This is a genomic window from Paenibacillus ginsengarvi (assembly GCF_003626695.1).
Classification (GTDB): Bacteria; Bacillota; Bacilli; order Paenibacillales; family NBRC-103111; genus Paenibacillus_AB; species Paenibacillus_AB ginsengarvi.
On record NZ_RBAH01000021.1, the window covers coordinates 115343 to 167597 of the forward strand.

The following is a 52255-nucleotide window of genomic DNA, read 5'->3' on the forward strand; positions in this document are numbered from 1 at the left end:
GGGTCGTCGCTGCTGATAACGGCCGCCGCCCGGCTCCTCCAGGTATTGACGGCAAAGCCGTACCCTTTCTCGTCGATCACTTCCTGCATCAGCGAAACGACTGCGTATTCGAGCGCCGCCACATCCCAGGCGGAATAATCGCTTTCCTGCGGCAAGTCCAGCTCGACGCAGAAGCAGCAAAACGCATTTTCTTTAAACGGGATGCCGTACTGTTTCATTTTTTTGAGCGATTCGGGCGCTCTCGCTCCGTTTTCCAGAAAGGACAGGCCAATCGCGCCTTTCAGCTCGGGCAGCATCTCGTCCGACTGCCGTTTCCAATCCTTGCCCTGGCTGACGACGCTTTGCACGATCGACAAATACGCATCGAACTCGTTGCGGGCCGACCCTTGCCTCGCCTCGAAGCCGGCGGCGTTCGTATCGAGCCAAGATTTCAGACGATGCCAGCCCCTCCAGAGCACATGCGACGATATGAACGACAGCACGACCGCCGCCAGAAACAAGGCAATCGATATTTTAAGCGTAACGTCGCGTAGAAAGATCGCTTTGTGCAAAAACGTTTTGTTTGAAATGGCGAAAGCGTAGCTCCAGCCGTTAAAGGACGGAGGCAAATACGTAACGAACGTGTCGTCCGCGGTAAAAACGGAGCTCGTATTTCTATTGTTCGGATCGGCCGGGGCGGCTTCCACGTCCCTGTTGATGCGCTCCACCCAGCGGCCGACCTCGGCGTCTTCGAAAACGCCGCGGCTTGCCAGCAGTTGTCCGTATTCGTCGATAATTAAATAGCTGCCCGACTTGTTGTACGTATTCGTCCCGAGAAACGTATCGTACAAGGCCGGATTGATATGGTACAGCATATAGACGGTCTGCCGCTCGCTGAATACCGGAAGCTTGCGGATAAATACGGAAACCGGCATCTCCTTCACCTGCATGCTCACAAAGGCCGACGATACGTTCATCTGCAGAAATTTGGCGATCACCGGCTCGTATTGGTCGTATTGGACGAGCATCGCGCCATTCGTGGCGATCATCTCCCGGGTTCTCGCGTTGTAAACGGCGATATTGTCCACATAGTCGATCGAGGCATGTATGCGAGTCATCAGCTTCAGCAGCGTGGCCATCTCGGTCTGATCGACTTTGTCCTGGACGAGCCGCTCGGCTTCGGGCACTGTTTCGAATTGAAGCGTCAACTGGTTGATATTCTGGAAGTAGTTTTCAATTCTTTCTCTCGTGTTCAGCAGCGACACGTTGTACGCGTTCCTCACTTCCTGCTTGATCGAAGAAGCGGAGATCATGTACATGAACATGGACAAGCAGGTAATACACAGCGCGATTATGATCAACGTAATCGTCATCGTCTGCAGTTTTTTGGATCGCATGCGAAAGCCCCGCCTTCTCGTCTGTGAGGTTTCCTGGTCTGCCTTAGTAATTCGGCGGCCCGAACGCATTATCCTCCGCAGGCGCCGGGCTTCAAGGCCAACGCAAAACAAGACCGGTCGCATGGACCGGCCTTGTTTTGCGTTGGCCTGATGATATGAATCCCGAAGGAAAAATGTTCTACAGGCTGATCGTGCTGCGCTTCTCCGCCGCCTGATAAGCCGCAATCGTAAAAGCGAGCGTATTGATGCCGTCGGCGTAGCTGCACAGGATCGACTCCCGGGAGCCGGAGGCGACCGCTTCGACGAAAGCCTTGTCCTGCACGTAGCTCGGATCTTGGCGGGAAGTGATCGTAATATTCTGCGTATTATCGATAATGGAGACCGTCCTGCCGTTGCCGGTAATATTCACCATAAAGTCGGCGCCGATGAACTTGATTTCCGAGCCGCTGAAATGCGTCGACAGGCAGGATTCCGTAATCGTGCCGACCGCTCCGGATTGCAGCGAGAACGAGACGGCTCCCGCATCCGGGATCGTCGTCTCGGGCTTCAGCGTTTGCAGCGAATTGCGGCCGAATTGCGCCGTAACATCCTTGTATTCGCCCGCCAAATAACGGATCATATCGATCTGATGCGTCACCGCATCGCCCAGATTGCCGCCGGACATATGCAGCTGGCTCCACCAGGGAGCCGGGTGGGAGCCGCCGATCCGGAACGCCTGGATCAGATGAATCGTCTTGCCCTCCAAATACTGCTTTACCTTCTGCACCGTATCAAAGTAGCGAAGCACGTAGCCGGCCGCGTTAATTACGCCAGATTCGCGAATCGTTTGCTCCTTCTGGCGTACTGGGGCGAGTTCCAGGCCGAGCGGCTTTTCCACGAAAATGTGGATGCCGCGCTTTGCGGCGATTTCTTCCAATTCGCCGCGGGCAAATTGCGGAACGCAGATGAAGACGGCATCGATTTCCTGCGGATTCAGCAGGGCGTCCGCGCTTTCGGCAACGCGCGCTCCTACGAGGGCTGCAGCTTCCTGTGCGCCGGCCGTGTTCAGGTCGAAGATGGAGACGATCTTGGCTTGCTCTACTTTTTTGAGCGCGTTAATATGGCTTCTGGCGATACCGCCGGCGCCGATCATACCGATTTTGACAGTCATTGGTTTGTATCCTCTCCGTGATGGATTCAGGTTCAGGCGAGCGGCAATTGGACGCTCTTGCCCGTGGCGATTGATTCGTCGATGGCGAAGCTCACTTCCATCGATTTATACGCATCCCGGAAGTCGCAGCGGGTGGACGTTCCGTTTCGCAGGGACAAGATGAAATCGTCGATTTCTTCCACGAACGGGTGATGCGAGACGTCTCCGCTGTCCGGAAGTATCGTCGGAATGGTGGTGTAATCCTTTTGCCCCGGCAGCTTGTGGGTGAATAGCTGGTTGTTCATAATCGCGCCCTTCTCGCCGAGCAGATGCACGTTGAACTTGTACGGCGTCTTGCATTCGAGCGAGGAGGATACTTTGCCGATCCCGCCGTTCTTCAGCTTGAAGATGGCGATTGCGTTCGGATCGAACTCATATTCCGAATCGGCCCACGTCCGGCAGCTGTAGGCGGTAACCTCGGTAATATCGCCGGCGAAGTAGCGCACGGCATCGACCGCGTGGCAGCCTGCGGACAACATGCTGCTGCCTCCTTGCGCTTTCGTTTTGCTCCAGCGGTATTGCCCGTACTGCGGGCCGACATGGTGCCAGTAATCGATCTGCGCCATATACACGCGTCCGAGGGCATCATCCTCGATCAGCGCCTTCGTATTCGCGAACGAAGGATTCCAGCGCAGTACGAAGCTGACGACCGTATGTACGGGATCTTTCTCCAGCGCCTCGGCCATGCTCCATAGTCCTGCGCGGTCCATCGAGAGCGGTTTCTCCATGACGAGATGTTTGCCGCATTTGGCGGCGAATACCGCCTGCTCCGGACGCAAATCCGGCGTTGAGCACAGCACGACCGCATCCACATCCGCCGCCTGCACCGCTTCCTCGTAGTTCGCCGTAACGCGCGCTTCGATCCCGAGCTCGGCCAGCCTGCTCTTCGCATGCTCCGTATTTTTGCTGATAACCGCCGTGACCTCGGCATCCGGACGCGCCGCAATCGCTTTCAAGTATTCCCCGGCTACCCATCCCGTTCCAACAACGGCAAACTTAAGCGTCCCCATTGTGACTCCTCCTCTAATGGCAATAAGCATTCGATTCCAAGCCATTCGTCAGGTCGTGACCAAGATGCGCCTCTTGTTTATTATAAAAAAGAGGGTGTGAAAATGGAGTGAAATCGATGTTTCTAACAAACATTTATTTGTTTGTTTTAAACATTTTATCACGAAGTTGACGGATGTACCACGATTAATTTCAGCTTCGGCCGTTTATTTCCATGCCCTAAAATATGAATTGGCAATTGTATCGGGCTTCATTTCCTTATAAGATAGGTGCAAGGAACGATTGTTCCCGGGCTAGCAGGCGGGAAAAGGCTGTTGCCGCTTTCGACGGCGCCCCTGTCCAAAGGAGTAGATTCGCTTGAACTACGAAACATTCGAGCTGCGCGAGGATCTCGCGATCCGAAGGCTCATTACGTTTTTTTACCGGGAAATGCCGAAAGATTACTTTTTCGCCGGGGAACAGCACGACTTCTGGGAAATCGTCTACGTGGACAAAGGGGAATGGGACGTTACGGTCGACAACGTTCCGTTTCATCTGGAGCAAGGCGATCTCGTTTTCTACGGCCCGAACGAATTTCACCGCGGCGGCGCGGCGTTAAAGTCAACGCCCAACGTGATTATCATTACGTTCGAATGCGTTTCGCCCGTTATGGACTATTTCGCGAGCAACCGCGTTTTTCGCCTGGATGACAGAGAGCGCGCCATCTTCGCCTCGCTCGTCAAAGCCGGCTTCGAGTCGTTCGATCCGCCGATCGACTCTCCGAAAATGCGCAAGCTGTACCGCCGCGAAGGAGCGCCGTTCGGCAGTGAGCAATTGATCCGCAACCATCTGGAAAATATGCTGATTCAGCTGATCCGGCGCGGGCAGCAGGAAGCTCCCGCCGATAAACCGCCGTTGGCGGTGCAGGAAAACCGGGTTCACGATATTACGTCGGAAGTTACCGAATACATGAAAGCCCATCTGCGCGACGACTTGACCATGGAGGAGCTGTGCCGAAAGTTCCAAGTAAGCCGGACGCTGCTGAAGACGGCATTTAAGCAGCAGACCGGACAAGGCGTGCTGGAAGCGTTCAATCAGCTCAAGATCGAGCGGGCCAAAGCGCTCATTCGCGAAGAAAAGCTGAGCTTTACCGAAATCGCCGAGGAGCTCGGCTACAGCAGCATTCATTACTTTTCGCGCCAGTTCAAGAAGCTTGCAAACATGACGCCGACGGAATATGCCAGGTCGGTGAAGCTTCGCGCTCTGGACGACCAGTCCGGCTGCTGGGATTCGTATTGACGTTAGGAGGATCGCAATGCCGCGCAAAAAGCAGGTTACGCTGCGCGATTTGGCCAAGCTGCTCGGCTTGTCCGCCCATACGGTATCCAAGGCGCTACGCGGCTTGCCCGGCATGTCCGAGGAAACTCGCTCCTCCGTGCTGAGGACTGCTGCCTCCCACGGCTACCGGACGAAGGATCAGGAGCGCAGCCTGGTCGTGGAACGAATCCCGATCATCCCTCATATCCCGCGCCGGTTCAAGCTGATCGTTCCCGGCTCTCAGTTGAACTCCCGCATGCCCCAGCTTTTGCTCGAGGGGCTGCAAAGCAAGCTCGGCGAATACGGCCATTCCGTCGACGCCGTCGTACTGCCCGCGGCGGTTTCAAATCGTCCTCTGTTCGACGCGTGGATCGAGAAGCATCATATCCCCTACTCGGACGGCATCTTTATCTCGCCGATTATTGGCGAGAACTGCGAGCAGATGCTTCTTGAGCTGCCGCTATCGCGCGTGCTGCTTAACTTTCCGCCGCCCGCGGCGGAAGCGGATAGCGTCGTATGGGACGTGGGCACGGCGATTTATCAGTCCGTGCGCCATTTGACCGCTCAAGGCCACAAGCGAATTTTGTACATCGGCGGTATTCAGGAGTACAGAGGTTTTCGGCTGCGCTGGAGCAGCTTCGTGCAGGCGATGCGGGAGGCCGGTCTGGAGACGCAACCGGAAGAGCATATGACAGGCGAATACCGCTCCAAAGAGCTGTGGATGGCCAAAGCGAAGGAATTCATGGAGGGGAGACGGCCAACGGCCGTAGTGGTAGCAATAGGCGACCGGGCGTTGTGGATACGCGAGGTGTGCGAGGCGCTCGGCAAGCGGATACCGGATGACATCTCGCTCATCAGCCTGGAGCATGAGCTAAACGCCTCCTGGCCCGAGCTTTCGCGCCCGGTGCTGCTCATCCGCGAATGCGGCATACGGGCCGCCGAACGAATGCTGTGGCGGGTAGCCAACCCTAATGTGCCGTTCGAGCATATTATGCTGCAAGGCGGGTTTTATAAAGGAAATACAGTATTCCCCCAAAAGTGACGTGAACCTTCGCGGCTTATTCCGGGTACTTTCGGGGGAGCCCCGGGAAAAAAGGCCCCCAAAAGTGAAGCGGGCCTGCGTAGCGGTATTCCGGATACTTTCGGGGGAGCCCCGAGGAAAAGGTCCCCCAAAAGATTCATTTTCGGTTTTGGCTGGTGCCTCCACCAGGCCGGCCTTTTGCAGATAGCAGTCTTTCAGGACTGCTATCTGTTTCCAAATCGGCGTTTTTGAACAATAGAGTGCTTTTGAGCCTCCTATTCCTTCGCAATAACCGCTAACAAGGGGGAATGCCCCGAAATAACAGTCCCAAAAGGCTTCTATATCTAGTGTAGTCGCGAGAGTCCGCCAGATTAACGCGCCCTAAGGACTCTTATGCATAGGATCGGTGTGTTGCCGCCTACTGTGAAGCTTCGGAGAAATGCCAGCAAACGCCGGCCGGGTCGATCATATGAATTTCACGCTTGCCCCACGGATATTGCATCGGCTCCTTCGCCGTGATCGGGTATTTGCCCGATTCCGCGATCGCCTGCAGCTCGGTCCACATGTCGTCCAAGCTTTCAACGGACATTTCCAGCATGAAGTTATCCTGCATCTCCCGGTTGTGGAAATTTTGCAAAAAGAACTCCTGATCGCCGCTGCGAAACAACGTCAGCCCGTCATCCGCGAACAGCTTGACGAAGCCGAGCTCCTCGAAGAAGCTTTGCGCAAGCAAATACTGTTCGCCCGACGGAACGAACGGCCGAAGCTTGACCGCCTTCATTTTATTCACACTCCTCGCCTATTCGTTCGAGTCCTTCGCCTGTTACCGGCAAGCCTGCTGCGACCGCTTCAGACGGTCACGCTAGTTGCAATTTTGAACAGTCCGGCCTGTTTTAACGGCAGCTCGGTCGCCTCGTCCTTTTTCAGCCCTGCCGCTTCCCCATTCAGCGCAATGTTGACGAGCCATTTCGTAAACGGCGCCACGTTCATCGCCGCCATCTCCTCCGCATCGAAGAAACCCGCCGCGTCCACCTCATAGTTATCCGGAGTCGGTTCTCCGCTTACGTATTCCATCTCGAAGGCGACGTAAACATTATGAATGTCGCGCGGCTGATCGCGCACGGCAAGCACGCCGACCGCCCGGCTCACGATGCCGGCTTCCTCCAGCACTTCCCGCTCGATCGTTCGCTCGATCGGCTCGAGCTGTTCGATATAGCCGCCCGGATTCGTCCAGAAGCCCTTGCCCGGCTCCTGGGCTCTGCGGACGAGCAGCACTTTCCCGTCCCGCTTCAGCAGCGCGCCTACGCCGATGCTGTACGATCCCCAATGCACGAACGGACAGCTCGGACAAGCTAATCGTTCGTCGCCATCGATCGTTCTTTTCTCCAATTTCGTTCCGCAGCTTGAGCAATATTGCACGGTTGCCATCTTCATTCTCCTTTGCCTGTTCACAGTATAGTCACTTCTGTATTGTAAAGGAGCTTGAAGCAGGCTGTAAACAACGAATCGAAAACGTGCGGCGCGATGCACCCCAAGCCGGTATAATAAACGTATTCGCTCTTATCCGAAAGGAGCTGTGCCGCCTTGGACAAGCTTGACATGGATCTCAACCGTCTGTCGCCTTACGTTCGGGTTGCGCTTGACCACTATTTGGCGCCGGGCTGGGTGATACGCGAGCGGACGTTATTCGACTATGAGCTGCTGTACGTGAAAGAGGGCCGGCTTCGCGTGACGACGGAAAGCGGCGAATATGACGGCGTCCCCGGCGATCTGTTTCTGTTCAAGCCGGGACAGCGGCATGCGATCGAAGTCACAAGCCGTGTGCCCGTCCGACAGCCGCACGTCCATTTCGATTTGTTGTATATGCCGGACAGTCCCGATGTCAAAGTATCGTTCAAGCCGATCGAGGACATGTCGCCCGCCGAAATCGCGATGATACGCGAGGACGTCGTCTCGGCGCCCCCTTTCGAGCTCCCGACGCTGCTTCGGCTTCGTAGTCCCGCCGTATTCGAGAACATGCTGCTCGATCTGATCCGCGATTTCCGGCTCGGTCTTCCTTATGCCCAAACGGCCGCCAAGGGCGCGTTTCTGCGCCTGTGGGTCCATCTACTCCGGGAGCATACGTGGCAGATCCATCCGCAGCTGCATTCGAACTGGGAACGGCTTACGAAGGTGAAGCAGTATATCGACCACAATCCGGAGCAAAACGTTTCCTTGGCCGCACTCGCGGAGATGGCCGGGCTGAGCCCGTATTACTTTTTGCGCGCGTTCTCGCAGGCGTACGGCCTCTCGCCGATGAAATACTGCCAGACGGTGCGCATCGGCAAAGCGCGGGAATGGATTCAATTTACGTCGCTGCCGTTAACCGAAATTGCAGAAAGGGTCGGCTTCGCCAGCATTCATGCGTTCAGCCGAACGTTCAAGCGGATCGACGGCGTAGCGCCTTCGTTTTACCGCGGGGGCAAAGCGAAAAACGCGCCCTGACGAATCGTCAAGGCGCGCGGCTCACAGCCGTCAAACGACTTCAAGACCATCCTTATCCGGGAGCGGCTGGAACGCCGCGTGCGGCTCCGACTGGTACCAGAACGCCGTCGAGGCGAGATTGTCCTGCAGCGGCAAATACCGTCCGCCGGAGCGCCAGCCCAGCGCCTGAATTGTCACGCGAAGTTCGGATTCGAAACGGATCGGGTCCATCACATGCCAGCGGTACATGCCGAACCGCTGCTGGCTGCGGTACAGCCCGTCCGGCTTCAGCACCTGATGCATGCCGAGGAACGGGGTCGAATACGTGCCGTACTCGCCCTTCGGCTGCTCCCAGTTCCACGCGCCTCCGAAATAATCCTCCGTCCCGGTGCCGCAGATCGTCGGGAAATCCCGGTCGCCGTCGAGATAAAACTTGATCTCTCCTTCGCCGAACCAGCCGCTGCTGTTCGACTGCCAGGCGATGTACGTGCCGACATAGTGGCCGCGTCCTGCAACTCCGTCAAGCAGCGTATGAACTTCCTTGTACGGCAGCGGATTGCTGCGCCGCCACTGGGCATGGAAGTACGCGCTGTCCTCCGGCACCTCGGTAAGCGTGTAGTCGATTTGGAAATAAAGCACCGCCTCCTTGTCGGCGATATTTTCCACCGTAATGCGGGCCGACTGCCGAAACGGCATTTCCCAATAGCAGTTCATGCCGCCCGCCGGATTAACCGCCACAGGCAGCGAGGAGACGTTGCTCCGCTCGCACCAGCCGTTGCAAAAAAAGTCGCCGACCGGCGCCTCGACGGAAGGCAGCTCCTCCCCGTCCCAATACATGCGCAAAATCATCGTACGCCATACGCCTGGAAAACAAGTCATCCATATATGCTGAATGGCTCCGGGCTCTGTAATGGTCGCTAGCGTAAATTCCGTGCCTGCGGGGATCTGGACCGAGGGCGACACTTTCCAGCCTTGTCCCAAATCGCGGGACGCCGCTTGTCCGGTTCCTTCCGTCGCCATGCCGGCTTTGCCCTTCTCTCCCGTCCAGTTTTCCGCGCTGATCGATCTCGTTCTGGCTGTCGATAGACGCGACAGCTGACCGAGCCCCATGCCGAGTCCGTTAAACGGCAACATTGCAACTCCTCCATTCATTTCGGTGTTTATTCGCTTCTCCGCCCTTATTGTACCGGATTCGCCCCGGTTTGGATTTAGCGCGAACGTATAACTTGTTAACCGAAATTGCCTTCGCGAGCCCCCGTAACAGGTGGAAGATTCTCTCGGGTTCAGCAAAAAGGAACCGCCCCCTACGCTTCTGAAAGCGATAGAACGATTCGTTACTACCGCTGAATCACCAAACCCGCGCCACGTGGGCGATGAAAAGCTGCAACTAATGCTCGAAGGAGCCCTATTTGGTCACGGCTGCTCCCTTTTCGCGAGAATAGTGTGCAAAGGCGCTTTAGTTGGTCGTCTCAGACAGAAAAGCACCGGATTCCTCCACTCCCCGCCTTGGCACAGCATAGCGGAACTTCGAGTTCCGTTAACGCCGCTGCGCGGGCGGTATAGACCCGTTTAGCGGAAGCTCCACTTCCGTTATGGCCCGTTTTTCCGCTTCTGCGCGGGCCGGTTGGCGGCCTTAACGGAACTTTTACTTCCTCTATCGCCCCAAACAGCGACGTGCCGCGAGCGATAGCGGAACTTTTACTTCCGCTCCGGCCGTCACCTGCCTGGCTGCGCCGCAGAGCGCAAAAAACGCCCCCGTTCCGGGCCGAAACGGTCGGAGGGAGGCGTTCTTGCAGTCGTTTATAATGGTACAAACATTCGGCTTACAGATCGAACAGCGATTCGTCGATCGTATCCAGCGAATAACGGCTCTTCGGTCCTTCCGCACGGCTGATCCATTTGCCCTTCGTGAAATCCGGAATCGCCACTGGTGCACTGCCCAGCGCGACGGATTCCTCAGACAATACGGTGATTGCCATCCAGACGGCCGTATCGTACACATCAATCGGAGTTTGCGTATTGTCGCGCACGCTTTCGGCGAAAGCGCGAAGCACCAGGTGGTCCATCCCGCCGTGACCGCCGCGAACGCCGTCTTTGATGTACTGCTTCCAGATCGGATGCTCGTACTGGTCGCGGTATGTTTCGAACGGCTCCCACTGATGCTCGGGGCTGCGGCCTTCGACATGGATCGAATTGTTGTCTTCCATCCAGAGCCCTTTCGTCCCTTGGACGCGGCCGGCTCTCGAGTACGGACGCGGAAGCGTCGTATCGTGAACGAGCATGATCGTCTCGCCCTTGGCGCACTTGACCATCGTCGTTACGATATCGCCTTGGGCAAATTCCGTCTTCGCGAGCTCGCTCGTTTCGCCGTACTTGTCGGTCGCCCATTGACGGATGCCTCGCGCTTTCGAAGACATCGAAGTCAAGCTGACAAGGCGGTTGCCGTTATTGACGTTTAATATTTTTGAAATCGGTCCCAAACCGTGGATCGGGTACAGTTCGCCGTTCCGGTTCAAGTAGTTGCGATAGCGGTTATGACGGTTTTGCTCGCCCAGCGCCACTTCGTGACGGAGATCATGCTCGTAGCCGCACTGGCAGTGGATCAGCTCGCCCAGCAGCCCTTGCTTCACCATGTTCAGCACGGCAAGCTCGTTGCGGCCGTAGCAGCAGTTTTCGAGCAGCATCGCCGGTTTGCCCGTCTGCTCGGACGTACGAACCAGCTCCCAGCATTCTTCAAGCGATGCCGCGCCGCCGACTTCGAGCGCCGCATATTTGCCCGCACGCATGGCCGCTATGGCGATCTCCGCATGCGTAACCCAAGTGGTGGCGATTACAACACCCTGCACGTCGTCTCTTGCAAGCAATTCCCGGTAGTTCGCATAGCCGGTCGCCTTCGGCCGACCCGCGTTTTCCACGATCTCGAGCCCCATCTGCAAGCGGTCCTCGAACGCGTCGCACACTGCTGGAATTTCCACATCATCCATCGCCAGCAACATTTTGAGCAAGCCTCTTCCACGACCGCCCAAACCGATAACCGCAAGCTTGATTTTACCGTTGTTCCCCATCGCCCAAACCGTCCTTCCGCGCCTGTTCGCGCCAAATGGAATCGTATAAATTGCACACAATCAATCATACCCGAAACGATACGATCCGGCAATGCTCAAAAACAAACAAAAAACGCCAACATTTCGAGTTGCTGCGAGATTAGTCGGGCCGATCCCGCTAATCTTCCGATTCGGCAGGAATTGGAAGATTTCCTCCTTGTCCAGGCAAAAAAATGCGATTGTATCGCGGGCAAGCAGCGACGATTCGTTCATGACCGGCTATCGGAGCGTCCATCCCCGCCAAAACAAAAAAGTAGAGGGAAATATTCCCTCTACTCTTTATTCTACAGCCGGGCCAAAGCCGCCCGCTTAACGCAGCAGCCGAAACTCAGGGCGCATCAGGGAAGCGTCCGGGCACGATGCTCTCCGCCAGCGGCCTGCGGCCGTTCGGCTTCTCCCGCTCCTGCAGCGCTTCGGGAAGCGCCTCCCGCGGGCCGCGATAGCCGAGCGCGATGACGACGTGCAGGTCGTACGCATCCGGCACCGCCAGCGCCCGCCGCGCTTCCTCGCGCTGAAAGCCGCCCATCGCATGGGCGTGAAGCCCAAGCAGCGTCGCCTGAAGCGCCAAATGGCTCCATGCCGCGCCGGCGTCGAAGGCGTTCGGGCCATTCGGCTCGCCTTTCTCGTCCAATCGGGCGGAAGCGAGCACGATCAGGACAGGCGCGTACTGAGCCCATGCCAGGTTGCCCGGATTCAGAAACGTATGGAACAGCGCCCGCTGCTCCTCCGTCTTCGCCACGATAAACCGCCACTGCTGCCGGTTGTTCGCCGAGGGCGACCAGCGAGCAGCCTCCAATATCGTATGCAGCGTCTCGTCGGTCACCTCGCGGCGCTCGAACGAACGCGGCGACCAGCGGTTCAGAAACAAAGGATCGACTGGATAATCCGCTTTCCGGTGTTCGGCCGCTTCCGGCTGCAGCCTGTCAAGTTTAGACTCCGTTTGTGTGGAACGCTCGCTCATTCTATTACCTCCAGATCACTTGTTTGTGGGATAGGCCAAAATAAACTCGGCCTCGGAGCGGCCGATCGGCTCCTTGCCGGGCAGCACCCGGTCGATAAACGGCGTCGTATCAAGCGCGGCCAGCTTGAGCCGCCCCTTGCCCCAGCCGATCGTCTCCCGCCAGCTTCCAAGAACGCCCGCCTCCGCCAGCTCCGTTTCGGAGACGTTCACCTGCCGCTCGCCATACGGAGAAACGTACAACGCGTCGACCGGACAATACGCCTCGCATATGTAGCATGTTTGGCAGTCGTCCTGGCGCCTTATGACCGGAATGCCGTCTTCGCCCGCGTCGAACACGTTCGTCGGGCATACCCGGACGCACATGCCGCATTCGACGCATCGGCTCTTGCTTACTAATTCGATCATGGCAGCGTGACCTCCTTCAAGCGCCCCGCACGATTGTTCCCGGACGAAACTTCGAGTCCGACAGACTCAGCAGATGCAGCAGACGCGGGCGAACCGGCCAAACCCGACTCGAACCGGGTGACGATCCTCTCCAGCCCCCAAACGAGCAGGCGGCTCTGCATCGCCGGATTCGCCTCGTTATATTCGAGCAGCGCGTGCATGCCTCTCGTTTCCTTGCGCACAAGCGCGGCGTTATAGATCCACCTCGCGACGGCGACCAGCGCCGCCGCCTCGCGGGCCCGCACCCGCTCGGCGGCTCCGGCGGCGGGAAGGCCGTCGCGCACGACCGGCCACAGGCGGTCGAGCCGCTCTAGCGATTGACGCAGCACCGGTTCGCTGCGGAAATAGTTGATATCCAGCGGGAACATTTCGCGCTGGACGGCTTCAATGACGCTGCGGGAATCGAGCGCTGCTCCGCCCTCGCCTCCACTTCCGCTCGCAGCTTCCGGCTTCACGCCGGCTCCACCCGCAGGCCGCAGACGCCGCTCCGAGGCCGGCTTGCCCTGCGCGAGCGCATAGGCCGCCGCGCCCTTCCCCGACCACGTGCCGGACGAGATCGCCCACGAGGCGTTAAACGCTCCGCCGCCCGACTGCCCGCCCGTCACCTTCTCGCGCGAGGCGGCGTCGCCCGCCGCATACAGCCCGGCTACCGACGTGCGGCAATCGTCGCCAGTCAGCCTAAGGCCGCCTGTGCCCCGCACCGTCCCTTCGTAGCGGAGCGTGAGCGGAAACCGCTGCGTAAACGGATCGATGCCCGCCCGGTCGAGCGGCAAAAAGAAGATCGCATGCGAACGCCGCAGGATGGCCCGCTTCTGCTCCGTATCGGCCTTGTCCATAATCGCGTAAACCGGTCCCCGGCTCAGCATTCTCGGCAAAAAGTCGTGTGGACGCGGCCCCTCGGAATGGAGGATCGTGCCGTCTTCGGCGCTAAGCGTCGCCCAGTTCAGCAGCCGTCCTCGCGTGTTCGTACCGAATGCGGCGCTAGGCGCGTACTGCCTGCTGAATTCCATCCCCGACAGCTCGGCCCCGAGCTCGGCCGCCATTAAGTAGCCTTCCCCGGTCAGCACGTTGCAACCCAGCCCCTTGCTCAGGAAGGCACAGCCTCCGGTCGCAAGGACGACCGCGTTCGCCCGCACCTCCCACTCCCGGCCGTCCAGCCGGTTGACGCCGCGGGCTCCGCCGACGCCGTGCTCGTCGGCGAGCAGCTCCAGCGCGGGCGACTGATCCAGAATCGTCGCCCCCGCGCGGATAACCGCCCGTCGCATGAGTCGCATATATTCCGGGCCTTGCAGATGGTCCCGCTGTGGAATCCCGTTCTCGTCGCGCCGGAACGGATACCCCCACGACTCGACCAGCTGCAGGCTTTCGTACACCTGGTCGAGCACGCGGTGAATCCAGTCCGGCTCGGACAAATAGCCGCCGCCCGCCATCCGCTTCCGGACAGCCGCCTCGCGCCGCTCCCGGTCGGGCGGCAAATAGAGCAGGTTCGTTCCTCCCGGGGCAGTCGCCCCGCTCGAGCCGAGAAAGCCTTTATCGGCGACGACGACTTTGGCGCCGTTCGAGGCGGCGCTCCATGCCGCCCAAGCCCCTGCCGGCCCACCCCCGATGACGAGCACGTCCGCGTCCAGTCTCAGTTGTTCCTGTTGTGTCATGCCGCTCCCCTCCCTATGCGGTAACTGGCTCCATTACGGCTTGATCAGCCAATCTGAGACCGAAAAGTTTTTGTCCGCCAGCTTCTCCTCGAGCAGAAACGACTTCGTGCCTTCGAGCATTTGGATGCCTGCATCCGTAAACGTCTCGCGCGGCAGTTGGCTGACCGGGCTCGTTTTCTTCACGAGATCGAGCGGATTGCCCGTATTTTCCGCCAAAAACGCATAATACGCCTCTTCCTGCTTCTTCAGATCGTCAAGCGCCTTGACGCGCAGCTCGTTCCATACCTTCGCGATATCCGGAAACTTCCTCAGGTAGCTCTCCGATACAACCGTAACGCCGGTTCCAACAAGATCGGGATTGTTTTTGGCCGCTTCGTCCAGTACCGGGAACCCTTGCGGGATCATCTTCAGCGCCCGAATCTCAGTTGTGGCGATCGCGTCCACCTCGCCCCGGACGAGCGCCGCGTCGGCATCGTCGTCCAGCAGATGGATGAGCTGCACATCCTTGATATTGTTCTTTTTCAGCAGACCGGCCAAATAACGGTGCATGTAGGACCCTTTTTTAACCGAAACCTTCTTGCCCTTCAGGTCTGCGAGCGTAGTCGGCCCGCCTTTCTTCGCCAAAATGAGGGCGTTGCTGCCAGAAGCGTTCTGATGGATCACCTTCGTCGGAGCGCCGGTGGACTTCGCAAGTATCGCTGGCGTATCGCCAAGCGAGCCGATGTCGAGCCGCCCGCCGATGATCGCTTCGCTCAGGTCCGGACCGTTCGGGAAGCCGATAAACTGGATATCCGTAATGCCATATTTCTTCAACTCGTCTTGGCTGAGCCCCTTGTAAAAGCCCCACCCTTCGGAACCTCCCGGAACATTCAGCTTATTCGCTCCGATATAACCGATACGCAGCGTGGAAGGCGGCTTCGCCTGGCCTCCGCCTCCCGCCGAGGCCTTCGTCGCGTCCGCCTTGCCGCAAGCCGTCGCCGCAAGCAAAACGATAGCGCCGACAAGCGCGAGTGCCAGCCCCCGCTTTTTCCCCCATTTGGCGAATGTGCCAATCCTGTCTCTGTATATGGACATTTCGTTCCTCTCCTCTGTCTATTGGGATTCCGCTTCCCCATGAAGCGGTACGCATGCAGAACGTTACCCGTCGAAGCTGTCGCGCCACCCGAGCAGCCTGCGTTCGAGCTGCCGAACGAACGAATCGACGAGCTTGCCAACGACCGCGAACAGGATGACTCCGACAAAAATGATGTCCGTAGCGGAGCTTTGCCGGGCGAAATTGATCAAAAAGCCGATGCCGGACTGCGAGCCGATCAGCTCCGCCACGACAAGGCCGAGCCACGAAACGGCCAGCGAAAGCCGAAGCCCGAGCAGGATGTTCGGCAGCGCCGAGGGCACGATCAGCCGCCATATTTGCCTGGACCGGCTGAAGCGCAGCACTTCGGTTACTTCGACTAGCTTTTTGTCCACGCTCCGTATGCCCAGAAACGTATGTACGTACAGTGGGAAAAACGCGCCTTTGGCGATAATGAGCACCTTCGACAGCTCGCCGAACCCGAACCACAGGATGAACAGCGGCGCTACGGCCAGATGGGGAATCATCCGCAGCAGTTGAAACGACGGATCAAGAAGATGCTCTGCTCGGCGCATCGTTCCCGTGACGATGCCGCACAGCAGGCCGAGCCCGCCGCCGAGCGCAAATCCCGCCGCGGCGCGCCCAAGGCTGACTCCGAGATGTTCGGCGAGCTCCCCCGAAGCCGCGAGCCGCCCGAATGATTCCGCAATCGCACGCGGCGTCGGCAGGAAAAAGGTCGAGATGAGGCCGTAATCGCCGGCCAGCTGCCAGCCGAGCAGCACGAGCACGGGCAGGATGGAGCCGATGGCCAGATCCGCCCATTTCTCCTTGCGAAGAGACGTTCGCAGCACCCCCGTCCAACTCCGGGACTCCGGACGCCCGGCGGCAGGACGGCTTGCCAGATTCGCTTGCTGAGCCATATTCATGCCTCCTTATTTACCGGAATAGCTGTCGCGCCATACAAGCAATCGCTTCTCGAGCAGCAGCACGAGCGAATCGGCGGCTTTGCCGATGACGGCGAACAGGATGATGCAGACGAACACGACCGGCGTTTTGCTGAACTGTCTCGCTTCGGACATGAGGTAGCCGATTCCCGACGAGGCCCCCATCAGCTCCGCGACGACTAGACCGAGCCAGGAGAGGCCAAGCGACAGCCGAACGCCGAGCAAAATGTTGGCCGCCGCCGAAGGCAGCACGAGCCGAACGACCTGCTTCGGCTTGCTGAAGCCGAGCACGCGGGCGACCTCGAACAGCTTTTTGTCCGTCCCGCGGATGCCCAAGTACGTGTTGATGTAAAGCGGGAAAAAAGCGCCTTTGGCGATAAGCAGCACTTTCGACGGCTCGCCGAAGCCGAACCACAAAATGAACAGCGGTGCGATAGCAAGATGCGGCACCATGCGGATCATCTGTACGGACGGGTCAAGCACCCGTTCGCTTGACCGGGAAAAGCCGACCAGCAGGCCGAACGCGAGTCCCGCGCCACCGCCGAGGACGAAGCCGAGCGCGGCCCGGACGACGCTGATCCGCAAATGCTCGAACAAGTCGCCGTTCTCCGTCAGCCGCACCAGCGATTCCGCAATCGTCAGCGGAGTCGGAAAGAGCAGCCGCGAGATCAGGCCGGCGTCGCCGAGCAGCTGCCACACGGCGAGCAGCAGCACCGGCAGCAGCGCGCCCAGCGCGAGCGATTCGAGCTTCCTTTTGCGTTTCGCCTTCTGGCGCGGCCGTACGCCTGCGGTTGCCTGCGAGGCAGCAGCAGACAGCGGATCTCTCATGATAGGTCCCCTCTTTCCTAAATGCCCGCGCTTTCGATCAGCTCGAGCTCGTCAAGCTTCTCGAACGCGCTTAGCACTTTATACCGCAGCTCCTGAAACGCCACGCTCGACTTTTTGCGCGGAAACGTCAGATCGATCGGGACGATGTCCCGGATTTCGCCCGGACGCGGCTTCAGGATGACGACCCGGTTGGCGAGAAAAACCGCCTCGTCGATATCGTGCGTCACGAATACCATCGTCGTCCGGTTGTTCTGCCAGATGTCGAGCAGCACCTCCTGCATATGCGCTCTCGTGAAAGCGTCCAGCGCGCCGAACGGCTCGTCGAGCAGCAATATTTTCGGATAACGCAGCAGCGCGCGGGCGATCGATACCCGCTGAGCCATCCCGCCGGACAGCTCGCGCGGATACGATTTCTCGAACCCTTTGAGACGAACGAGCTCGATCAGCCTGTCGACCTCCCGTCTCACCTCCGGGCGCTTCAGGGACAGGTCGGCGGCAATGTTTTTTTCCACCGTAAGCCAGGGGAACAGCCGGGGCTCCTGAAAAATGAACCCTTTGTCGATGCCCGGACCGGCGACCTTCTCCCCGCCCAGCCGCACCTCGCCCGCGTAATCGGTATCGAGTCCGGCGACGATTTTGAGCAGCGTGCTTTTGCCGCAGCCGCTCGGTCCGATGACCGTAAGGAATTCGCCTTCCTTTACGTTTAGATCGATGCCGCTGAGAGCGCGGACCGTGCCGTTTTTCGTCTCGAAGCTTTTGTCCAGCCGTTTGATTTCAAGCAGCGGTACTCCCATAACCATTCTCCTTTCTACTGCCTCGTAAGCCCCGGATCGTGCGGATGAAACGCAAAAGAGGCGCATGTTTCCGGACGAACGATCGCTCGCCGGGTACATGTGCCTCCAGTTGACTAGTCAGCATTATTCCTACAATTCCTATAGGGTTAAAAAGATATTATCACCATTCATTCCGCCCGTCAACTCTTTTTCTCCTCCATCCAGGGCAATCGCATTTGGAGAAGAATGTAGGAGCGGAGTGGAACATTTGCATCTGGAACAGTGAAACGGTCGCCTTTACAATCGGATTCCAACCTCAGCATATTCCATCAAGGAATCCGATTGTAAGAGCGAGTGTTGATCAAATGTTTCCGCAGCGGCCGTGTACCTGCAAACCGATCTCCAAAAGGCGATTGCCCACTCCCCGTCAGTACATCCGATCGCTTGGAATCCGGTTGACGGACGGCTCTCGTCCCTGCACGTACGCCTCCAGATTGGCGACGATAATGTCCGTGACCCGCCGGTTATACTCGGTCGTGATCCCGGTATGATGCGGAGTGAGGATCACACCTTCCATCGCCCAGAGCGGATGGTCCGCCGGCAGCGGCTCCTGCTCGAACACATCGAGCCCGGCTCCGGCAATCCGGCCGTCGCGCAAAGCTTCGAGCAGAGCATCGGTATCCGTCGTGCCGCCTCTGCCGATATTGATGTAGAACGCGCCCGGCTTCATCATCGCGAACCAGTCTTTGCCGACCAGATGTTTCGTCTCTGCCGTCATCGGCAAGCAGTTTACAATATAGTCGCTTGTGGAAAGCAGCTCCCGCTCTTCCCCGTACGTCTGCATCCGGTCCACATATTCGGCCGGTTCGCCGGACTTCCGCAAGCCGAGCACGGTCATGCCGAACGCCTTGGCGAGTCTCGCCACCTCCCTGCCGATCTCGCCGACGCCGAGCACCGCCATCGTGCGCCCGTGCGCCTCGCCCTGCGTCTGAACCGGCTCCCACCTGCGCTGCGACTGATTGCGGATCGAGAGGTGCAGCCCGCGGGTGAAAGCAAGCAGCATGGCGAACACCGTCTCGGATATCGGATACGGATGGACGCCGCTCGCGTTCGTCAGCCAAATGTCTCTTTCTTTAATCGCGGCAAGCGGCATTTGCTCGATACCCGCTCCCCATGTCTGAATCCACCTCAGCTCCGTGCCAGGCGTCAGCGCAAGCTGTTCCGCCTTCGCACTCCAGCCGCAGATCAGTTCGGCTTCCTTATAATGCCGGTCTTCGATCGTCCCGTCCGCGATCGCAAGCACCTCGAAGCCGTGCGCCGCCGCGCGGATTCGCCCCAGCAAAGCTGGCTCCAGCTTGCGCAGCACGAGCATAAGTCGTCTCTTCATGACCATCTTCCTTTCTGTACGATATCCAGCCTGTCTTCATCATAACCGAGAACGGACGGGAATGCCCGCTTGCATGCCCCAAGGACCGATTAAAGTTTCGTTCACGAAAGTTTCACAAACGACTCCCAGCAATTCGGCAAATTCACAAGAATGATTGTTCCTACATTCGCATACCGGCCAAATACGGGTTAATATCGCGGCAAGCCCGGGATAAGCACGGGTGAAACTTTACACAAGCACAAGTATAATGAACCTTTGAGACGAAAATTCATTACGGGAAGTGGTATACGTTGCAATCTCCGCGTCTGCTGCTCGGTTATTTGCGGTCGAACTGGTACAAGTATTTGCTCGCCGTCGCCGCGATAACCGTAGCAAACGTAGTCCAATCGCTTTACCCCCGCGTCCTGGGCGATTTCACCGATACGCTGCAAGCGGGAGGCATTACCCGCGAAGCGATCGCGGACTCCGCTCTGAAGCTGCTGGCGATCGGCCTCGCCTTCGGCCTGCTTGCCGGCGTCGGCCAATATATCGTTATGCGGCTCGGTCGAAGATTCGAATATTTGACGCGCGGGAAGCTGTTCGTCCATTTTACCGGACTCAGCGAACATTATTATTCGAAGAACGGCGTCGGCAAAATGCTCAGCTACGTCATGAACGACGTCACCTCGGTGCGCGAATCGATTTCGATGGGCATCAACCAGACTACAAACGCCGTCATCCTGATTTTGTCGGTTATGGCGATGATGCTGGTCAGCTCCATTCCGTATTCCCTCATTATCGTCTGCATGATTCCGATGCTCGCCATTCCGTTCGTCGTCGTCCTGTTCGGCCCCCCGATCCGGGAACGGTCGATGAAGGTGCAGGAATCGCTCGCCAAAATGACGGAAACGGCCGAGGAGCAGTTCGGCGGCATCCGCGTAACGAAAAAATTCGCCGTCGAGCCGATCATGCAAAACCGGTTCGGCCGTACGGTCGACCGCATTGTCGAAGCTCAATTGCGGCTTGTTCGTTTGTCGTCGCTGTTTCAGGCGCTGCTGCCCTTTCTCGGAGGCATTTCGCTCATTATCGCAATCGCCTACGGGGGCTACCTGACGATTCACGGCTCGATCTCGATCGGCAGCTTCGTCTCGCTCACCCTGTACCTTCGAATGATCGTCAACCCGCTTCAGCAAATTGGCAACGTTATCAATACGATGCAGCGGTCGCGGGCCTCGCTGTCTCGGCTCGGCAGCCTGCTCGCCGTGCAGCCGGACATCCGCGAGAGCAAGCAGGCAAAGCCGCTGCGCAAGGGCGCATCCGACATCCGCATCCGCAACCTGACGTTCTCTTATCCGAACAGCGATCAGGAAGCGCTGCACGATCTGAATCTGACGATCACCCCCGGACAAACAATCGGGATCATCGGCAAAACCGGCAGCGGCAAAACGACGCTCGTCAAGCTGCTGCTGCGCATATACGAGCCGCCGGAAGGCACCATTGCGATCGGCGGCGACGATATCCGGGGCGCCACGCTTGAAAGCTTGCGCACCCATATCGCGTACGTGCCGCAGGACGGCTTCCTGTTCAGTACGACGATCCGCGACAACATCTCCTTCTCGAACCGCGAAACGCCGGCGGAGAAGGCCTTTCATGCGGCCCAAAAAGCGCAAATCTACGATAATATTATGCAGTTCCCCGATAAGTTCGAGACGAGGCTCGGCGAACGGGGCTTTACGCTGTCCGGAGGTCAGCGCCAGCGCACGAGTCTCGCCCGCGGCTTTACGAAGGACGCGCCGATTCTCGTGCTGGACGACAGCGTCAGCGCAGTCGACGCCATCACCGAGACGGATATTATCGACGGGCTGCGCGAAGAACGCCGGAACAAAACAACGATTATTATCGCCCATCGCATCAGCGCGCTGAAGCACGCGGACGAGATTATCGTACTGGACAAAGGAACGATCGTGCAGCGGGGAACGCACGAGCAGTTGCTGGCGCAAGAAGGGTTGTACGCTTCCCTATACGCCATTCAGGAGGAGGGGACACGACATGGCGAAGCAAAAGGCCCAGCCGAACGCGAATCCGGACGGCGAAATTAGCAGCGCGTACAACGTCAGCAAGCAAGACCGCCGGGCTGCCTTTCGTTCGATGATCGCCTACGCGAAGCCGTTTCGCGGACGTTTCGCGCTCATCTTTTTATGCACGCTGCTGGCCATATCGGCCGACCTGCTGCAGCCGTACCTGGTCAAAATCGCAATCGACGACAACTTGATGGCCGGCAAAAACGATTACGGCATGCTTGTACTCATCAGCGTTATTTATTTGGCCTTTGTTATTATCGGTCTCGTCTTTACTTACTTGCAGAACAACATGCTGCAATATGTCGGCCAGTCCATCGTGGCGCGAATCCGCAAAGAGCTGTTCGCCCATATTTCCAAGCAGTCGATGTCGTTTTTCGACCGGTTTCACAGCGGCAGTCTCGTCACTCACGTCTCGAGCGACACGGAAACGCTCAACCAGTTTTTTACCCAGGTGCTGCTCAGCCTGATGCGCGACGGCATGACGCTGCTTATTATCATCGGCCTTATGTTTCATCTCGATCCGATGCTGGCCGGCTACAGCATGCTTCTGCTGCCGATCATCGCCGGGATTGCCATCGGCTTCCGTTCGTATATGCGCAAAGTGTATCAGATCACAAGAACGCAGCTGTCGCGGCTGATCGCCTTTACGGCGGAGAACCTAGCCGGCATGAATCTGATTCAGGCGTTCCATCAGCAGAAGCAGCAGCAGCAATCGTTTAACGAGCAGAACAAGCGGTATTTCCGCTCGAACGTGCGCGAGGTGCAGACGAACGTTTTCTTCAACCGCTCGTTCGATATTCTCGGCAACTTGTCCGTCGCCTTTATCGTCTGGATCGGCGGTATGGCCGTGTTCGAGCGGACGATGGAGTTCGGCGTACTGTATGCCTTCATTACGTACATCCGCCAGTTTTTCCAGCCGATCAACTCGATTACGCAGCAATGGAATACGCTGCAATCGACGACGGTGTCGATGGACCGGCTGTGGCGGGTGTTCTCGATTAAGCCGTCCGTTCAGGACACGGAGCAGCCGAATGCGATCAAGTCGGGTGCGATTCGCGGCCGGATCGACTACGATCGCGTTCACTTCAGCTACACGGAAGGCGTGCCGATCTTGTCCGGTCTCGACCTGCATATAACCGCCGGCGAAATGATCGGCATCGTCGGCGCTACCGGCGCGGGCAAAAGCTCGCTGATGAGCCTGTTGTGCCGGTTCTACGACGTGCAGCAGGGCAGCGTCCGCATCGACGGCATCGACATTCGCGACATTCCGCAGGCGCAGCTGCACCGGATCGTCGGCCTAGTTCAGCAGGAGCCGTATTTGTACTCCGGCAGCATTATCGACAACGTCAGGCTGTTCGACGAATCGATCAGCCGCGACGACGTCATCAAGGCGTGCCGGTTCGTCGGCGCCGACAACCTGATTACGCGGCTTCAGGACGGCTACGATACGATGCTGTCCGAGCGGGGCAGCGGGTTGTCCGCTGGAGAACGCCAGCTGATCTCGTTCGCGCGGATCGTCGTGTTCCGCCCGAAAATACTGATTCTGGACGAAGCGACCGCCAATCTCGATTCGTACACGGAGCAGCTTGTGCAAACCGCGCTGCAGATCGTCTCCAAAGGCCGAACGACGCTTGTCATCGCCCACCGGCTGTCGACGATCATGCAGGCGGACCGCATCATCGTCATGCGTCAAGGGCAGATCGTGGAGCAGGGCACGCATCGCGAGCTGATCGAGCGCAAAGGCTACTATGAAGAGCTGTACAGCCACTCGCAAGGCGCTCACGCCGTCGGGTAAGCGGACTGCGAAAACACAAATTACCCCACAAAGTGGAGCTGTTCTTCGAAGATTACTCCAAATACTTTGCGGGGAGCCCCATAACTTACAAAAGCCTTCAACCCCCACTTCATGTGGGGTTGGAGGCTTTTGCCTTTGCCATTTACAAATCCGCGCCTTCGATCACGACCGCGGCATGCAGGCCGACTTCGGCAACGACGAACCGGATTCGTCCCTCTTCCTTCTCGAAGGGCAGCTCCGTGTTGTCCGGGGCTATGTAGACACGCTCTGCCGACGTTTTCACGGATACCCGGATATTCGTGACCGGAGCGATTTCCTCGATAAACGTCTTCGAGCCCGCCGCTTTATCTTCCCGCACATTCGTCAAATGCACCACAAGGCGGGAAGACTGGCGCATGACGCTCACTTCCACCGAGATCGGAGCTTCGACCTTGACAAGCGGGTCCGGATCGAGCTCGTTCAAGCCGTTCAAGTAAAGCGTCCGCAGCCAGGGCGAGCCGGTGCGCCAGAAGGCGGACTCGATCGGACCGGCAAAGTAAAGGCTCGCTCCGCTGCCGTACGAATGGGAAACGACCGCCGGAAATGGCGTCGGAAACGCCGGATGCGCGTGCTGGTGGTAAACGTGGCGAAACGTCTTCGCCTCCAGAGCGGGGTCGGTAAACTTCGCCAGGACGGTTGCGCCTTCGCGCGCCTCGATGCGGAGCGTTTTCTGTGCCGTATCCTTGAGCAAAATCGGCATATCCGGAATCGAACCGGCTATCGCGGCGTCGATCGGATATACATACGATACGCTGTAGCGGGATACTTCGGTAAAACCGATTCCGAGCACATCGGCCAAGCCGAAGTCGGATTTGCGCGTCCCGTCCGCGTCATACAGCGAGGTGCGGTTCGATGCAACCAGCCGACCTCCCGCTCTGACAAAGTCCCGGATGCAGGTTTCCGCTTCATCGCTTAAGTAAGCCTGATCCGGCAAAATGAGCAGTCGGTACCGGCTAAGCTGCGACAGTAAAGCCTCCTCGTCAATAATATCGAAATGAATATGACCCTCCGTCAAAATCCGATGCAAGCCTTGCAAATGCGGATCGTCGCCCGGACTGGGGAGAGCCGATGCTTCGAGCACTCGTTTGCCCGCGATCGAATACAGGACAGCGACGATCGGCACGCTTTCGGCCCCTTCAAGCCACGGCTCGAGCGAGCGCACCCACTCGTTCGATTCGCCGATGGCTTCCATTACCGCATCCGGCACCCGGCCTTTCAGAAAGCCCGAAGGATAAGCTACATGACCGTAGCTGATGGACCCGCCGTTCGCCACGGCGATGGCGGCCGTCGTCCTAAGCGTCGCAGCCGGCGCAACCGTCCACTCTCCCCAACTGCCCATTTCGCTCGGCATCATCAGCTCGAACGGTTTGCGAAACGAACGCTTCCATCTGGCGAGGAGGCTCCCATACGCATAATGCGGAGGATGAAATTCAGAGGTGAAATAATCCGCGTGCCGGTCCGCCTCCACTTGACCGAAGCGGGGATCCCCGGCATGGTTCCAGCCGATCAGCAGATCCGGATTGATGCCCTTGATGCAGGCCGCGGCGTCTCGCAAAAACTGATAACGGATATCCCGCTGAAACGACTGCCACCGCTTCAGCTCCGGTGTCCCGGGCGCAGGCGACTGCGGGATCGGCTGGCCGTACTTCGATTTGTATAAAGAGCTGCAATATTCGCAGTGACAGCAATTGCTCCATACGTAGGTGATGTCGAAGAAAAAGCCGGAGACCGGGTAGTTCTCCGCAATCTCCCTGAACTGCGCGTACACGTGATCGCGATACGGCGAATTCATGCAGAGCAGGTCGTAATAGCCGAAAGCTTCGGTGATCGGCTTCTGATCCGCCGTCCGCTGCCGGTAATCGGGATTCGCCGCCGCGACATGGCTGTTCAAGCCAACGTTGTAATAAGCGATAATATCGATTCCGTGCTTCCGCGCTTCCTGAATGGCCTCTGCGAGCATATCCCCTTTTACTCTCGCATTTTTGTGTCCGATTTTCGTGCCGAAATAGCTGTTGCCGAAGGCGTCCTTGGTCATGAACGTAATCGTCTGCATACCCGCCCGGGCGGCTGCCGCAACATATTCGGCTACATTCAGTTCCACTTCAGGAACCGCTTCCCCGGCGTGAAAATCGAACAATCCGCGCCGAAACGTTCTTCTGTACAAATCGTTTCCCATAGCCCACTCTCTCCTCTTCTATGCCCATTTACTTGTCCAGCGCCTGAATCGCCTTCGTCAGCTTCTCGTCCGCCTCGCGAAGCGCCGTATTGATGTCTTTTCCCGTCGTCACGACTTCCTGGAACGCCTTCGATACGAGCACGGCAGGATTGGACTCGGCCGGGAACGGATATTTGAACGGCTGAATGACGGCCAGCTTCGGCTTCGTCATCGCTATTACATTCTTCGATTGATACTCGGCGGAATCCTTCCCGAACGCCTGATGCACTTTATCATCCAGCAGCACAGATACTCTCGCATAGCGGGACAAATCCGTCTGCACCTCGTTCGAGAGCAGTGTCTCAATGACCTGGAACGCCGCCTCCTTGTTCGGACTCGCATTCGTGATCGAGAACACAAGCGAATCGACGCGCTGCCCGGTTCCCGGCGCCTTCGGGTTGACCGGATACGTAACGACGTCCCAATTGAAGTTTTTGACCGTTTTCAAGCTTTGCAGCGTTGCGGAATGTCCGGCCAGCATGCCGACCTCGCCCTTCAGAAACGATTGCGTCGCCTGCGTCGACGGATCGCTCGGCAGCAAATTCGTCGCCCCCGGTATTTGGTATAAGCTGGCCCAAAGCTCGAACATCATCTTCCAGCCGTCGGTTTGCAAGGCGCCTTTTTTGCCCGCGAAATCGATAAACGGCAATCCGAGCTGGTACGCACCGCGGAACGCCTCGCCGGGATACAGCCCCCAAATCTGCGCACCGCCTTCGGTTCTCGTCATTTTCGCCGCAATCGTACGCGCATCGTCCCACGTCATGCCGTCCTTCGGATACGGGACGCCCATCTTGTCGAACAAGTCTTTGTTGTAAAACAAGGCGAACGAGTTGTTGTAGACGGGAAGCCCGATCAAATAGCCGACTCCGGCCGCCGTCTTGATCGATTCGAGAAATTCCGGGCGAATCCGGTTCAAGTCGAACTTCGCGCTTTTGATCACATCGTCCATATTCAGCTCGACCTTCATATCGAGCAGTTGGGTCAAGGCAAGCGGATAGTCGACGCTGATGTCGGGAATGTCTTTGGAAGCGACCATGTTCGCCAAGGACACTTTTGACGAATCGACCCACTGCGGCGTAATATGCGGATATTTTTTTTGAACCGGCTCTAGAATAAACCGTTTGAACTCATCTTCGGTCAGGTGGCGCTGGGCGATTTTGATCGTTGCCGGCTTCGGACTCTCGTTTTTCGGCGTCTCCGTCTTCGCAACCGGAGGAGCGGCTTCCTTGTTCCCGCTGCATGCACCGAGCAGTAAGGAAAGCGATAATGCGGCCGTTGTCGTATAAATAAATGGTTTTCTCACAGCGGGTCACCTCGTAGTCAATGGAATAGGATTAGGGAAATCGATTACTAATTTCAAGCTTTACGCCGGAGCAATCGTCATCAGGGTGCCATTCGCGCCGCGAATTTCGATTAAATCGTAAGCGCATTCAAAACCGCCCCTGCTTTGACGCAACAAGCTTTCCCGTTGAACAAACCGGCCGGCGCCGTAGTAACTCCTATAGAAATCGGTTACTGCATAGGCAAAAGCAAAACTTTCGTTTTGTGGAAAAGACTCGATCCCCTCTCTTTGTTGAACTTCCCTGTTCCCTTCTTGCTTGCAGCCGTGCATGTCTTCCAGTGAATGTTGTTCGCCGGGCCTCACACCCTTTAGTCCTTGTTTTTCGTGCACCAAGCCGATTAAGTATGCCAATCAAACAAAAATCATATTTAATATATATTATATAATATATTAATAGCGGAATCAATCCGGTTTTCGCAATCACTCGCAATCGATTAAGACAACTAAAAAGCTCCGGCGCTTGGCCGAAGCTTGACAGGAAACTCCTTATTTTTTCGCTTTCAATTCCGCGATTTTTTTGTTGAAATCTTCATCCGCTTGCTTGAGCAGCGTATTTACGTCGGATTTGCCGTTTACGTAGTCGAGCATTTTGGAGCTGATCGTCGAGAGCCCGGTCGCATTGTACGGGGAAGACAAGATCGGATCGGGATATTTTTGCGTAAATACGGCTTTTAAGTTTTTGCCCTTCGCCGCCGGGTTGTTCTCGAAGGCGTGCTCCAACATTTTGGCGTTGTCCTTGAGCGCCGTAATCCGCCCGTTTTTGGTCGCTTCCATCTGCACATCGGGATCGGTGCTGAGATACGCCATTACCTGGAACGCAACATCGGGATGCTTGCTGCCCTTCGGAATGACGAAGCCGTCGGAGAATACGCCTACGCCTACCCCCGGCTTATCCTTGAACGACGGGAATGTTACGATATCCCATCTCAAGCCCGCCTTCTCCGCCCCAGCCATATCGTAGTTTTGCAACTGCAAAATTTCCGGCATCATCGCAATCGTCCGGTTCGTCAGGAAATTGTTGCGCACATCGCCGAACGACTTGATCTGCGGCGCATTCGGATAATCGTTGATGCTCTTCATGACATCGAACATCCGCTTCCATGCTTCGGTTGAAAAAGCCGCCTTCTGGCCCGTCGGATCGACGTACGATAAACTGAGCTGGCTCTGCACCCGGTTCAGGCCGGTCGGCGGCAGGAGACCGATGTACTGCGTATCGCCGTCCTTGCGCGAAATCCGTTTGCCCAGCTCGATAACTTCCTCCCACGTCATGTTGTCTTTCGGATAGGCGACGCCGAACTTGTCGAAGATGTCCTTGTTATAATGCAGGGCGAATACAAGAACGTTGTAAGGCATATACAGCAGCTCGCCCTTCGGCGAATACGATCTGATGCTGTCGACCATTTTCGCATCGTACTTGCTGTTGAAATCGAATCCCTGCTTCTTGGCAATGGCCGTCAAATCCATCGATACATCGTAGTCGGCGAGCGCGCCGCCCATATTCGTAAGACCCTGCCAAATAATATCGGGAATGTCGTTTGTCGCGATCAAATCCTGAATCTCGCTGCCCTTCTTGTTCTCGACGACCTGGAGCGTCACATGCGGGAATTTCTTTTTCACGAACTGGTTGATATATTTCTCAAAATCGTCGAGGACGGTCATCGTGTAAAATTTCAAAGTTACCGGTTCCTGCTTCTCCTGCACCTTCGGCGCATCCGCGCCGGCTCCCTGCGGCTTCTCGCCTTGCGCGCCGCAGCCCGCCAGTAAAGCGCTTCCAACAGTCACTGCCGCAGCTATCGTTTTCGTTTTTTTCCACATACGCTCACCTCATACATGTTTTGTGTTGACCCTCATTTTGTTCTGCATTTCGGCACCTCAAAAACGAAAACCCATTCATCCCTGCAAACGACATGTATGCAACATATCGAACGAAACGATGAATTCCTTGCCAACGGGAGAAGGCTACAAAACCACTTACAGAAAGCGCTTACCCCTAATGTTCTATATTGAAGAACTTAGTTCTTCTATAAATATCGTAACATGCCCGCCGCCGTCTTTCAACAAGTTTTTCGGCCCGTTTCGAACAAAAAAAGAACGAACCGCATCACAAGTGCAGTTCGTCCCTTGCCTACACTTTCAGTTTTACCGCCTTCGTGGCGATGAAAGTGTTGATATGTTTGTCGAGCGGGCTTTCCCCACCGTAGTTATCCTCGAACAGATCGGTCAGCACAAGTCCGGCATCAAGCTGTCCTTTAAGCTGGTCCTCGAGCGAATGTCCGAACTCGAGCGGAACGCCGTCTCGCAAATGGGCTTCGAGCCGTTCCTTCGGCAGCTGTTCATGATCCGCATACGGAATCGAATGCTTCACCTCGAGAACGCCCCGTTCCTCCGCTTCGATGCTGAAAATATATACGAGCGGATTGACGAAGCCGGCCATCAGCACGCCGCCTCTCTTCAGCACCCGAGCCGCCTCCCGCCATACCGGCAAAATCGATTGCGCGAACACGTTCGACACCGGATGCACGATCAGATCGAACGTCTCGTCCGCGAAACAGGACAAATCGGCCATATCACCCTGCACGGTGCGAATCGTCAGCTGTTCGCGCTCGGCGACAACCCTGTCCTGCCCGAGCTGCTTCTCCGACATATCGTAAACGGTCACATCCGCTCCCGCTGCCGCCAGCACCGGCCCCTGCTGACCGCCTCCAGATGCCAGACAGAGCACTTTCGCTCCGGCAAGCGGCGGAAACCAGCTCTTCGGCACCGACCGCACCGGGGTCAGAATAATCTCCCACTGTCCTTGCCTCGCCTTGGCAATCGTTTCAGGGGATACCGGCTGCGTCCATCGATTGCCTGCCTCGACGTTGCGGTTCCAGGCGTCCCGGTTAATTTCTCTAATATTCACTTCTCCATGCTCCTCCCAATCTGTCTCTATGAGGCCATTATAGCGATGTCCGGGGAGCGGGAGTAAGGGAAAGTTTGCGTATAGTTAAATGTGCGAGCCGAAAATTCCCCCACGACAAGAATGAATCCTGACGATGCTCCGCCCGATGGAAAGCGGAGCGAAGGAGCTTGATGAAGGCACCCGCATCGTCGCTACGAGGTGTAAGAATCAAGCATGATGACGTTTGATACATAAAACGCAAGCCAAACAAAGCCCGTCCAGCCGATCAAGCCGGACGGGCTTTGTTTGGGAAGAAGTATGGTTTTTTTACTATATTTTCTCATCCTAATACTTTATTTTTCAGTCTAATGGTTTATTCTTAGTTAAGAGACTTGAATACGCTTGAGAGGCTTGGTGAGAGAGATGACAAATCGTTTGTTTACGCCTGCCGCTTCACCCGAATCAGTAGGAATACCTAGCGAGGCGATCGCAGCGTTTTTGCAACGTATTAAGCGATTGGGAGTTAATTTGCACGGATTTCTTATCGTCCGGGACGGTCAGATAGCGTCGGAAGGCTATTGGGCGCCGTATACGGCCGACAGCACCCATCGGATGTACTCGGTCAGCAAAAGCTTCGTCTCGCTTTCCGTCGGCCTGCTGATCGATGCAGGCAAGCTGAAGTTGAACGATAAGGTGGCGGCGTTTTTTCCGGATAAGCTGCCGCCAGCCCCCCACCGGTACCTGCTTGACACGACCGTTCGTGATCTGTTAATGATGGCAACGCCTCATGACCGGACGTCCTATTCGTTCAAAGACAAGGATTGGGCTGCGACCTTCTTCCAGCATCAGCCCTGTCATCCGCCGGGGACGGTGTTTGCATACGATACGGCGGCGACCGTAATTCTGAATACGATCGTGGAGCGAATTACCGGCGTGCCATTTTTAACGTTCATGCGCGAGCGCTTGCTCGATCCGATCGGCGCCTCCAAAGACATATGGTGCGTTCAGACACCGGAAGGCACGTCGTGGGGCGGCTCTGGCGTCATTTGCACGTTGCGCGATATGGCTAAAGTGGCCTATGTCTGTATGAACGGCGGTCGTTGGGGAGAACAGCAGCTCATTTCTGAGCAATATGTGCGGGAAGCGACATCCAAGCAAATCGATAATTCTCTTGGCGAACGCTCCGGATACGGGTATCAGATTTGGGTAGAGCCTGACGGCGGCTTTGCCTTTCGCGGTATGGGCTCCCAATTCGCATTTTGTTTTCCAAAACAGCGGTTTTTGTTTGCATGTATTGCCGATACACAAGGCTCCGCGAACGGCGGCCTGTATCTGGAGCAAGCGTATCGTGAAGAAATACTTGCCCGCTTGTCACATGATCCTTTACCGGAAAAGGAATCAGCCCAAACTGAGCTGCAGCAATCGATTAACGGTCTGCACATCTTGCCGCAGCCTGGTGAATTAACGTCGCCCCAAGCCGGAGCAATATCCAACCAGTGGTTTAGGATGGAGCCGAATCCGATGGGGATTACGAGGATGCGGTTTCGGTTCAACGGCGACGAAGGCGTGTGGGAATACACGAATGCCGCAGGGGAACATCAACTCGCATTCGGAATAGGCCAGCAAGTAGCGGGACAATTTCCTCAGCCAGGCTATTCCGGCGCACGCATCGGCACAGTCGGCGACAAATACCGGTGTCTCGCTTCCGCGGCATGGGTAGATCCACAGACGCTGAATATGCTCGTATATGTAACTGACCATTATTTGGGCACGCTGAAAGCATCATTTAACTTTAAAGGCGACCAAATAGGCGTGTTGATGACAAAGGTAGCCGAATGGTTTTTGAACGAATATAACGGTTTTGCCGGTGGATGTCTTGACTCTGCGGCCGTGTCGGAATAGATGGAAAGACGTCTCGTAATCTACAACAATGAAGTTAACATAAAACTGACTCAAATATAAAAACTAGAGGCAGACTTGGACTGGAAATTAATCGTGTCAAAATGCCATGGGAAGTCATGACATATGCCTGCTTAATTTATGGCATTTTGACACGAAGAAGCAAACCGTCCTTGAGCGTGCCGAAAGCATGCTTTCTGACACAGTCTGAAAAGCTCAAAAAGGTCGTCGAATTAATCGACGACCTTGCTGGTGACAACTTTCGTCCCCGTTTAGCGGCATGTCCTAGTATTCACTTTGATACTGTTTATCGTATGAATAAGTAATAACATGCTTATTTCTGCTTCTCAAATATCAGCTCATCAAATTTTAGATGTACATTCATAACTCCGCGTTCTGTGTCGTAGTTAGATAATAACGCTAGCGTATATCCGCTATGCAGGTACATATGCAAAAGAGCACTGACGCCGGGGAAACCGCCATTATGTCCGATTATTCTTTCCCCATGTATCCTGACATCCATGAATCCATATCCGTATTGCATTCGCTTGCCCGGTTCTCCGTACGCTTGAAGTTTGTCAGTTGTGGCAAGCTCTGTCCACTCTGGGCTAAGCAACTTGTTTGTGCGTAGCGCAATATCAAACTTTAGTAGATCCTCAACAGTAGAATAGCCCCCACCAGCTGGCCCTCCTTTTACAACATGGAGAAATACATTGTTACGCCAAGGACCACCGTCCTGCGTACCAAAGCGTGTGTAACCGATCGCTAAATTTGGAACATCATATTCCAAATCGAAACAGTCGGTATTATACATATTGGCAGGGTCATAGACAGTTTCTTTTACGAATGTAAAGTAGTCTTTACCCGAAATTGATTCGATGACGGCTCCTAAAAGTATGTATCCTGAGTTGCTATATGTGCACTTTATTCCTGGTTCAAATAGTAACGGATCGTCGATAAAGAGAGGGATATAATCAGTAACTGTTTTGAGTTGTGTAAACTTAGCCTTGAATTTTTCATTCCAATAGAGCCCTGTTCCTGATGTATGGGTTAGCAATTGATGAATCGTTATTTTATCCGCATATTCTTTTGGCAAATTTGGTAAATATTTGCCGATTACATCATCTAGATCTATCAAGCCATTTTCAGCTAATTTCATGATTGATACAGCAGTGAACATCTTATTTATTGAGCCGAGATTAAACTTGGTTTCTGTTGCATTGGGTATCCCGTATCCCTTGTTTGCCATTCCAAACGCTTTCTTGTATAGAACTTCTCCGTGTCTTGCCACTAAAACTGAACCCGAGAATTTATCCTCGGCAACAAGACCTTCAATATAAGAGTTGAGTTCATGTAGCCCCGTTTCAGATATTGTCATCTGCCTGAAATCCATAATTTTCCACCCCCCTTTTTTTATTTATATATTCAGAGTTTAAGCATCTACCTGTTTCCGGAGAGACTCTACAGTTTGTGTAAATGCTTCTACTGCTTTATAGGATTCTAATGCTTTTTGAAGGCGCTTTATTTGTTGATTAAATCCATTCGGATTATCAGCGTACTTTATTATTAATCGTGCAATATATGTAAGTTCCTCTCGAGCTGACTTAACAGCGCGACTGTGCTCCTTTTCAATCATCTTCATAGCCATGTGTGCATAAATGGCTGAAAACTCCTTGTCAGTGATTCGCTGTTCGCGTGCGGCAAGGTCACTATCACTTATTACCCAGTCACCAGAATCGTTTTTCGTTGCCGCTAAGCGTCCGTCATTTATCATGTTGAGTATAGTCTTATAATGGACCCCGAGGATCATGGCGGCTTCTTTCGCATTCATTGGCATCACGTCCTTATCCATAACTATCCCCATTTTATGGGATATCAAAGGATATGTAAAGAAGATATCTAAACCCTATCTTGTTGAGTAAAGCCTACTGTAAGCTAAATCGGCGATAGATCTGATCATGCTTTCTGACTCCTACTCGATTTCTGGTGGCCACGGTGTCTAATGAAGCTGGGGCCTATAGCGCCTGGCCGGCTCGATGAAATGCTGGACGAGCTGGAGGCTGCTAAAAAACAACGACCCGGAGCAATTTCTGCAATTGCTGGATCGTTTTTATTGGCAGTTCTATAACAGCATTGTCACCAACCCGGACTTGACAATGGCACTGCTGCGGCCTATCCCGCTAACGCGAAACAAGCCCACTGCTAAAACATCGCACGGATTTGTTCGATTTTGCGGATATGGCCGTTCGCATGGCCCGCCATCGACTTCATCAGCTTGGCCGCCGTCTCCGTTCGTCCTCCGCTCACGATAACGGACCGCGCCAGCGCATCCGGAATCATGCTGCACACGGAGAGCACATGCTCTCTCAGCAGCTGGAACAGGGCGACCTCTGCGGCGATCGGCCGCAACGCGTACTTCATCCCTTCCGCCCAGCGGTCCTGCTCGAACCGGCTGGAGCTGAACGTTCGGCCCGGCTCGTTTTCCGCGATTATATATTTCAGCTTGTGGGTCGCCGCCATATCGAGATCGACCAGATGATGCACCTGCTGGCGGATCGTCCATTTGCCGGGAGCAAGCGCCCGGTCCAGCTCGCTGTCGCCAAGGCCGGCCAGCGCGGCCTCCAGCCGCTGGGGTGCGGCAGCGAACATCGCCATGATCTGTTCGTGGGTCGCCGCGAACTCCTGCCAATACGCGAAGCGGTGCCCTTCCGGGGATTCGAGCGTCAGCGTCCGCCAACAGCCCGGCTCCAACTCGTCGCTCACAACCGCTCCGGCCTCCTCCGCCCTTTGCAGCAGCGGCTCCAGCGGTCCCAGCTCCTCGGGCACGCGTATAAAATGGCGCTCGCCGGACTCGAGCCTCTTCGCATCCAGCGCCGCCAGCCGTGCCGTATACCCCTCCGCGTCGGCACGATCCGCAAGAAGCGCGACACCTTCTCCCGGCAGCGCCAGCAGCGCATAACGTCCGCCGTCACCGGACGTAATCGCTTGCCAGCCCAGCACCTCCGTGTAAAACGTTACGGCCGTCTCGGCCCGTTCAACGCCGATCACGAGCTTTGCCTGCTCCTGCACTCCCTGCCCGCCGTCTCGGCTCTCGCCAGTCCCTCTCTCCGCCATCCATATCCCTCGCCCTACTTCATCTTGTTCCGGCACGCCGCCATTCTCTTGCCTATTGCCGGCAGCGCAAAGCCTGTCGCTCCCATTGTATCATACCCGGAATGTGAAGCAGCCCCGGACAACGGGAGAAGCCGGACCGAACGGCCAAAAGACCGCCAAAACATCCTTCAGCGGTCTTCCCTCCCAGGCCCGATACCGCTTATCCGGCCTTCAGCACCCGGTCGTAAGCGTCCTTGTATACTTTAATCAGTTGGTCGAGCCCGAGCTTCTTCTCCTCGTTTACGTACGCATCCCACTGATCCATCCCTTTTTCACCGATGATGAAGCGGGTTATGTTCTCTTCGCGATGCTTCGAGATCGACTGCCCGACCGTCGTCAGCACGTCGTTCTCCTTCTCGGTAAACGCGGGCTTCGGCTGCAGCTTGGAGTCGTACTTGCCGATCTCGGCGTAAGCGTCCTTCGTCTCCTTGCCGGTCAGCGTCAGCAGCGCGTTATAGTCGATCCACGTGTACGTGCCGTAGTTGAGCAGCCCCGGCTTCTCGCGCAGATCGGACATCGTTTTGAACGCGTCCAGATATTTTTTCTGACCGTTCGTCTCCTCGTACGTGACGCCCTTGATTCCCCAGCTGGACAGCTCCTTGCCCGCCGGGCTGTAGTAGAAGTCCATATATTTCATGGCTTCCTTTATTTTTTTCGAGGTCGACGCTACGGTCATGCCGGAGTCAACCGTGTTCAGGTTGATGTTGTTCCGCTTCGCCCCGGCAAAGCCCGCAGGAGGAGGCATGAACAACATGCTGAACTGCGGATTGTCTTTGCGCAGCGGAACGTTATAGTAGTCCATGACCATATAATCGAGGAACACGAACGATTTGTTGTTGGCTATAAAATCGTCGAACTGCTTGCCCTTCACGGTGAGCCAGTCCGGCGGCATCAAGCCGTCCTTGTACAGCCTGTTCAGAAACTGGACGATTTGCTTGTAGTTGTCCTCGATCGGCCCGTACCGCCATTCCTTCTTGTCGAAGTCGTAGTAGACGTCGTTGTACGTGTTGAACTGCGGCGCCATGCGCGAGATCGTGCCGAAGCCGCCGCGGGTTACGAACGGATAGCTGTCCGGGTACAGCTGCTTCAGCTTTTTGAGCGTCTCGTACAGCTCGTCGTACGTGGCGGGAATCGTCAAACCGTGCTTTTTGAAAATGTCGTCGCGGTACATCCACGATATCCGTTCGCCTTGCCCGAACCCTTCGTTCGGGAACATGAACATTTTGCCTTCGGCGGACGTGTACCGCTGCTTCAGCTCGGGATACTGGCTCAGCCAGCTTTTGAAATTCGGCATCAGGTCGAGATACTCCGTAATGTTCGCAAGCGCCCCCTGCTGCCCATATTTGTTGGCCGTCGCGAAGCTGCCCATAAACATCAGATCGGGCATATTGCCCGAGGCGATCGTCAGGTTGACGGCTTCGGTATAATTGTCGCCCGGAGGCACCTGGCCGTTGATTTCGACGTTCGTTTTCTCCTCAATCGCTTTCCAGATCGGCTTGTCTTTCGCATAAGTCCAGTTCGATTGGCTGCCGACGAGCATCGACAGCGTTGTCTTCGCCGTTTTCGCCCCGCCTCCGTCCGCCGCCCCGCCCTCATCCTTGCCCGCGCCGCTGTCCGATCCGCATGCCGCCGTTACCCCGGCCAGCATCAACGCCATTGTTGCCGCTATCGCCTTTTTCATCCGATCCGCGCCCCCGCCTCGTCGGTGAAGCGGAAAGCGCCTGCCTCCCTCCGGTTTTTCGCATTATCCTTTGAGCGACCCGACGGTCACGCCCTTGATGAAATATTTTTGCAGGAACGGATAGGTCACCAGAATCGGCAGCGTGCCTACGAGAATGGTCGCGTATTTCAGCGACTCCTCGACGATTTTCTGGTCTTTGCCGAGCGTGAACGTGCCGTCCATATTCGTTTGTCCCGCGAGCACGATGTTGCGCAGAATCACTTGCAGCGGAACGAGATCGGGATTCCGCAAGTAGATGAGGGCGGAATAAAAGTTATTCCAGATGCCAACCGCGTAGAACAAGCCGATCGTGGCGAGCACCGCCTTCGACAGCGGAAGCGCGATGCGGATAAAGATGCCGATATCGTTCAGGCCGTCCATCTTCCCCGCCTCCTCCAGCTCCTGCGGCAACCCGGCGAAAAACGTCCGCATCATAATGAGGTACCAGGCGCTGATCGCGCCGGGAATGATCATCGACCAGAATGTATCGACGAGCCCGTAGCTTTTCACAACCAGAAACGTCGGAATCATGCCGCCGCTGAAAAACATCGTGATCACGATCAGCACCGTAATCGGCTTGTGCAGCATCATCCTCGGCTTCGAAAGCGCATAGGCGGCCATCGCGGTGAGCAGGAGCGACACGGCCGTCCCTGTCAGCGTATACAGCACCGTATTGCGGTATCCGCTCCAGATGCGGGGATCGGTGAGGACGATTTTGTACATGTCGACATTAAATCCTTTCGGCCAAAGGAACACGTTTCCCTTCATGACCGATACGCTATCGCTAAGCGAAACGGCAATCATGTACACGAACGGGTACACCGTCACGACGAACAGGAACGCCATCAGCAGCACATTAACGACGTCAAAAACGCTTACTTTCTTTTTCATGCCGCAAACCGCCCCTTTACCATAAGCTGTTCTCCCCGAGCCTTCTCGCCACCCAGTTCGCCGCTAGCAAAAAGACGAGGTTGACGACGCCGGTAAACAGGTCGATCGCCGCCGCGTAGCTGTAATTGCCCTGCACGAGCCCGACCCGGTACACGTAGGTGCTAATAATGTCGGCGGTCACATAGGTGGCCGGGTTGTAGAGCAGGAACACCTTCTCGAAGCCGACGCCGAGCACATGACCGATATCGAGGATGAGCAGCACGACGATCGTTTGCATTATGCCCGGCAGCGATACGTACACCATTTTGCGGAAGCGCCCGGCCCCGTCCATCTCCGCCGCCTCGTACAGATGCGGATCGATCGCCGACAGCGCGGCCAAATAAATGATCGACGACCAGCCGATATTTTGCCATACGCCGGAAGCGACGTAGATCGTGCGGAACCATTCGGGCAGCATCAGCCAGTTGACCGGCGACAGCCCGACCACCTCAAGCAACCGGTTGATCAGTCCGCCCGACGGCGAAAGGAACACGACGATCATGCTCACGATAACGACATTGGACAAAAAATGCGGCAGGTAACTGACCGACTGGACGATCCGCTTGAGCGCGGCGTGCCGAAGCTCGTTAAACAGCAGCGCCAGCAGGATCGGCGCCGGAAAGCCGAACACGATCTGGTACAGCCCGAGCAGGAACGTATTGCGCAGCAGCTTGAAAAAGTCCGGGTTGCCGAAAAACATCCGGTAATAATGGAAGCCGACCCATTCGCTGTGCCAAATGCCTTTGAACAAGTTGTACTTCTGGAACGAAATGGCGATACCGAACATCGGAACGTAATGGAACAGCATAAAATAAACGATACACGGCGCGACGAGCAGCAGCAGGTAGCGGCTCTCGCGAAACCGTTTGGCGACGGCGGATCGCCTTCCTGGACCGCTTCGCGCCGTTTGCTGCGGCAAGCTGCTCTGTATTTCGCTTGCCTCCATGCCTTCCCCTCCTTCTCTCTTCTTGTCGTACGCCCCGCAAAAAACGGTTGCGATGCGAATGCGCGCATTGCTACAATGGGCATGGGCATATACCGAGAATAGCCCGGAAGCGCCTAACGTGCTATCGGCAATCCGTCATTTTGTAAGCGTTTTATCGGGAACGGACGAAATGCATACAATCAGACGGAATGCATAATCCAAGGCGGCATGCGGACTTTCCGCTTAAACAGAAGGAAATTTTTCAAAAGACGCTTGAGGGGGGCTTCTAGCGATGGAACGGGCTAAGGAAACAAAAACGATTCGGCGCAACTCGCTCTTCGTCAAGCTGCTCGGCAGCTTCCTGCTAATTATCGCGCTGCTGCTATCCTTCAACGTGCTCAGCTTCGCCTTCTTCCAGACGAATATTCATCAGGAAATTATCGAGACCAATACGCTGAACCTGAGCAGCACGGTGACGGGTTACGAGAAGCAGCTTCAGCTTGTCGAGAGCGACATGCTGCGGTTTTACTTCAACGAGCGCTTCTCCGTCCTGCTAAGCCCTGACGATCAGCCGAATTATACCGCCGTACCGGCCGTGAAGACGGAGATGAACGCGCTGTTGTCGAACAAAATGCTTCACTTCGACAATGTATTCATCCTGTTCCGCGACAATCCGTTCGTGATCGAGAAGGAGGGGACGTCGAACACGGTTAATATGTTTACGAAGTTTTACGTCAGCGAGCCGTACGGACCGGTGTTCTGGCATCGGCAATTCGCCGAGCCGTACACGTTCCGGCTGTTTCCGTCCGCCCGGTTCCGCGAGTACAAATACGACAAATCGGTGCTGGACAAAGGGGAATTGCTGCCGGTCATTATCAAAAACAAATTCAACAATCAATATATCGTCGCCGCTCTGCTGGATGCGGACGGTCTGTACCGCTCCCTGCATCATAACGGAGAAGACAGCTTCTTTCTGCTCGGGCCGGACGGTGAGCCGCTCTATCACGCTCCGCCGCGGCAGCTATCGGAAAACGGTGCCGAGAACAAGCTGCCGGACGGACTTTCGTTCGAAGGCAATTCCGGCTATGTGAAGCGGGACGACCGGTACTATTTTTACCGCAAGGGGGAAAACTCGGGGCTGCTGTACGTCAACGTCATTCCCTACGTGCGCATCGCCTCCCAGGTCGAGAAGCTGAACCTGCTGCTGCTGTCGATCATGGGTGCCGCTGTAGGCATCAGTGTGCTGATCTCGATCTGGCTCAGCATGCGGTTCAACAGCCCGATCCAAGGCATCATCCGTCTGTTGCAGCGCTCGGGTCATCCGCACAAGCTCGGCAGCAGCATCCACGAATTCGACTGGCTCGGCCGCAGCATTTCCGATATGCTGCGCGACAACAACGTGTTCGATCAAGATTTGCGCCGCAAAAACAAACTGCTGCAGCGTTACGGCTATATGAGCAAAATCAAAAGTTTTCATCACTGGAACGAGCTGCGCGATTTGATCGATATGAGCCGGCCGTTTTATCTGGTGGCGTTCGAGCTGACGTTTACTCGGCAGATGGCGGCCGAGGATCAGGAGAAAACCGTCTACTACATCCACGAATATATCAATCTGCATATGAGCGGCCGCTTCCCGGACTCCGTTACGCTGCAGATGGAAAAAGAGCAGATCGTTTCGCTGCTGTTCACTTCGGACGACGCCGAAGTCGTCGCCGATATGCTGCATCGCCTGAAGGAAGTGTTCGATCGCGACCGGGAGTACGGCTTCGTAACGATCGCGTTCCGACCGGCAAGGCGTACGCCGGAGGAACTGGCCGGCGCCTACGAGGAAGTGCAGGCGATGCTGGGCTCGCGCCAGTTGAACCGCGACACGCAGATCGTTACCGAATTGCCGGAGCAGGAGCTCGGCGCGCTTATGACCTCGTCCCAGGAGCAGGAGCTGGCCTCCACCTTGCTGGCTGGTAGCGGAGAGCGGACGGCCGCACTGATCGACGGTTTGCTGGCACAGATGGAAAACAGCCGGGTCAGCGCGGGACAGTTTGCCGAGCTCGGCAAGCAGCTTGTAGCGAAGGTGCTGAAGCTGCTGCTCGAGCATCATTACGACATCAGCCGTCTGCTGGACGGCGAATCGCCGTTTCTGCTGCTGAAAATGTGCTGGAGCACCGGCGATTACTCGCGTTTTTTTCGCCGCTTCACAAACGAAGCCGCCGAACTCGTGGCAAACCGCAAGGCAGAGCAGGACCCGATTCGCGACTTCGTGCTCGGTTACGTGGCCACCCATTACGGGGAAGACATCTCACTCGAGCATGTAGCGGACCAGCTAAAGATGTCGCGCAGCTACTTGTCGACGTACTTCCACGAGAAAACCGGCCAGACGTTCAGCGAATATATAAGCGGTCTGCGGATGGATCGCGCCAAATCGATGCTGAGCACGACCAATACGCGCATACAGGACATCGCTGCCGAGATCGGTTACCAGAACGTCAATTCGTTTATCCGCATGTTCAAAAAAGCGACCGGCCTGACCCCGAGCGACTACCGCCGCTCGGGTGCCGCCTTCGACGCCAAAGAGCCCGGCTGAGCCGGGCTCTTGAAACGTTATTCGGGTTATGGGCGCCTTGCCTGCGACCTAGTCGGCACTTGCTGACGGGTTAATGATCAGGTAAGGCTTATGCTCCGCATCGGCTTTGCCGGCAATCGTTACAAGCGTATTTTTCGTATTCGGGTCCATGATCCGGAACGTGACCGTCCGATTGCCCCCCGTCTGGGAGCGAATAAAACCGGTAACGTCGACCGAGTACCAGCCGGCCGAGCTGACCGTGACCGTCCCGACGGGTACGGAGCCCGCCTTGGGCCGATTATTCCAGTTCACTCCCGTTTCGCTCCATGTCGCCTGCGCGTAGGCATCGACCGATAGCGTGACGGGTTTGGCCGTTGTCGCAGCGACATAAACGAACAGCTTGGCTTCGTTCACTTCCGTGCCCGCAAAGCCGTCAAAATCGGTCTTCAGAAAGGCGATCCGGTCTCCGCCGCCGGACGCACCCGGTATGTCGATCACTTCGAGCAGCGCCCCACCGCCGAAGTTTTCCGTCGGACGGGTTTCGTGGACGTAGGCCGCTTCCGTGATTGGGAATACGCTCGTTACTTGACCGGCGCGGACGACTGTGATCGTGTATACGTAGACCCCACCGCTTTGCTCCGCCACCTCCACCTCGATCTTGCTGCGCCCGACCGGGAGCGGAATATTCGCGGAAGCCGTGCCGCTCGCCACCGGCTGGCCGTTTACCGATACGGCTGCATTCGCCGCTGCCGCCGAAGGTGTTACCGTCAGGACCTCCGTCTGTTCATCGACGTTAACTGAATATGACAGCACATGAGGAGCGAAGCTCTGATCGAGAGTGCCTACACTTATGGCAAGCCCCGTGAGCCCTTGCCCCGTTGCGGGATACAGGGTCGCTTCCTGCGGCTTATCGTACGCTTTCGCATAGTAGTAGCCCGGAGCGTCGATCGTGCGGGCCATAAAGCCGACCTGCCGCCCGGCGGGAATCGCCTCCGAACTGGCCGTCATGATCCCGTCCGCCGTCGTCTGCACCGTTACGTATTTGCCGTCGGAATAGGTGAACCGTCCGCCCACATTCGCGGCTACTGCCGCGCCGGTGGCATAATCCGCTACCCTCAGCGTTACCTCCGCCGAGCTGCCGTTGTAAGCCAGCTTCATGCCGCTCACGATCAGCGGTTTCAGCGCGGTCGTCCCCGTCTTCGCCGAAGCCTCGGCGGATACCGGACCGACGTTGCCTCTGACGTCGACGGCCGCCACTTTATAGTAGTAGGTCGTATTCGGCAGCAGGCCGGTATCCTGGAACGTGAGGCTTCGTGACGTCCCTGCCAGATTAGCCGGGCCGGGAGTAAAGCCGCTGGTTACGCTGCGGTAAATGCGATACACGTCCACTTCCGTATTGTCGTACGCTCTGCCGTAACGGACCGTTATCTGCTTGTAATCGACCGCGGAAGCCGTCGGGGCAGCCGTAACCGCTGTCGGTGGGGTCACGTCCTCCGGAGGGCTCCACAGCGTTCCTCCCGGCCCCCAATAAGAAGGCAGCGCCCGGTACGAATCGTACTGGTGAATCGCTATTCCTCCGAACGACGATGTAGTTCCGAAAGCGGCATATACTTTGTCCAGCTCCTGCTCGAGCGCCGCACGGCCCTTCTGCCGGAAGGTGACGTCGTACGGATCGGAGCTGTTCGCCACATCGAGCGTTTCCACGCCGATGACGACCGAGTTCGGCTTGCCGATCGAAGCCGCATAGTCGATTTCGCCTTGAGCGCTGGCGATCAGCCCGTTCGAGCCGTCCGCCGTATCGCGGTAGTCCATGATCGAAATATAGTCCGTAATGTCCTGAATATGCTGGGACAGCGGCTTCACCGTCCCGTTCCACTCGATGGCGCTCGCGTCGGCCGACGTATCGTACCATCTCGGTATCGCCGGGCCGATGGCTAGCCCGGTTCCGGAGACGTTGCGGCGCTGGATCATTTTATTCAGGCCGTCCAAATACTGCTTTTGCAAAAAGCGGTCCGGGCTTTTGAAGTCCGGCGAAATGTACGGCTCGATATCGACGTTCACGCCGTCGAAGCGGGCATCGGCCGGCGAGGCGAGGTTGAAGTTGATGACTCGCTCGATCTGCTTCGTCGCCGTGTCATGGTAGGCGGCATACGCCCCCAGGTATGGCGGGTTCGTTCCGCCCGCGATCAAGGCGTGCACCTGATAACCGTTCAGATGGGCCCACGCGAGGAAGTTCTGCAGTTTCCCCGGCTCATCCTCCATAATATTTACGCCGCTGAATCCTCCGACCGCTATATACAGCGTTGTCACAGGGTCCGAGCCGAACGTGGCCGTATCTTTGGAAAAGGCGTCAAGAACATCTCTAGAGCCGGGATTCAGGAACAGGTTGTAGGCCGCAGGCTCCCAAATCCACATCGCCCGATCCTGGCTGCGGACGAGAACCGGCTCGCTCGTCCCTGCCCCCGTCTTGGCGTAAGTTGTCATGCTGTACCCGGTTTTGCCCACCGTGTCCGCCGCCTTCGCTTCGATCGAAGTCGTGCGGTCGCCGAGCCCGTCGCTGTTCCACGCCAGCTCGTAATAAGAGCCGTTCGGGGCCGCCGCTTGCCACGGGCCGGACCCGATTCGGACCTGTACGCTGCCGATCGGATTGCTGGCGTAGACGGCTACTTGAACGTAAACTACGCCGCTAACCGTAGCCCCGTCCGCCGGGCTTGCAATCGTCACCTTCGGAGCTTGCACCGTATCGCGATCGACCCGCAGCGTAACCGGAGCCGACCAGACGGTGGACCGGGTCGCCGCATCCGCGCCTTTGACCCGCAGCTCGATCTGCCCGCCGTATTTGCTTGCATCCAGGCTGTAATGCCACGTCCCCGTATGATCGGCATCCGGATCGTCGGTGACGACATCCGCCTGCTGTCCGCCGTTGATGACAAGTTTTAGGTCGGTTACGCCGCTGAACGTTCCCGACACCGTTATTGTCTCGGCGGGTACGACCGCGTTGTCAACAGGCGTGTCGATCGTAATAGCCGAAGCGGCAAAAACGTCCCCCGGCGTTATTAGCATGCCGGATACCGCAAGCAGCGTACCGAGCAGACCGAGAGCCGCTGCGCGGAACAGGTGGAACCGAGCTTTTCGCATGAAACCTTCGCCCCTTTTACCTGATTTCGTTTCGTTTCAGGCCCGAACGGTTAGAGCCCGCTTACTTCGCAAGCTGCGCTTCGATATCTTTGTTTGTTTTCTCTTCCTGCTCGCGGAGAGCCGTATTGACATCCTTCTCCTTCAGCAGAACGGCGTTGTACGCATTATTCAGGTTGTTAAACGCAATGCTCTGATATTTGCTCACCGGAGCAGCCGGAGCGAACTGCTTGGGCAGGAACGATTGCGTGTTTTTGTTTTTCATGAACGGAATGTCGCTGCCGTACGACTTCATCGCATCGCGGTTTTTGAGAATCGGGAAGATGCCGTTCGTCGCCAAATGCTGCTGGAACTCATCCGTCGTCAAGTAGGAGATCACCGAGAAGGCGTCGTCCTTAAGCTTGCTGGCGTTGTTGATATAGAAATACGTTGGATACGACTGCGGCCCGACGTTCGGCTGATCTTTGTAGACCGGGTACGAAACGACGTCCCAGTTGAGTCCTTCCTTGAAGCGGACCGAGCCAAGCGTGCTGAGCGCGAGAAACATCGCCGTCGTCTGGTCTTTATCGAACGATTGCAGCTGCTTCGTATAGCTGACCGTATCTTTGTTTACTTCGTTATTTTGAATTTCGTAAAATTTGGTCAGCGTTTCGAATACGTTTTTGAAGCCGTCGGTCGAAAACGCCGCTTTGTTCGTTTTTACATCGACATACGGTAGCGACTTCGAATTAAGCAGCGACGTGTGCGAGAACGAAATGCCGAGCCCTTTATACTGCAACTGTCCGTCCGTGCGCGACATTTTTCTCGCCAGCTCGTACGTATCCTCCCAGGTCATGCCGTCCTTCGGATAAGCGACGCCGAACTTGTCGAACAAATCCTTGTTGTAGTACAGCGCGAGCGTCGTTGTGAATACCGGAAGCCCGTAAATGCCGCCGTTCGCAATTTGCCGCTGAATGTCAAGCGTCACCGGCTCGAGCCGCGACAGATCGTAGTTGCTCTTCTTAACCATGTCCGAAATATCGTACTCCATCTTGTAATTCAGCAGCGTTTCCGACGTTTGGCCGATCGAATTGAACAAAATGTCGATCGTTTGCCCGGTCGTCATCAGCTTGTCGAGCGCCGTATCCTTCGTAAGCGCTATAAACTTCGGCGTGACGTGGGGGAATTTCGCCTTGATTTTGTCGCCAAACGTTTTGTTGAAACCGTTCTCATCGAAGTCCCCGGAAGTCGAATAAAACACGAGCTCGATCGGGTCGCGGGGCTTCTCCGTCTGTGCGCCTCCGGCTTGACCCGTTTTCCCGTCCGCCGTCTCCTGCGGCTTCGCGCCGCAGCCGGCCGTCACCGTCCCGAATACGAGCGCCCCCGCAAGAAGCAAAGCATAGTTCCGATTCATGATGTACCTCTCCTTTTTGTATGTATCGATCCCATCTTTCCATCGTTATCGTATCAAAATTGAGATATACTGGGTATGAACGATGTGCTGAGAAGATGAACTATATGATGATCGAATCGGGAGTGAGGGTCATGATGCCCGGAGAGAAGCCGGCGCCGCTGGCGGAAGTTCTTCATGCCGACTACGCTTATCATTACAAGCCTTACCAGACGGCGAGAAGACAGCTGAATTATTATTATTTCCGGCTGCAGGTGGAGGGCGCAAGCCTGGCGATTATCGACGGGGAGACGGTCCCGATCGGACCGGGCGATCTGCTGCTGTACCGCCCCGGAGACGTCGCCTGCTTTCAATTCGTCCGGACACAGGAGCAGCAAGCGGGCAAATCGTTAATCAGCGGCAACTATTACATGTCGTGCCGGGGGGCCTGGCTCGATGAATGGTGGGGGCGCTCGTCGTTTCCCCAGCGAATGAAAATTCCGCTCAGCGACAGCCTGCTGACGATTTTCAAAGAGATCGTTCAGGAGCATCGCAGGGCGAAGGAGCATGGGACGGAAGTAGCCGATTATTTGCTGCGCGTTTTGTGTCTGATGATCGAACGCTCCGTGCCCGCTGCGGACGGCGGCGAACGGCAGTTGTCCCAGCCTGCGCTGCGAATGAAACAATATATTATGGAGCACGCTGCCTCGCCTTTCCGGCTCGAGGATGTGGCGAAATACGCCGGCATCAGCGTTCCGCACGCAGTCGCCTCGTTTAAAGCGGCCTTCGGCCAAACGATCATGCAGTATGCGCTGGAGGTCAGGCTGTCGATCGCCTGCGACCGGATCAAATTCACGATGGCGAATCTGGAGCATATCGCCGAAACGACGGGCTTCGGCAGCTACACGTACTTCCATCGCGTCTTCCGGGCCAAGTTCGGCATCTCGCCGAAAATGTACCGCGAGCAGGTGTAAGCGGCGGCGGATACCGACAGCTCCGCGTAGCGGAACCATTTGTTCCGTTAAACGCTGCATTCCCCTGCTTGCCCCCGACATAACGGAACAAGAAGTTCCGTTATGTCGTCGGTAAGAGCCGGATTCGGCTGCTTTTGCCGGTTTAACGGAAGTTAAGCTTCCGCTATGGAGCTGTCCCTGCCCCTTCCCGACCCGATAACGGAAGATTCGTTTCCGTTATGCCGGACCGCCGGACGACGGCGCCGCTCCTTGTCACCCCCAGCATGGGAAAAGGCAGCCTTCGGCGTCATTCTTGCCGCAAGCTGCCTTCTTTTTTACGATTTCCTCAGCAAATAAGCTATCGCCGAGTCAATCGCCTTATGGAAATCGGCGGAGCTTTCATAGTAGGCCAGACGGTACGCCGCGCACTCCTCCTTGATGCGGATGCTGTCCGTTTTGATCCGTTTCAGTTCTACGATCAGCTCCGAGCCGTCCAGCTCGGCCAATCCGTCATTTTCCGTTTGGGCCGAGTAACGCTTCATGGTCTCGGCGCTTTCCTCCACATCCAGCTCGGCGACGCCGAGGAAGCACGATCTCACCATCCCCGCATGCTTTCGCTCGAATTCGGCAACAAAACGAGGCACGAGCTGTACGCCCTCGATCGTGTAGTCGATGCCGTTTTCCACCATCGCCGTCATAAGCGGGTCGACGATCGGCCACATCCGCAGCGCTGTCTTCAGATCGCCTTCCGTCGGATAAACGCCGAGCTCCGGTATGCCGTTCGCGATACCCATCATCAAATAGTCAAGCGAAAAATAGGAGATTTCCGCTTCCGTCGCCAGCCGTTTGGCAGCCGTCGTTTTCCCGCCCCGCGAAGCTCCTCCGATTACATACAGCATTTGCGCCTCCTGGGTACTGGTCTCGTATTACAGCTTTTTTCTAAGAAAATATTGTTTAATCCCATCCGGAAAGCCATCGTTCACCCCAAACACCTCGTACCCCATCCGTTCGTAAAAGTGCGGGGCTTGGTACGAAAACGTGTTCGTATGGGCATGGATGCAGCCAAGCTCCCTCGCTTGCCGCTCCGCCTCTGCAAGCATCGCTTTCCCGCAGCCTTGATTTCTATAGCTATCGTCGATCCAAAACATATCGATGTATAAGCTGTAGGACCACGTTTCACAAAACAAACCGCCTACTACTCGGTCCTCGGCATCTCTCAAATAAAGATTGATGTCCCGTCCCGGTAACTTTAGAAGCCCCCGGGTCTCTCGCACATTGTATGCGTATAGCCGATTCCCTACAAGACTATAATCCTCTTCGCTTCCCATATCCGTAATGAGCGAGTTTGCAAGCCGGATTTGTACCATCTGCCCACCTCCTAACGTTACAACTTTACCATATTTGGAATTAAGCTGAAATAATAGGATTAGAGCAATCTCCTTCCGTAATCTGTCTAATGGCGGGCAAGACAAGGAATATGAGGCACCTGCGTCGAATGTACCCCATGTAACGCCATGAAACGGAGGAAACCAAATGAACCATGCATTCAACCAAACCTGGCTCATTCAAAAATTCGAAGAAATCCGCAAACGAACACTGCTTGCCTTGCAGCAGCTAAACGAGGAGCAATTGAATTGGAGACCCGACCCGGCAAGCCTCAGCATTTCATCGCTTATCCGGCATATCGAGGGCAACATTCAGGAACGAATCGCGAAAGGCATTTTGAACCGGCAAGTGACGCGAGACCGGGACGAAGAGCTGCGGCAGCGGAATATGAGCCGATTCGAGCTGGAGAGCATCGTCCGGGACCGCTTCCAGTTTGTCATCGATACGGTGCAAGCGATGACCGAAGCGGATATGGAGCGGACGCAGCCGGTCCGAAACAGAGAGCGGACAAACCTGGATGTGCTGCATCAATGCGCGACGCATTACTCGGAGCATATGGGCCAGATCTTTTATATCGCCAAGCAGCTTTTGAAGGATGAGTACAAGTCTACATCGCTATAAACACCTATTCCCATTAAGTCGATAACGCGCGCAATCCTTTACAGCAGCACATGCGGACAAATGGATCGGCAGGAGTACGCTGGCGTTTTATTTTAGTTCCATCGCTTTATTTTCGCTGTTGAATATGGCAAGTAACGCGTGTATACTTTTCGTAACAAGTTTCAGTTTTGAAGCAAAGGATGAATCCTACATGAGTGTGACGAAAAAACAGATCGCCGATTTTCTTGGCATTTCCCGTACTTCCGTGTCGCTCGCCCTGAACAATTCCCTTTCCGGCAGCATATCGCAGGAAACGCGCGAGCGCATTCTGCAAGCAGCCAAGGAGCTCGGATACAAAGCTACGACGCCGCGTCCCCGTCTCTGCTTGCTGATCATCAATACGGAGATCGATGACCAGCGTTATATTTCACGTTTTGATGTCATTACACGTGCCGCCGACCGGATGCAGTGCGAGCTGCTGCTCAAATATATACCGAATTCGCCCGATTCCATCGCTCAGTTGATGCATTTTTTGCAAACGACTGATCTGTCAGGCGTAATTGTACGCGGTCCCTATACGACAGAGGTCATTCAGGCACTCGAACAAGCAGCCGTCTCGTACTTACTGCAATCGTTTGAAGAGTATACGCCAGCCCCCTCCAATTATTTGCGGCAAATTATTCACGATCATGCCGCTCTTTCCTATGCTGCGACCAAACGATTGATTGAACTCGGCCATCGGCAGATTGCCCTGTTTCTCGGCAGCATGGACTTGTCCGTCCATATTGTCACCCTGCGCGGTTACCGTCAGGCGCTTATGGATCACGATATAACGCTCGATATGGGGCTCGTGCAAGCCAGCAAAGAAGAAGACGGGTACGAACTGTGCCGCCGGCTTCGCGTCTATGAAATGCCGTACACCGCTATTTTATGCTGCAATACGATCGTGCAGTTCGCCGCCCTGCAATGGCATAAAGACAACTCCATTGCAGTGCCGGAGCAGGTAAGCCTGCTGGGGTTCGGCACCACCAGCCTGACGACCGCAAGCGAACCCGTCCTGTCCATCGTACGTCAAGATTCGGACTTTATGATCCAGGCAACGATGAAGCAGATCGAAGGTCTGCTTACAGAGGACAAAGCATCCACGATCTACGTCAACAAAGCCGAGTTTATCGGAACAGGCACGCTGCAGTCCCCTTTTCTGCATCGTAATCCGCTGACGGAATGATTCCCTTCCTGAATAACACCTCTTCCTCCTGCGCTCCTTCGTCCTAACACCATAGAGACGAGACTGGGTTGCCTCAGAGCAATCCAAGTCTCGTCTTTTGTTCTGTTTGCGCTATGCCATCCCTCTCCCCGGCCAGTTACACCGTTATTTTAATCATGTAATGATCTCGACGAGGAGCAGAATTACCCGATCAGAAAGCGATTGAATGGTGTTGGAACAAACAGCCAAGCAGGACGAAACATCATGATGGGCAGCAGCAGCATTATCCATTACGAACCGGATTCGTCTATATAACGTATGAAATTAAAAAAGACGCATGAAATATTTTTGTTGACTTCATCCTTCTTTCTGTTGTAACTTAACACTGAAAGCGCTTTTCGTGGTAGTAATCGATTGTTATTTCATCCCTGAACGGAGGCTGAAAACAACATGACCCGCAATCTAATCGCTGAGAACGAACGTAATCAAGCTCTTTCGCCCCTCTCCACAGACAGCATGTCCGGAACAGAATCGGCAGACGTTGCCGGATCACAGCATGGAATCAGCAGACGCAAATTACTGACGATGCTTGGCGCAGCAGGTGTTACGGTCGCCGCTTCGCAGTTGCTGTCTGCTGGCGGAACCGCGTATGCCGACAAGGGCGGCATTCCGAACCACGGAGCAGGAGGCGGCAATGGAAACGGCAATAATCAAGGCGGCTCCTCTTCTCCTGCAGTCACAACAAGCGATTGCATCATTCGGGTGACCATCGCAGAGCTGCGCAGCTACACATCGCCGCAGCCAAACGAACAGTACTACGTTACGGATGCGGGTCAAGAAGGTCATTTTCGTTACGATGCTGCGGATGCAACGTCTCCCGACAACACCGGCACGGTTCTTGTCTCCACCAGCGGCGCGCGCTTCAAGCGGAACTTCGATCAGTATACGTTCAACGCAAGCTGGTTCGGCGCTAAAGGAAATGGCGTTACGAATGACACGCCGGCTCTGCAAGCGGCGATTAATGCGCTTCCTCCAGAGGGCGGTCATCTGCATATCCCGGTTACTAACGCGTTTTATTCGCTCGAAACCGGCGGACTTTGGCTTAGTGATCGCAGCAACATTCATATCTCCTCAACCCATGCGATATTAAAGATCAAAGCGGGCGTGCCGGATACACCAAAGCTGCAGGACAGCACCTACACCACGGCAGACAACAATTTTACGCTGCTTTATTTGCAAAATTGCACCAATATGTCGATTGAAGGGCTTCAGTTGAACGGCAATATCTCCGCACGCACCGCTTATGCGGCAAGTGAAACCTGGCAGTCCTGTCTCAAAATCAAAGGCTGTACGAATGTGGTTGTGCGAGACTGCTTCATTACGGAAGGGATGACCGACGGCATTACCGTCACCGCTACGTACCAGACGACGCCGGTGCGCGAAGCATTCGTCAGCAAAAACATCCTGATCGATTCGTGTACGGTTACAAAATGCCGCCGTAATAACATTTCACTGATCGCACAAGACGGCGTGACCGTATCGAACTGCATGGTAGATGAAGCCGGAACCATTCAGGGGATCTCTCCGAAATGCGGTATCGATGTCGAGCCGAATCCAAACTGGGGGCTGACGAGCCAGAACATTGTGCTGCGAGGCAATACTGTTAAGCGAAGTGCCGGCGCGTACCAAGTCAGCTTTGGCGGAGCGCAGCAGCACAATATGCTGGTGGAAGGCCACACCATTCGGGATAGCGGCGGTACGGCGCTTAATATCGAAACAGGACGAAACGATCCCTTCTGCACTAAGGTCATTGTGACCAATAACGTATTCACGAAAAACAAGTACGGCATGCGAGTAGTCGGCAAAAACGCGGATTTGATCAGCAACAACATTTTCCTCGAAAATGAACAGATCGGCATCATTCTTTATTCCAGCGACGGTTTGCTGATTACGGGCAACAAGTTTACACGCAACAACTATGCCGGCATTTTTAACAGTACGGCAGATGTTTCGCTAAAAATACGATGTATTTCCATTACGAACAACTGGTTTGAGGACAATGCTTCCACCGCAGCCGCACACCACAGCTGCTCCGTGAAACTATCCGTGGCCGATGCCAACTCTCTGATCATCTTCGACAGCAACAAGCAGATCAATACAGCGTCTGCACCGCTCAAAATGAAAGGCGTTGTTATTGATGCCGCCTGCAATGCGTTTGCAAACGGCAACATCTCGCGCGACTTGCTCGATCCGCTTCATCCGCACGACCTGTTCGCGGGCGTTGGAAACCAATCCTTGTAAGAAAAACTACTATCGACGTACTTCAAGGATGAGCGACCGCGGTTTAGCGGAAGTTTCTTTTGGTAAAGAAATTCGTATTTCGTTTCGCGTTTTTCTTGGTACAGAAAGTCGCTCTTCGCTTTAATACTTTAGCGAAGTTTAACTTTCTATCCTGAAAATTAATCGGGTGGGAGAACGCCGCTTGGAGGGTATTGTCTTTGCGCAATCCTCCGGATACGCACGTTTTTGGCAATAGGAAACCAACCCCCCTGAATTCGCTTTGGTAGT

At 55.9% G+C, this 52255-nt stretch carries 42 protein-coding genes (1 of these 42 only partly in view); 11 read left to right on the top strand and 31 right to left on the bottom strand.

What is annotated here, in order from left to right:
- From D7M11_RS24855 to D7M11_RS24865, 3 genes are all read right to left on the bottom strand, one after another.
- Positions 1 to 1376, bottom strand: partial view of a helix-turn-helix domain-containing protein gene (locus tag D7M11_RS24855; protein WP_158606819.1) — the 5' portion only. It extends 892 nt beyond the left edge of the window; 1376 of the gene's 2268 nt are visible here — the first part of the coding sequence; it begins with the start codon at positions 1374 to 1376; its stop codon lies beyond the left edge, outside the window.
- A gap of 178 nt (positions 1377 to 1554) precedes the next feature.
- Positions 1555 to 2526, bottom strand: coding sequence for a Gfo/Idh/MocA family protein (locus D7M11_RS24860; protein ID WP_120749966.1), 972 nt, complete (start codon positions 2524 to 2526; stop codon positions 1555 to 1557).
- Positions 2527 to 2558: 32 nt separating this feature from the next.
- The gene (locus tag D7M11_RS24865) at positions 2559 to 3575 is read right to left on the bottom strand and encodes a Gfo/Idh/MocA family protein (RefSeq protein ID WP_120749967.1); all 1017 of its coding nucleotides are present in this window, start codon (positions 3573 to 3575) and stop codon (positions 2559 to 2561) included.
- 355 nt (positions 3576 to 3930) lie between these two features.
- Between D7M11_RS24865 and D7M11_RS24870 the strand changes: the two genes are divergently transcribed.
- Together D7M11_RS24870 and D7M11_RS24875 are read left to right on the top strand one after the other, a co-directional pair.
- Entirely contained in the window at positions 3931 to 4851 is a 921-nt protein-coding gene (locus tag D7M11_RS24870) for an AraC family transcriptional regulator (RefSeq protein ID WP_120749968.1), read from the top strand.
- Between the two features lie 16 nt (positions 4852 to 4867).
- A complete protein-coding gene (locus tag D7M11_RS24875; protein ID WP_120749969.1) occupies positions 4868 to 5911 on the top strand; it encodes a LacI family DNA-binding transcriptional regulator in 1044 nt (347 codons plus the stop codon).
- Positions 5912 to 6308: 397 nt separating this feature from the next.
- On the opposite strand, the gene D7M11_RS24880 is transcribed toward D7M11_RS24875, so the two are convergent.
- Positions 6309 to 6671: a VOC family protein gene (locus tag D7M11_RS24880; protein ID WP_120749970.1), complete on the bottom strand. Its 363-nt coding sequence runs from the start codon at positions 6669 to 6671 to the stop codon at positions 6309 to 6311.
- A gap of 68 nt (positions 6672 to 6739) precedes the next feature.
- Positions 6740 to 7318: an NUDIX hydrolase gene (locus D7M11_RS24885; protein ID WP_120749971.1), complete on the bottom strand. Its 579-nt coding sequence runs from the start codon at positions 7316 to 7318 to the stop codon at positions 6740 to 6742.
- A gap of 156 nt (positions 7319 to 7474) precedes the next feature.
- Between D7M11_RS24885 and D7M11_RS24890 the strand changes: the two genes are divergently transcribed.
- Positions 7475 to 8374 (top strand): AraC family transcriptional regulator, encoded by a 900-nt coding sequence (locus tag D7M11_RS24890; RefSeq protein ID WP_240041298.1) that lies wholly within the window; start codon positions 7475 to 7477, stop codon positions 8372 to 8374.
- Positions 8375 to 8404: 30 nt separating this feature from the next.
- Here D7M11_RS24890 and D7M11_RS24895 read toward each other — a convergent pair whose 3' ends face one another.
- From D7M11_RS24895 to D7M11_RS24945, 10 genes are all read right to left on the bottom strand, one after another.
- On the bottom strand, positions 8405 to 9487 hold the full coding sequence (locus D7M11_RS24895; protein WP_120749972.1) for a glycoside hydrolase family 172 protein: 1083 nt from the start codon (positions 9485 to 9487) through the stop codon (positions 8405 to 8407).
- Between the two features lie 689 nt (positions 9488 to 10176).
- Complete coding sequence (locus D7M11_RS24900) at positions 10177 to 11418, bottom strand: Gfo/Idh/MocA family protein (RefSeq protein ID WP_120749973.1); 1242 nt, start codon at positions 11416 to 11418, stop codon at positions 10177 to 10179.
- 367 nt (positions 11419 to 11785) lie between these two features.
- Complete coding sequence (locus tag D7M11_RS24910; protein WP_120749975.1) at positions 11786 to 12418, bottom strand: nitroreductase family protein; 633 nt, start codon at positions 12416 to 12418, stop codon at positions 11786 to 11788.
- A 15-nt stretch (positions 12419 to 12433) separates the two neighbouring features.
- Entirely contained in the window at positions 12434 to 12823 is a 390-nt protein-coding gene (locus D7M11_RS24915; protein ID WP_120749976.1) for a 4Fe-4S dicluster domain-containing protein, read from the bottom strand.
- A complete protein-coding gene (locus tag D7M11_RS24920) occupies positions 12820 to 14514 on the bottom strand; it encodes an FAD-dependent oxidoreductase (protein ID WP_120749977.1) in 1695 nt (564 codons plus the stop codon). Before D7M11_RS24920 ends, D7M11_RS24915 begins: the two co-directional genes overlap by 4 nt.
- Before the next feature lie 33 nt (positions 14515 to 14547).
- Positions 14548 to 15588 carry an ABC transporter substrate-binding protein gene (locus tag D7M11_RS24925; RefSeq protein WP_120749978.1) on the bottom strand — a complete coding sequence of 347 codons (1041 nt, stop codon included), beginning with the start codon at positions 15586 to 15588 and terminating at the stop codon, positions 14548 to 14550.
- A 63-nt stretch (positions 15589 to 15651) separates the two neighbouring features.
- The gene (locus D7M11_RS24930; protein ID WP_120749979.1) at positions 15652 to 16506 is read right to left on the bottom strand and encodes an ABC transporter permease; all 855 of its coding nucleotides are present in this window, start codon (positions 16504 to 16506) and stop codon (positions 15652 to 15654) included.
- Between the two features lie 12 nt (positions 16507 to 16518).
- Positions 16519 to 17358, bottom strand: a complete 840-nt coding sequence (locus D7M11_RS24935) for an ABC transporter permease (protein ID WP_120749980.1) — start codon at positions 17356 to 17358, stop codon at positions 16519 to 16521.
- Positions 17359 to 17375: 17 nt separating this feature from the next.
- Positions 17376 to 18152: an ABC transporter ATP-binding protein gene (locus D7M11_RS24940; RefSeq protein WP_120749981.1), complete on the bottom strand. Its 777-nt coding sequence runs from the start codon at positions 18150 to 18152 to the stop codon at positions 17376 to 17378.
- A 406-nt stretch (positions 18153 to 18558) separates the two neighbouring features.
- Positions 18559 to 19518, bottom strand: a complete 960-nt coding sequence (locus D7M11_RS24945; RefSeq protein WP_240041299.1) for a D-2-hydroxyacid dehydrogenase — start codon at positions 19516 to 19518, stop codon at positions 18559 to 18561.
- 290 nt (positions 19519 to 19808) lie between these two features.
- Between D7M11_RS24945 and D7M11_RS24950 the strand changes: the two genes are divergently transcribed.
- Both D7M11_RS24950 and D7M11_RS24955 read left to right on the top strand, forming a co-directional pair.
- Entirely contained in the window at positions 19809 to 21596 is a 1788-nt protein-coding gene (locus D7M11_RS24950; protein ID WP_120749982.1) for an ABC transporter ATP-binding protein, read from the top strand.
- Positions 21547 to 23373, top strand: coding sequence for an ABC transporter ATP-binding protein (locus D7M11_RS24955; RefSeq protein ID WP_120749983.1), 1827 nt, complete (start codon positions 21547 to 21549; stop codon positions 23371 to 23373). Before D7M11_RS24950 ends, D7M11_RS24955 begins: the two co-directional genes overlap by 50 nt.
- A gap of 142 nt (positions 23374 to 23515) precedes the next feature.
- On the opposite strand, the gene D7M11_RS24960 is transcribed toward D7M11_RS24955, so the two are convergent.
- From D7M11_RS24960 to D7M11_RS24980, 5 genes are all read right to left on the bottom strand, one after another.
- Positions 23516 to 25588, bottom strand: coding sequence for an alpha-amylase family protein (locus D7M11_RS24960; protein WP_120749984.1), 2073 nt, complete (start codon positions 25586 to 25588; stop codon positions 23516 to 23518).
- Between the two features lie 28 nt (positions 25589 to 25616).
- Complete coding sequence (locus D7M11_RS24965) at positions 25617 to 26930, bottom strand: extracellular solute-binding protein (RefSeq protein WP_120749985.1); 1314 nt, start codon at positions 26928 to 26930, stop codon at positions 25617 to 25619.
- A gap of 60 nt (positions 26931 to 26990) precedes the next feature.
- Entirely contained in the window at positions 26991 to 27302 is a 312-nt protein-coding gene (locus tag D7M11_RS24970; protein WP_193556272.1) for a hypothetical protein, read from the bottom strand.
- Positions 27303 to 27455: 153 nt separating this feature from the next.
- Positions 27456 to 28784, bottom strand: a complete 1329-nt coding sequence (locus tag D7M11_RS24975) for an ABC transporter substrate-binding protein (protein ID WP_120749987.1) — start codon at positions 28782 to 28784, stop codon at positions 27456 to 27458.
- A 310-nt stretch (positions 28785 to 29094) separates the two neighbouring features.
- Positions 29095 to 29871, bottom strand: coding sequence for a class I SAM-dependent methyltransferase (locus tag D7M11_RS24980; RefSeq protein ID WP_120749988.1), 777 nt, complete (start codon positions 29869 to 29871; stop codon positions 29095 to 29097).
- A 402-nt stretch (positions 29872 to 30273) separates the two neighbouring features.
- On the opposite strand from D7M11_RS24980, the gene D7M11_RS24985 reads away from it, so the two are divergent.
- Entirely contained in the window at positions 30274 to 31752 is a 1479-nt protein-coding gene (locus D7M11_RS24985) for a serine hydrolase domain-containing protein (RefSeq protein ID WP_120749989.1), read from the top strand.
- 331 nt (positions 31753 to 32083) lie between these two features.
- On the opposite strand, the gene D7M11_RS24990 is transcribed toward D7M11_RS24985, so the two are convergent.
- The 6 genes from D7M11_RS24990 to D7M11_RS25015 form a co-directional block, all read right to left on the bottom strand.
- The gene (locus D7M11_RS24990; protein WP_120749990.1) at positions 32084 to 33142 is read right to left on the bottom strand and encodes a serine hydrolase domain-containing protein; all 1059 of its coding nucleotides are present in this window, start codon (positions 33140 to 33142) and stop codon (positions 32084 to 32086) included.
- Between the two features lie 39 nt (positions 33143 to 33181).
- Positions 33182 to 33601 (bottom strand): helix-turn-helix domain-containing protein, encoded by a 420-nt coding sequence (locus tag D7M11_RS24995; RefSeq protein ID WP_158606820.1) that lies wholly within the window; start codon positions 33599 to 33601, stop codon positions 33182 to 33184.
- A 350-nt stretch (positions 33602 to 33951) separates the two neighbouring features.
- Positions 33952 to 34899 carry a DinB family protein gene (locus tag D7M11_RS25000; protein WP_147433490.1) on the bottom strand — a complete coding sequence of 316 codons (948 nt, stop codon included), beginning with the start codon at positions 34897 to 34899 and terminating at the stop codon, positions 33952 to 33954.
- Between the two features lie 163 nt (positions 34900 to 35062).
- Complete coding sequence (locus tag D7M11_RS25005; RefSeq protein ID WP_120749993.1) at positions 35063 to 36583, bottom strand: extracellular solute-binding protein; 1521 nt, start codon at positions 36581 to 36583, stop codon at positions 35063 to 35065.
- A 63-nt stretch (positions 36584 to 36646) separates the two neighbouring features.
- Positions 36647 to 37513 carry a carbohydrate ABC transporter permease gene (locus D7M11_RS25010; RefSeq protein WP_120749994.1) on the bottom strand — a complete coding sequence of 289 codons (867 nt, stop codon included), beginning with the start codon at positions 37511 to 37513 and terminating at the stop codon, positions 36647 to 36649.
- A gap of 16 nt (positions 37514 to 37529) precedes the next feature.
- Positions 37530 to 38498: an ABC transporter permease gene (locus tag D7M11_RS25015; RefSeq protein WP_120749995.1), complete on the bottom strand. Its 969-nt coding sequence runs from the start codon at positions 38496 to 38498 to the stop codon at positions 37530 to 37532.
- A 271-nt stretch (positions 38499 to 38769) separates the two neighbouring features.
- Between D7M11_RS25015 and D7M11_RS25020 the strand changes: the two genes are divergently transcribed.
- Complete coding sequence (locus tag D7M11_RS25020; protein WP_120749996.1) at positions 38770 to 41058, top strand: helix-turn-helix domain-containing protein; 2289 nt, start codon at positions 38770 to 38772, stop codon at positions 41056 to 41058.
- 48 nt (positions 41059 to 41106) lie between these two features.
- Here the strand turns inward: D7M11_RS25020 and D7M11_RS25025 are convergent, their stop codons facing one another.
- Positions 41107 to 44175 carry a CBM96 family carbohydrate-binding protein gene (locus D7M11_RS25025; RefSeq protein ID WP_120749997.1) on the bottom strand — a complete coding sequence of 1023 codons (3069 nt, stop codon included), beginning with the start codon at positions 44173 to 44175 and terminating at the stop codon, positions 41107 to 41109.
- A 61-nt stretch (positions 44176 to 44236) separates the two neighbouring features.
- Positions 44237 to 45565: an ABC transporter substrate-binding protein gene (locus tag D7M11_RS25030; RefSeq protein WP_120749998.1), complete on the bottom strand. Its 1329-nt coding sequence runs from the start codon at positions 45563 to 45565 to the stop codon at positions 44237 to 44239.
- Positions 45566 to 45669: 104 nt separating this feature from the next.
- On the opposite strand from D7M11_RS25030, the gene D7M11_RS25035 reads away from it, so the two are divergent.
- Complete coding sequence (locus D7M11_RS25035) at positions 45670 to 46515, top strand: helix-turn-helix domain-containing protein (RefSeq protein WP_158606821.1); 846 nt, start codon at positions 45670 to 45672, stop codon at positions 46513 to 46515.
- A gap of 314 nt (positions 46516 to 46829) precedes the next feature.
- On the opposite strand, the gene D7M11_RS25040 is transcribed toward D7M11_RS25035, so the two are convergent.
- Both D7M11_RS25040 and D7M11_RS25045 read right to left on the bottom strand, forming a co-directional pair.
- Positions 46830 to 47393, bottom strand: coding sequence for an adenylate kinase (locus D7M11_RS25040; RefSeq protein WP_120750000.1), 564 nt, complete (start codon positions 47391 to 47393; stop codon positions 46830 to 46832).
- Positions 47394 to 47420: 27 nt separating this feature from the next.
- A complete protein-coding gene (locus D7M11_RS25045) occupies positions 47421 to 47861 on the bottom strand; it encodes a GNAT family N-acetyltransferase (RefSeq protein WP_120750001.1) in 441 nt (146 codons plus the stop codon).
- 166 nt (positions 47862 to 48027) lie between these two features.
- Between D7M11_RS25045 and D7M11_RS25050 the strand changes: the two genes are divergently transcribed.
- From D7M11_RS25050 to D7M11_RS25060, 3 genes are all read left to right on the top strand, one after another.
- Positions 48028 to 48501, top strand: coding sequence for a DUF1572 family protein (locus tag D7M11_RS25050; RefSeq protein ID WP_120750002.1), 474 nt, complete (start codon positions 48028 to 48030; stop codon positions 48499 to 48501).
- Positions 48502 to 48691: 190 nt separating this feature from the next.
- Positions 48692 to 49708: a LacI family DNA-binding transcriptional regulator gene (locus tag D7M11_RS25055; RefSeq protein ID WP_158606822.1), complete on the top strand. Its 1017-nt coding sequence runs from the start codon at positions 48692 to 48694 to the stop codon at positions 49706 to 49708.
- Positions 49709 to 50137: 429 nt separating this feature from the next.
- Positions 50138 to 51988, top strand: a complete 1851-nt coding sequence (locus tag D7M11_RS25060) for a right-handed parallel beta-helix repeat-containing protein (RefSeq protein WP_120750004.1) — start codon at positions 50138 to 50140, stop codon at positions 51986 to 51988.
- Between the two features lie 43 nt (positions 51989 to 52031).
- On the opposite strand, the gene D7M11_RS37155 is transcribed toward D7M11_RS25060, so the two are convergent.
- Positions 52032 to 52255: hypothetical protein (locus tag D7M11_RS37155; protein ID WP_205127107.1), on the bottom strand; the 224-nt coding region annotated here is incomplete at its 5' end.

Coding starts and splice junctions, on each gene's coding strand:
- D7M11_RS25025 (WP_120749997.1), bottom strand. CDS start 44,175: ATGCGAAAAGCTCGGTTCCACCTGTTCCGCGCAGCGGCTCTCGGTCTG.
- D7M11_RS24955 (WP_120749983.1), top strand. CDS start 21,547: ATGGCGAAGCAAAAGGCCCAGCCGAACGCGAATCCGGACGGCGAAATT.
- D7M11_RS24875 (WP_120749969.1), top strand. CDS start 4,868: ATGCCGCGCAAAAAGCAGGTTACGCTGCGCGATTTGGCCAAGCTGCTC.
- D7M11_RS25040 (WP_120750000.1), bottom strand. CDS start 47,393: ATGCTGTATGTAATCGGAGGAGCTTCGCGGGGCGGGAAAACGACGGCT.
- D7M11_RS25030 (WP_120749998.1), bottom strand. CDS start 45,565: ATGAATCGGAACTATGCTTTGCTTCTTGCGGGGGCGCTCGTATTCGGG.
- D7M11_RS24920 (WP_120749977.1), bottom strand. CDS start 14,514: ATGACACAACAGGAACAACTGAGACTGGACGCGGACGTGCTCGTCATC.
- D7M11_RS24860 (WP_120749966.1), bottom strand. CDS start 2,526: ATGACTGTCAAAATCGGTATGATCGGCGCCGGCGGTATCGCCAGAAGC.
- D7M11_RS24940 (WP_120749981.1), bottom strand. CDS start 18,152: ATGGGAGTACCGCTGCTTGAAATCAAACGGCTGGACAAAAGCTTCGAG.
- D7M11_RS25045 (WP_120750001.1), bottom strand. CDS start 47,861: ATGGTACAAATCCGGCTTGCAAACTCGCTCATTACGGATATGGGAAGC.
- D7M11_RS25005 (WP_120749993.1), bottom strand. CDS start 36,583: ATGAAAAAGGCGATAGCGGCAACAATGGCGTTGATGCTGGCCGGGGTA.
- D7M11_RS24880 (WP_120749970.1), bottom strand. CDS start 6,671: ATGAAGGCGGTCAAGCTTCGGCCGTTCGTTCCGTCGGGCGAACAGTAT.
- D7M11_RS24990 (WP_120749990.1), bottom strand. CDS start 33,142: ATGGATTTCAGGCAGATGACAATATCTGAAACGGGGCTACATGAACTC.
- D7M11_RS24930 (WP_120749979.1), bottom strand. CDS start 16,506: ATGGCTCAGCAAGCGAATCTGGCAAGCCGTCCTGCCGCCGGGCGTCCG.
- D7M11_RS24900 (WP_120749973.1), bottom strand. CDS start 11,418: ATGGGGAACAACGGTAAAATCAAGCTTGCGGTTATCGGTTTGGGCGGT.
- D7M11_RS25060 (WP_120750004.1), top strand. CDS start 50,138: ATGACCCGCAATCTAATCGCTGAGAACGAACGTAATCAAGCTCTTTCG.
- D7M11_RS24985 (WP_120749989.1), top strand. CDS start 30,274: ATGACAAATCGTTTGTTTACGCCTGCCGCTTCACCCGAATCAGTAGGA.
- D7M11_RS25035 (WP_158606821.1), top strand. CDS start 45,670: ATGATGATCGAATCGGGAGTGAGGGTCATGATGCCCGGAGAGAAGCCG.
- D7M11_RS24945 (WP_240041299.1), bottom strand. CDS start 19,518: ATGAAGAGACGACTTATGCTCGTGCTGCGCAAGCTGGAGCCAGCTTTG.
- D7M11_RS24935 (WP_120749980.1), bottom strand. CDS start 17,358: ATGAGAGATCCGCTGTCTGCTGCTGCCTCGCAGGCAACCGCAGGCGTA.
- D7M11_RS25020 (WP_120749996.1), top strand. CDS start 38,770: ATGGAACGGGCTAAGGAAACAAAAACGATTCGGCGCAACTCGCTCTTC.
- D7M11_RS25050 (WP_120750002.1), top strand. CDS start 48,028: ATGAACCATGCATTCAACCAAACCTGGCTCATTCAAAAATTCGAAGAA.
- D7M11_RS24910 (WP_120749975.1), bottom strand. CDS start 12,418: ATGAGCGAGCGTTCCACACAAACGGAGTCTAAACTTGACAGGCTGCAG.
- D7M11_RS24885 (WP_120749971.1), bottom strand. CDS start 7,318: ATGGCAACCGTGCAATATTGCTCAAGCTGCGGAACGAAATTGGAGAAA.
- D7M11_RS24975 (WP_120749987.1), bottom strand. CDS start 28,784: ATGTGGAAAAAAACGAAAACGATAGCTGCGGCAGTGACTGTTGGAAGC.
- D7M11_RS24960 (WP_120749984.1), bottom strand. CDS start 25,588: ATGGGAAACGATTTGTACAGAAGAACGTTTCGGCGCGGATTGTTCGAT.
- D7M11_RS24895 (WP_120749972.1), bottom strand. CDS start 9,487: ATGTTGCCGTTTAACGGACTCGGCATGGGGCTCGGTCAGCTGTCGCGT.
- D7M11_RS25055 (WP_158606822.1), top strand. CDS start 48,692: ATGAGTGTGACGAAAAAACAGATCGCCGATTTTCTTGGCATTTCCCGT.
- D7M11_RS24995 (WP_158606820.1), bottom strand. CDS start 33,601: ATGGATAAGGACGTGATGCCAATGAATGCGAAAGAAGCCGCCATGATC.
- D7M11_RS24865 (WP_120749967.1), bottom strand. CDS start 3,575: ATGGGGACGCTTAAGTTTGCCGTTGTTGGAACGGGATGGGTAGCCGGG.
- D7M11_RS24915 (WP_120749976.1), bottom strand. CDS start 12,823: ATGATCGAATTAGTAAGCAAGAGCCGATGCGTCGAATGCGGCATGTGC.
- D7M11_RS24925 (WP_120749978.1), bottom strand. CDS start 15,588: ATGTCCATATACAGAGACAGGATTGGCACATTCGCCAAATGGGGGAAA.
- D7M11_RS25015 (WP_120749995.1), bottom strand. CDS start 38,498: ATGGAGGCAAGCGAAATACAGAGCAGCTTGCCGCAGCAAACGGCGCGA.
- D7M11_RS25010 (WP_120749994.1), bottom strand. CDS start 37,513: ATGAAAAAGAAAGTAAGCGTTTTTGACGTCGTTAATGTGCTGCTGATG.